We start from the raw sequence: 57,671 nt of genomic DNA, 5'->3' as shown, positions 1-57,671 counted from the left end.
AAAAATATCTGTTTTATCCCTTAGGACGCGGATAGCTTGGTCGCGAGAGGCTTTTAAACGAGCATCGATATCATCTGCCTTAACGTTATCGTTAATTTCCCTTAGTTTTTCAATAATTTCGCGAGTTTTTAATGCGAGGGGATCAGATGCGAAGAAAGCGTTAAGTTCATCTTGAGATTGTAAACGGACGGTTCTACGTTGCAAGCTATCGAGTAGGCGATCTGCTGCGGTTAATAAGTTTTGAGCACGACGTTGGCGGTCGTCAATTAGAACTTGTTTATGGGACTCAAAGGTTTCGAGTAATTCTTCACGTTTAGCAAGAATATCATCGAGAAATTCATCATGGCTACTAAACTGGCTTTCCAGTTCTTCTAATTGAACCAGTAATCTTGATAGCTGATCATCACAACTTTCAGGGTCAGAGGCAAGGGAAAGTGCATTGGTGATCCCTTGGCTAAACAAGCGAAATTGAGCCCCAAATTGCGCGACAGTTTCCACGCTACTTTGAGATTTTCGTTTTTGTTGTAAGCGAGCACGAGACTGGTTTAATTGTGCATATATTTGTGAGATAGCATCAATAATACTTGTTTGTTGAGTGACATCGTTAAAAGACAATGATGCCATTAAATTGGATAACATATCTAAATCAGCAGACATTTTTTCCATGTCATTCATGGGGACGTCTAACTGAGCACTGTTTTGTGATTTTTCTATTTGTTCTTCAAAAATAGCAAGCTGTGATTTAAAAGGTAGTAATGCTTTATCGCTTGCAAGGAACGCTGCGGTTGCTTGTGAAACAGATTGCTGAGCTTCAATTATTTCATTTTCCATTTCGCTGAGTTGTTCTAAATCCATATAGCGAAATTCACGTAATGAAATTAAATGCCCTCGATGTGCATTGAGAGAATTTAAGCCATCAACAAACTGTTGAATATCAGTCCAACCATCAGGCAGTGTCAAAGAAAGTAGTGATTTTTGACGACTGACCGCCTCATTCATTGATTTTGCGGATTGTTGCCTAATACTCTCAACTTTTTCATACTCATCAAGAACTAATTCACTAGTCTGAGTAATCTCTTTCAGTAATTTACCAATACTTAGGCACTGTTCATCGCTGAGCCAATAATAGAGATCTAATAAATTTTTGGGTTGTTGGCTAAGTTGTTCATAGCGCGCAATAGAAACTTGGTTACCTTCTATCTCTTTTGCAACATGCAAAATTTCTGAAATACCCCTTACTAAATCAGCATTTCCTATACGCCCAAAAAAACCACTCCGTGTTGGTTGCTGATCTGCAAACTCTTCTGAGTAAAAAGGTGTTTGCCAAACCTGCATAGGATGCACTCGGGTGGCTTCCTCCCCTTCACCTTCAAACAGTACCATTTTGCCATCTTCAAACATGGCGTAACCATGCCCAATAAGCGGAACGGATAATGTACGTTCGATTAAATTATAGTTAAATAGGGCAAGGCGACCTTGGTTTGGGGAATAGAAAACATATAAGACATCTTCACCATTTGGAGAACGACGTAAACGACGAAAACGCATTCCCTCCATGGGCTGATCAAAGGTTTTGTAATCGCCATTTTGTAAATAGTAGCCACCAGGGAAAATAATGCCGTGATCTTCAGGTAGCTGAACACAAGCTTGCCCAATGGCATCGATGCGTTGTACTGATTGGGATAATGTGTTGTAAACCAGATAACGCCAGCTTTCTTCTCGGTAAGGCAGAACCTTTAATATAATTAAGCTGCCTGTTTGAGCGTATTCAATTTGTGCATCATCAAGAGACTGGTTTTTATCCAGAACAGCTTCCCGATAAATCCCTAAACCATCTTCAGTATTATTTTCACACTTAATTGTTAAGTCGCCACCGATAGTTTCAATAAATACAGTATCAAGAATATTTAGATGAGGGTAACGACCATTAACCGTGTTTTCGCGTGTGGTTTTATGCCATTCAAAGTCATACGCGGGAGGAAGAGCTATGTCCCGCTCACCTCGATTATCTATATATTCGATACGGCGCTTATCACTTGATATAGACCAACGGAAAACACGGACATCAGTGATGCGGTCACCAATTTGGAAACTGGCGAGAAGTTTCCCATCCCTTTCAACAAGCTGAAGGAGTTGGGTGTTTTTATAGTAAGTGTACAGTTCAGTAAAATCTTGAACAAAGCGATTATCGCTTAAAAAGGTTTCTTCGTAAGGGACGGCTTCAACATCAAATTCATCCTCACCTTCGACGAGTCGATATAATGAAAAAACATCTTCAAGGTGAGTTTCTTTTTTAAGCCCGAGGAAAACGTTATAACCAAATAAAAGCCATTCACCAACACGAACAATGTCCCTTGCTTGGCAATTATTTTCAGTACGAATACGAATGCGGCCAATAATATCCATTTGGCTTTGGCCAAATTCTTCTAGCCGTTTTTCATTCAGTAACGAAGCTTTTTGATGAAGTTGCTGACCTTGCTCGGTTAGGCGCTTACGCAATATTTCATACGCCCCCCCTTCTGCGACAGCGCTATCGAGTATTTCTTGTTCGCGATCCGTATCCTGAATATCTGACATGGTGCAGCAAATTCCCTTAACTAAGACAATAAAAATGAAAAGCGATTAGGGGTAGAATTACCCCTATATGTGCTGATTACTTAAAGTTGGTCATCTGTCGGTGGAATAGGTTTTGCAGTGACTGTTTTTGCCAGTTGCCCTGCCCCTTTCGCTGCCATAAAGCCATTGATTAGGTCTTGAACTTCAGGGTTTTTTAGTAAAGCGGCAATATCAACTTTCTTATCTTCTTTGCTGCGATTAATTAGTTTTTCAACATTCTCTTTAGCGAAGCTGCTTTTATCCATAAAACCATCAACAGCTTTGCCTAAGCTAAGTGCTTTTGAGAAAGTATTAAAGAAGCTGCCATCACCACCTACAATTTCGATATTGGTTTTGCTCAGTGCAGCAGCCAATACATCGGCTTGTTCACGAGCAATTTCTTTATTCGCATCAATAGAGGCCATGGCTTGTTCAAATTCTTTCTCAAGACGCATACGGAACTCTTCATGAGAACGAGCAGTATCGCTGAGGTGATCCATTGATTTAAATTTATCTGTTAAACCATCAGCTTCGGCTTTCAGGCGTTGGCGGATAACTTCTGCTTGTGCTGAACCTAATTGACCTTCACCGCGAGCTTGTGCTGCCAGTTTTTCTTCAAGGACTTTGGCATCGGCTAAGCCTAATTTTTCTTTAGCGTTAGCTTGTTGTTCTTCACCACGAGCTTGCGCTGCTAATTTTTCTTCAAGAATTTTTGCTTCAGCAAACCCTTGTTGTTGCTCAGCTTTTGCTTTAGCTTCCATAACTTGGGCTTCAGTTAAGCCTTTTTCTTTCAAGCCACGTGCTTCGGCTAGCAGTTTCTCAGCCGTGATATTAGCAAGTACTAAACCTTCTTTTTCTTCGGCTTCCGCAGTTGCTTGGCGAACACGAGCTTCTGCTAAACCTAATGCGGCATGCTCAGCTTCAATACCTTCAGCTAAACGTTTTTTCGATTCAGCTTGTTTTGCTGATGCTTCTAATTCAGCTTGTGCCATCGTACTGATTTCTTCTGCACGGTGTTTAGCGCTAGCTTCATCTGCGGCAGCTTTTTTCACTTGGCGGACTAAAGACTCTTCCGCTTCTGCTTCGGCATTAATGACAGTGACTTTTTTCATACGCTCAGCTTCAGAAACTTCGCGAACTTCTTTAATGCGTTCCTCTTCTTGTGCAACCGTTTTTTCCACTGCTACACGCTCACGGACTACATTAGAGATATTCTTACGTTCTTCTTCCAGCGCTTTTTCTTTTTCAATACGTTGTAATTCAACTTCTCGTTCACGAGCAACGACTTCAAGTTCACGAGCACGGCTAACGCGTTCTTCTTCAATAGCAACAGCGCGAGTGCGGTTCTGTTGAGCCACTTCGACTTCACGCATGCGGTTTTCTTCGCGAATTTCAATTTCTTGCTGAGTTTGGATACGCGCTTGTTCTGATTTTAAACGTTCTTCTTCTTGAACACGTAAAGTTTCAGCCTGTTCACGCGCTCGGATATTATCGATTTCACGTTTTTGACGGGCTTCTGCATCAGCTTGTTGACGCTCAAGTGCTAAGCTAGCTTCACGCGTTTCCACATTTTTCTTTTGAATCGCCAGTTCTTGGTCTCGTTCTTTCTGGTTGGTTTCTATATTGTGAATAGCCGTAATTTCAGTAATTTTACGAATACCTTCGGAGTCAAAAATATTATTTGGGTCGAGGGCTGATTTTGGTGTCTGTTCTAGGTAGTCGATAGCGACATCTTCCAGAGCGTAACCGTTGAGGTCTTTACCTATTACATCCACAATGCGGTCACGGAAATCTTGTCTATTTTCAAATAATGTTGCTAAATCTAATTGTTTACCGACAGTTTTTAATGCTTCTGAGAATTTAGCACTAAATAAGGTGCTGACGGCTTGGTGGTCTGATGCGCGGTCAACCCCGATAGCTTTAGCCACTTTCAGTACATCTTCAGTGGTTTCATTTACGCGCAAGTAGAATGCAACCGTGATATCTGCGCGTAGGTTATCATGACAAATAAGGCCATCTTTACCGCGACGGTCAACTTCCAGAGTCAGCAATGAAATACGCATGAACTCTTTTTTGTAGATAACGGGATAAACTAATGCCCCAGTAAAATGTACTTTTGGTTGAGACGACATATCGTTGACAATCAAAGCAGTACCTTGTGGGACTTTGATATAGAAGGCTTTGAATAACCCAAAAAACCCTAAAATAACTAGGATTATCCCTCCGACAATGGTTAAAAAGGGCATTAATGCAGCCAAATCCATATTTTTTCTCCATAGGTTCTGACGATGTCGTCATTTCGATGATTCAAGCAAGTATTATTTTATATAACAACCAATAGCTTTAGTTGCGGAATTCTTTTTCAGTGACAACTTGGTAACTGTGTGAGTCTGCGTCATAGCTAATAATAACAACGCGATCACCCCGTTTTATACCTTCTGTAAATGGCGCTCGTATTTGCAAAATTAGCCCGGCACCACCATCTTCGAGTATGGCTTCACCGTTTTTTTCATTGACGGTACCTGAGCGGACTGTGGCATATTTCCCGATGAGTTGGTGTACTGTTTTGGGTTTATTGAGGCTAATAAGTTTATTCCGTACAGGTTTTAAGCAAAGGGCGGTTAAGTGAAGTGAGATAAATATCGTGATAACAAATACAGCAAAACCAACAAGATAACGCAATAGACTTAAATCAATAAAGCGAATAAAACCATAAACACTAAAGTAGGTGATCACCCAACCAAACAGTGTAAATAATGTCAGAATAATGGTGACAGGGACCCCTGCTAACCCAAGTTTTGTTAACCACCCAGCAAAACCTGTTGCGTCAATACCGCTATCAAATTCAGTATCAACATTGAATAAATCAATATCTAACAGACCAAAAGCAGCGCATAGCCAGTAAAACAACACAATAATTAGTAAGCCGCTAAAGATAACTGTTGGAAACATCAAGCTGTTATGGAAAAACAAACTCATAGGATTTTCTCTTTATTCTAAGTATGTATACATAGTATGCAAAAACAGGAACAGCTTGTTTAATTTATCACCATTAAAAAATATAACGTAATAATATATTTTTTAATTAATTACAGTATCAGACTAGTCTATAAGCACTTTTAATTTTTGAGTTTCGTACAATACTGGATTGATATCCAGTGTGATCCTCTGAAGTTATTCCTAAAGTACTTTTTATAATAAAAAGCTACTGACAGAGCATGATTTTATCATTAATAGCTAAGTTGATGATAATCATTCTCAACCAAAGAGGTGGTATTTAAAGGATAAAATGGGGAAAATAGAAATGATTAAAGTGATAAATTTGCGCTTCATTGGCTAAAAGCTTAATGAAGCGCAAAAAAGTACAAAGTTAGTCAATTAAGTTTAGGAATGCTGCCCCTCGAGCCCCACCAGAGTCACCATAACGTGCTTTTTCAATCGCAGGTAATGTTGCGATGCCATAAAGATATTGTGGTAGGACTTCAGGTAGTCGTTGATAGATTTCTTCAAATTGTGAGAGCCCCCCACCAATAACGACTAAATCAGGGTCGAAAACGGTGACGATTTGCCCCATAAACATTGCAAGCAATGATATATAACGGTCGACATGCTGTTTTGCTTGGATATCACCTTGTTTATATTGTTCAATGATTTCGATTGCTGAATGTTTTCTACCAGTAAACGAAGCATAGATACGTTCAAAGCCGGGGCCAGATAAATAAGTTTCAAAGCAAGCGGTTTGCCCACAACCGCAAATGATTTCAGGGACTCTATCACCCAAAAGCTTAGCGCCGCGAACGCTTAAATTCATGTGGCCAATTTCTCCGGCAATCCCATTTTTTCCAGGTAGCACTTTGCCGTTTATGACGAAACCACCACCAACCCCTGTTCCTAGAATTAAGCCTAAGACGGTTGGATAACGTTTGAATTCAGGGTCCCAAGCTTCTGATAAAGCAAAACAATTAGCATCATTTTCCACTTTGACTGGGCGCTGTAAAATATTAGCCAAGTCATGAATTAAAGGTTTATATTGTGCAGTTGGGACGTTTGTTGTGAATACAGTGCCTTCAGCATGGTTGACGATACCTGGCACACCAACTCCTATTTTGCCTAGACAGTTAAATTTTTCATCGGCTTCTTGTGTGAGTGTGAGAAACGCGTTTAACAGTGATTGGTAGTCGTTTTTAGGCGTAGGAACACGTTTTTGCCAGACTTGATTTAACTCTTTGTCAAAGACAGCAAGTTCAATTTTTGTTCCGCCCATGTCAAAGCCGTAATACATTTTCACCTTCCCCTAATGGTTTATTTATTAAAAAGCTAATGTATCTCTTTGATAAATAATAAATGATAGTGCGTAATAGGTTAATTATACAAAAGATCACTAGAGGATAAATTATTGTTTTAGATTTTATTTTTCTTTAGGTGTTTTTAGGTTGATTTGCATTGAACAATAACAGATTAAAAGAGGCCAGTGTGTAACGACTCGCCTCTCGGTGAGGGTTAATCAGTTGTTGTAGGAGCTACAGGAGATTTAAAATTTTTTGCAATAAATTCATTGAGTTTAAGTGCCACAATGGCATGAACTTCTTGTGTTGGATGGACATTATCATTAAATAGATAAGGTGGGGCCGTATCTAGTTGTTCTTTTCCACCAATATAACCGTTAGCAAATGGTAGGTTTGTTTCATAGTTAAGGATTTTGGCTTGCTGATAAATCTCTGTCATCGTTTTATCAATATCAAAAAAGACGATATTAGTACTATGCAGAGCATTTAATTTTTTTATGCTATTTTCCAATGCTTGATTATGCATAAGAGTTAGCATTTTCATTTTATTTTCATATTCCATCGGTTTTTCGTTCTTAAAGGGGGTTTTACTAGGGTCAGGTATCCCCATTATTAAGATATTCTGTGCACCATGCTTTATCATTTTATTGATTGCTTTGAGCTGACTGGAAATGACTTTATAGGTATTTGTTTTATTGAATGTCATGTAATCATTAGAGCCAATAGAGATAATAGCAAGGTCTGACTTATTGAATTTAATACCTTGTATTTGCCTTTTTATATTGGAAATAAATCTAAATTTAGGGTTTTTTTGGTTGTAAGTTGCGCAGACAGCGCCCCCTTCGGCCTTATTGATAACTTCAACAGGTCGATATGTATTATTTGAATTTTTGTCTTTGTAGCTCATCACTGTTGGTGAAGTTAGGAAGTCTACCCATGTGAAGCCGTTAGTAAAGCGTCCTTTATAGTATTGTGGTGCAGAAGGTAGTAGCCCTAGTGTCTTTTTCAGCATTCTTCCTTCTGAATCTGACAGGCTGTCTCCAACCACAATAACTCTTTCAAAATTATTAATTTTATCTTTTGGCTGGCTATACATACTAACAGCTAATGAAAATAGTTCTTTAGACTGTGAAGAGTCAGTCTCATCGGTATTAATACTATTAGTTGATGGGTTAGACACATTAAAAATAGGTACGCCTCCTAACTGAAAACGGGAATTAAATAACATTTTGATTTTACGAGTGAATGAGGAAGAGGTATTTTCAGGTCGACAATTATTTACTTGATCAGTATGACGAGGGAAAGTGCGTATTGTTTCTATAGGCATTGTTTTTTACCCAAATAATTAATTAAGTACTTATAAAGTTATCAGGTAATTTTTTATTCAAATATCAAATAGTGATAACAGATTTTTGGTTTTTCTAGTATTTATTCTCTTATAAAGTGTTTTAATTCAGTTTGTTATGTTTATTTTGTTGTTTGTGAAATAGTGTTGGTCCATAAAATAGTTGCGTCGTTATTTTAAATAATATATTGTTATATTATAACATAACATTCAGGTGGCTATTATGAAACAGGGGATACATCCACAGTACCGTACAGTGGTTTTCCATGACACAAGTGTTGATGCTTATTTTAAAGTGGGCTCGACGATAAAAACGGCAAAAACGATTGAATTTGAAGGGGAGATTTTCCCTTATGTCACCCTTGATGTGTCTTCTCAATCGCACCCATTCTATACCGGCAAACAAAAAGTGATTTCTCAAGAAGGGAAAACAGCACAATTCCAAAAACGTTTCGGGCGTTTTTTACAAACAGAGGGGAAATAAACGTGAAAGTGTTGAGTTCGTTAAAAACGGCAAAAACGCGTCATCCAGATTGCCAAGTTGTTCGCCGTCGTGGTCGTGTGTATGTGATATGCAAAACAAACCCACGTTTTAAAGCTGTACAAGGCTAACTCCTTGTTAATTTTTTCTGGTGTTTCTTGCTTTTGCCATGGCAATTCATGCTCCTTGCCATGGCATTTTTTATGCATTTACAAAATTGAGAATGCTATTTTTAATTTGTTCTCTTAGCCATAATGTTTTGGAATTATACGAGTTGCGTTTATGCCACAACACTAAAAAGGGGATTTCGAGTTGCTGGTAAAGAATGTCATCAATGGGGAGTGGTAGACAGACGAGATCAAGTTTGAAGTTATTCACATAATGTTGGCAGTATCCGGGAGTACAGGTAATGAGATTGTGTTCAGGTCGTGATGCCATCAGCAGTGATTGTTCAAATGTTGAAAATGAAAGGCTAATTTGGCGATTAAGCCCCATTGTAGACAATAAGTCATCTAGGGCCCATGGAATACGATTACCAAATTCAGTGCTAATATGAGGGTATTTTAGGAAATTGGCTAAACTCCATTCTTCTTTTAGAATGGGGTGATCTCGGCGAATAAAGGCCAGAGGTCGGTCAGTAAACAACACGTCGAAATTAAGGATATTTGGTAAGTGGTTTATTGACTCTTTTGAGCTGTGAAAACTTTCCCTACCTACTAACCCAATATCGGCATCACCTGCCACTAATGCCGCAAGTGAATTATAGTCCCAATCCCGCATAATGACGTCTGATTCAGGATATTGATTGAGGATATTCAAGGATAAATCATGGAGCATGATCAGATTTAATGGAGCTTCCATCATTAACCGGAATGTTATTCCCCGTGGTTTTTCAGTATCACGGATTTCAGTGATATAGCTGGATAAATTCAAAAACTCAGGAAGTGATTTTTCTATATGATACATCAATGGTGTAGGAAGAAGCCCTTGCGGGCTGCGAATAAATAGCGGGTCATCAAACCATTGGCGTAGTTTAGACAATGATTTACTGACAGAAGATGGCGTGATAGCAAGGCGTTGAGCTACGAGGCTAACACTCCGCTCTTCCATTAAATATTGCAAAATAACCAGTAAATTTAAGTCTAAACGATGCAATTGTTTATTCACATGCTATTACCTTTTCATTGACTTGTGTGGCGGGAACTCTGAGCAAGATTATGCCCATAGTACCTGCTGCTAATAGGATAATTAGCAACATACTGATTGATGGTATGCCAATTGCCCCCATTAGCCAAATATACAAAGAGGCGAAGCTGAGTTGCGAAATGGCTAAAATGGAGCTTGCAATACCGGCTTTTCTGGTAAATGGGGATAGCGCTTGGCTCATAATAATCCCAAATTGCATTGAAAAACCCATTCCGCTACAAGCAAAAACAATAAATAGCAAAATCAGGTTGTTAAACGTAAAGAGATACACAGATAAAACAACGGCATTGAATAAAAATAACCCAAGGGCAGTATTGAGCAGCGATTGGCTATTAAATGTTGATAGCAATTTTGGCATTAAGAACGAAGTCCCCATACTCACCATTGCTAGAACGGTCATAGCTGTGGAATATTGACCCGTGGTAAAACCTAGATTACCCATCAGGATAATCGGTGCGACATTCACATAGGTCAGGATCACAGCCATTCCAAAGCAAGAAATAATCAAACGAGTGACAAAGAATAAATTGAAGATTTTTTCTGTGGTGTCTGGCGATGATGTGGTGTGTTTGGTTTCTTGGCGAGCCGCAGGTTTAGTTTCTTTTATCGACACTAAGCAGAAAACCATACTCAGTACCGCATAAGCAGCCATAAAGTAAAACATCATTGACCAATGGTAGACCAGTAAAATGGCAAACCCAATGACAGGGGCAAGTACGGGGGCGATACAAGTCACGCCATTCATTGCCGCTAAGACTTTAGTCCGCCTTTGTGGACTAAGTACATCTCGTAAAATAGCGAAAGTCACCACATAACAGAAACCAGCGCCGATGCCTTGTAGGAAGCGAGCCATCAAAAATAGGTCAATCGATGTCGAGTTTCCTGCCATGACAGAGGAAATGGCAAATATTGCCGTCCCCACTAAGACCACGGGTTTACGGCCAACATGGTCGGCGAACCATCCCCCAATGAGCATTGTGGATGCCATGCCTGCAAGGTAAATAGAAAATGCGACATGAAGTTGGCTTTCACTAGCGCTTAAGTCAGCGGCTATATAAGGAATACCCGTTAAGTGAAGGTCGACACCAAGGGGATAGATAAGGACTATCCAAAAGCTAAAAAGAACATATTTGGTCATGAGATAAGCTGTACTGTGAGAGGGATTATTCTAATTTTAAGCTGAGTGAATGATATAACGAATGGATTAATTAGAAAACAGCATTTTCCAAAATGGAAATAAGATATTCATGTGTTTTAGGAGGAGTATTAGCTTTATTACTAATCTTCTTACTATTAGTGATGAAATTCACTTGCACACTGATGCATATTTTGTCAGGTTTAATATATCCGAAAAATTTCTAGCTCCAGCTTTCATGAGCCTCTTATAAATGACAAAAATGCGGTATTGCTTCTTATTAAGTTGGAACAGGAAATTTTTTGGTAAAACTTTAAACAAACAGGGTGAATAAAAATGAAAAATGTAGGGTTTGTTGGTTGGCGCGGTATGGTCGGTTCAGTATTGATGCAGAGAATGGTAGAAGAACGTGATTTTGATGCGATCCGCCCTGTATTTTTTACGACGTCACAACAAGGTGCAGAAGCACCAACTTATGGTGGTCATCGAAGTGTTTTACAAGATGCCTTTGATATCGATGCATTGAAAGCGCTAGATGTTATTATTAGCTGCCAAGGTGGTGATTATACTAATGATGTCTATCCGAAGCTCAGAGCCGCAGGCTGGGATGGCTACTGGATTGACGCAGCATCTTCATTACGTATGAATGATGATGCGATTATCATTCTTGACCCAGTGAATAACCAACACATTCAAGATGGTTTGAATAAAGGTATTAAGACCTTTGTTGGTGGTAACTGTACAGTTAGTTTGATGTTGATGTCTTTAGGTGGTTTGTTCACGAATAATTTAGTGGAATGGGCGTCAGTTGCAACTTATCAAGCCGCATCAGGTGCAGGTGCACGTAATATGCGTGAGCTACTGGCACAAATGGGGTCTTTGCACACACAAGTGGTCAAAGAACTGCAAGACCCAGCCTCTGCTATTTTAGATATTGAGAAGAAAGTCACTGATTTTACACGCAGTGGCGCGATGCCAACAGATGCGTTTGGTGTCCCACTAGCAGGAAGCTTAATCCCATGGATTGATAAAGCGCTAGAAAATGGCCAAAGCCGTGAAGAGTGGAAAGGCCAAGCGGAATCTAACAAAATATTGGCAACAGGTAAAAATATTATCCCTGTTGATGGTTTGTGTGTTCGTATTGGCGCACTTCGTTGCCATAGCCAAGCCTTTACATTGAAATTGAAAAAAGATGTGCCGTTAAAAGAGGTTGAACAATTACTGGCTTCTCATAATGAGTGGGTAAAAGTCGTTCCAAATGATAGAGAAATCACAATGCGTGAACTGACACCTGCTGCAGTGACTGGTACATTAAGTACGCCAGTTGGCCGCTTACGCAAATTGAATATGGGGCCTGAGTATTTATCAGCCTTTACTGTTGGTGACCAATTACTGTGGGGAGCCGCTGAGCCTCTTCGCCGTATGTTAAGGATTTTATTATAATTCCTTAATGAATGTCGGTGGGTTATATAGGCCTGCATATAAAAATATGTTGGCTTTACCCAAGGGGATATTCTTGTTGTACACGAATAATGGCGTCTTGATATGACGCCATTATGTATTTTGGTGATGAATAACCTTTAATTCAATATACTTCACTGGATAGAAAATACGGTTTTTTTAGGTATTGAAACATCATTAGGGGGAAGTATATTCACGTTTCCTCAAGCAGTTTTATATTATGACCCACTGTATTATTGGCAATACTAGGGCGAACAGTATTGGCGACTTCCATGATGCCACTATTTTTCTTTAGATAATGCCAAATATTTTTAGCTTTTATTGAGGGTCTTTTGTTTCCGATGGTAATTGATTAACCGGTAATATGTTACGGTTGCCATCAATCACCTGAATGTTGTTATTGGGTTGATAGCATTCACGCATGGGAGATAAACAAGCTTGTGATGCATGCTGTTGTATTCCTAACCAGTCACTAATTAACCAATAATTATTAGCAGTTGAATAGGGTTGACCCAAAGCTCGTGGGTTTAATGCCGGTTTTGGTATGGTTTGGCTGTACCAGATTAATAAGGGTATCTCATAAGCTTCTTTTCTTGGGTTATTTACGCCATGGTGGTAGTGAATATTGTTATCACTGTCTAATCGTTGTAATGCATGGTCTGAAAAGTACATCAACGAAGCGGGCTTCCCGTCTAGCTGTTGGAGTAAGTTTTCGATAAATTTATCGGTATAAGCGATAGAGCTGTCATAACAATTATCATCTTCTTGTTCACTGAATTTTTTTAACTCTTTTTCTGGAAAACGGTTACACGCAGGCTCATGGCTCCCATAAGTATGTAGAATGATCAGTTTTTTCTTGTCTGTTGGGTCGTTAATCGCATCATTAAAATGGTTTTGAATTTCCTCATCATAACCCACGAATTCATTCCATTTTTTCTTTTGAGCCATGTTAGCTATCGCAGAGATGACACTGGTTCGTTTATTGGTTTTTCCTTGGTTACTTATCCAATAGGTTTTAAAACCCGCATGATTGGCTAATGAAATAATATTGTCAGCATAGTGTGATTTATCCTGCATTTGGTCAAAGCGAATATTAGACAGTGAGATTGGCACTGACAATATGGTGACCGGAGCAGGAGAATAAGCTTGTTGGAATACCAAAAGCTGTGACTGACGATTATCTAGATTAGGGGTTGTATCATATTGATAGCCATATAAACCCATATGGTCACGACGTAGGGATTCGCCAATGACGAGAACATAGATTTGTGCTTCAGTATCTTTTTTCTCATAGTCAAATGATACGATTTGGGATGAGATTTTTTTTATGCCGCGGTTTTCATACAAGTTTTTGACGAGAGCAGCTGCATTGTAAAATGGCGTGTTGAGCAAATATTTTTCGGTTATTAACAATGAGCTATCTGGTTTATTGAGTAATGACGCGTAATAAGCAGGGATTGCTAAGAGGTAACCACATAACATCGCGATACTAATCATTGTCGTACGGCGGTTTATATATTTAGTACATTTATGGATGCTTAATAAATACACTGAAAAAACAAACAAATAAAAGATCACATAACCAATATTGTAGGAGAGCATCCCCACCGTTTCGCTACTATTGGTATTAATAAAGGTTTCGGCAATTGAAGAGGAAAACCGAATATCGTGTTTTTTGTAAAAGAAAAATGAGACTGAAAGATTTAACGCCCAAAGCAATGAGACGAAAACCGTGAATATTTTTCCGATAAGGGACCGATATACGCCAGCACACAGAAGCATAATGAGTGTGCCAGAAATGGTAATCGCAGTGTCTGCCATCACATTCGCATCACCACTGAAAAAAACAGGGATGGATGAGAGCAACAAAAAATAAATAGGGATAATCAGTTGTCGTATCATTGTTTTCTTATTACGTATTTTGCTTTTACCTTGAGTGTGTTGGGTTATTGAACATATGGATTTAACCATTAACATCTAATTAACTTAGGGTATTAACCGTTTATAGCACATAAAAAGATAAGATAATCAAAATAGTGGCGTAAAAAACTGTAAAATCTCGTGAGGTTAAGTCATGAGCTTTTCCCTACCAAGAAAATAGCAGCGAAGAAACTTTGTTAAAAGAGAGAGCAATTTGGATCTCAATATCACTGTGATGGTCACTTTTAGATAAAGGCTTACCATAATCGGCTAATAAATTAATGAGTTATTGCTTATTTTAAAATAAGAGGGCTGCTGAATGTCATGTTCAGTGAGCAAATAAGTAGGGGAAATAAAGAAAAAAATAACCCCACACTTTCGAGTGGAGTTATTTAATATTAGTCAGTAAATATAATAATTAAATATCAATATTTGCTGCTTTTAGCGCATTCTCTTCGATAAATGCACGACGAGGTTCAACAGCATCACCCATCAATGTAGTAAAGAGTAAATCTGTTGCGATAGCATCTTTTACGGTTACGCGCATCATACGGCGAGTTTCAGGGTTCATGGTGGTTTCCCAAAGCTGTTCTGGGTTCATTTCACCAAGACCTTTATAACGCTGTACATACAGACCACGACGCGATTCACGAGATAGCCAAGCGAGAGCTTCTTCAAAGTTATCAATATTCTGACGACGCTCACCACGTTGGATATACGCCCCTTCTTCAATTAAGCCACTGATTAAGTCGCCTAAATGAGTGATACGGCGATACTCGCTACCGTGAACAAAATCGAAGTCGAGGTTGTAATCAGTATCAACACCGTGAGTGCGAATACGGATTGTTGGCTCAAATAATTGGCGCTCACGATTTTCTTTAATTATGTAGCTATATGTGCTGCCGAATTGCTCATTGTCTTCTAAGCGCTTAACTAATGTTTGAGCCCATTCTTCAACTTTTGCGTTTTCTTTTAAGTCTTCCTCAGTCAGCGTAGACTGATAAACTAAGCTGTTGAGTAAGGCTTGTGGGTATAAGCGCTCAAGGCGACGAATAATACGGTGAGCCGCATTATATTCGACAACCAGCTTTTCTAATTCTTCACCTTTCATTGCTGGAGCGTCGGCACTGAGATGTAACTCTGCACCATCGAGGGCGATAGAAATAAGATAATCGTCCATCGCATCGTCATCTTTTATGTATTGCTCTTGTTTGCCACGTTTTACTTTATACAGTGGCGGCTGAGCGATAAAGATATGACCACGTTCAACAATTTCAGGCATTTGACGATAGAAGAAGGTTAATAGCAGTGTACGAATGTGTGAACCATCGACGTCCGCATCCGTCATGATAATAATGCTATGATAACGCAGTTTGTCTGGGTTGTACTCATCACGTCCGATGCCACAACCTAATGCTGTGATAAGAGTGGCAACTTCTTGTGAAGAAAGCATTTTATCGAAACGCGCTTTTTCAACATTAAGAATTTTACCTTTTAGTGGCAAAATAGCTTGGTTTTTACGGTTACGGCCTTGTTTTGCTGAGCCGCCCGCAGAGTCCCCTTCCACTAAGTAGAGTTCAGATAATGCTGGGTCACGTTCTTGGCAGTCTGCTAATTTACCCGGTAGGCCGGCTAAGTCTAACGCACCTTTACGGCGTGTCATTTCACGTGCTTTACGTGCGGCTTCACGAGCACGAGCGGCATCGATAATTTTACCGACAACAATTTTAGCGTCATTCGGGTTTTCCAGTAAATACTCAACCAACCGCTCGTTCATGATAGTTTCAACGGCAGTTTTTACCTCAGAAGAAACTAGTTTTTCTTTGGTTTGTGATGAGAATTTAGGGTCTGGAACTTTCACGGAAATAACAGCAATTAGGCCTTCACGCGCATCATCACCTGTAGCGTTGACTTTGCTTTTCTTCTGATAGCCTTCTTTTTCCATGTAGTTATTTAATGTGCGGGTCATCGCTGCACGGAAACCAGCTAAGTGAGTACCACCATCACGTTGTGGGATGTTATTGGTGTAGCAGTACACGTTTTCTTGGAAGCCATCATTCCATTGCATTGAAACTTCAACACCAATACCGTCTTTTTCTGTAGAGAAATAAAATACTGACGGATGAATTGGCGTTTTATTGCGACTTAAATATTCAACAAAGGCTTTGATACCACCTTCGTAATGGAAATGGTCTTCTTTCCCATCACGTTTATCAATAAGCCTGATTGATACCCCAGAGTTTAAGAATGATAGCTCACGAAGACGTTTAGCTAAAATATCATACTCGAATTCTGTGACACCTTTAAAGGTATCCATACTTGGCCAAAAACGTACGAGAGTACCTGTTATGTCTGTTTCCCCAACAACAGTCAGAGGACCTTGTGGTTCACCGTGTTTATAAATTTGCTCATGAACTTTACCGTCACGACGAATGACCAGTTCAAGTTTTTCAGATAAGGCGTTAACAACAGAAACCCCAACTCCGTGTAAACCACCGGAGACTTTATAGGAGTTGTCATCAAATTTCCCCCCTGCGTGCAGGACAGTCATGATAACTTCTGCAGCAGAGACACCTTCTTCTTCGTGTATACCTGTTGGTATCCCACGTCCATCATCCTGTACGGAGATAGAGTTATCGGCATGGATAGTGATCACGATATCGTCACAGAAGCCTGCGAGGGCTTCGTCGATAGCGTTGTCGACAACCTCGAAAACCATGTGATGAAGACCTGTTCCATCGTCTGTATCACCGATATACATGCCCGGGCGCTTACGCACCGCATCCAGTCCTTTTAATACCTTGATACTTGAGGAGTCATATGTATTCGACATCAACGTTTCCTGCTCTTTCTATTCCTGAGGTTGAACTTCTATTTTGCCATGTTCTACACTAAACATCTTACTGTTTGCGTCTATCATATCATTAACTTGTTCAGCTGTAATGGCACTGACAAACACTTGTGCTTGCGTAGCTTTGAGACGTGTCGCTAACAATTGGCGGCGACCCGCATCAAGCTCGGAGGCAAAATCATCCAGCAGATACAGGCACCTTTGCCCGCTCTGACGAGTGAAAAACTCACCCTGCGCTAACCTTAATGCACACATTAATAGCTTTAGTTGGCCCCGAGAAAGCATATCTTCTACAGGGGTACCATTTGCACGAATACGCAAATCTGCTTTATGTGGCCCTGAAGCGGTATAGGTTAGTGCTCTATCACGCTCAAATTGGCGCTCTAATTGTTCTGAATAATCAATTTCTTTATCCCAACCGCGCTGAAAGGATACCGAGAGTGAAAATTCGGGTAAAAACTGCTGACAGGTTTGCTCTATATTTTCGGCAATACCTGCGATGTAGTCATGACGCCATTGGCTAATTTGCTCTGAAATTGGCGCCAGTTGTTTATCCCAGTGACGTATTTGTTCGTAACGGGTAACTTGGCGTAAAGCCGCATTTCGCTGCTTTAATAACCGCTTTAAATCAGACCATACTGAAAAAAACAACGGATCATTGTGAAAACAGCCCCAATCAATGAAGGCTCGACGATATTTCGGGCCGCCATTGAGTAGTGTAAAACCTTCTGGGGTAATTAATTGCATCGGCAACAGTTTTGCAAGCTCTGCAATTTTATGGCCGTCGGTGCCGTCTATCCGAACTTTACTGTCACCCTCGCGATTTTTGCTTAACCCCAATGAAAGGTCATTACGATTTTTATCTAGATGGCTAAGTTTACCATGAAGAATAAATTGTTCTTGCTCATGACGAATAACACGATTCGCTTGAATACTGCGAAATGCGCGGCCATGACCTAAGGTGTACACTGCTTCCAGTATACTAGTTTTGCCACTCCCGTTTGGGCCAATTAAAAAATTGAACCCATTAGCAAGGGCGAGATCCGCATTTTCAATATTTCGAAAATCGCGGATTAATAAACGCGAAAGGATCATAAATACCGATTATAAACGCATTGGCATGACAACATATACCGCCGCTTTGCTTTCAGCGTCTTCAATTTGCACACTGGAAACTGCATCGGTTAATAATAGCTGCACGTTTTCACTTTTCAGTGCATTTAAGACATCTAAGATGTAGCTGACGTTAAAACCAATTTCCATCTCAGTTCCCTGATAGCTAACATCAACAATTTCTTCAGCTTCTTCTTGCTCAGGGTTATTTGCTGTGATGCGTAATTGGTTTTCACTAAAATATAAGCGTACTCCGCGGAATTTTTCATTGGATAAAATCGCCGCACGGGAAAATGCCTGTTTTAGTAAGTCACAACGAGCTTCTAATGTTTTATTTGGGTTTTTCGGTAACACACGGCGATAATCAGGGAAGCGACCATCAACCAATTTAGAGGTAAAAATAAAATCCCCTACGTGGGCGCGTATGTTATTGCTACCGATTTGCAGTTGTAATGGTGAATCGCCACCATCTAACAAGCGCATTAACTCAATCACCCCTTTACGAGGAACAATTACCGAATGAGAAGGTAAAGATTGACCGATGTCCATCGCACAAACTGCTAGCCTGTGCCCATCGGTTGAAACGGTTCTCAGCATTGAGTCTTCAGTTTCAAATAGCATTCCGTTGAGATAATAACGCACATCTTGGTGTGCCATGGAAAACTGAGTTGCTTCAATTAAACGTTTCAGTATTGACTGAGGAAGAGAAAATTCAACTTCACTTTGCCAATCATCTAGGTTTGGAAAGTCTGCTGCTGGCAAAGTAGATAATGAAAAGCGGCTACGACCAGAACGGACGAGCAGTCTATCATCATTGAGTTCTACTAGAATTTCAGAACCTTCAGGTAAACCACGCCAGATATCAAAAAACTTGCGTGCAGGCACCGTTGTTGCACCAACTTCATGTTCCTGCGTTAGAGGAACGTTGGCCATCATCTCCATTTCAAGGTCGGTTCCAGTGAGTTGGAGGGTGCCTTCTTTTACCTGTAATAAAAGGTTACCTAAAATAGGCAGAGTTGGACGCCCACCTAAAGGACCACTAACCTGTTGTAACGGTTTTAATAACTGCTCGCGTTCTATAATAAATTTCATAGCAATTAAGATGATAATGTTCTGATTAAATTAGAAAAATCTTCTTTGATGTCATGGCTCTCTTCCCGTAACTGTTCAATTTTACGACAAGCGTGTAATACCGTGGTATGGTCACGGCCGCCAAAGGCATCCCCGATTTCAGGTAAACTATGGTTGGTCAGCTCTTTTGCCAAGGCCATTGCCATCTGACGCGGACGAGCGACAGAACGAGAACGGCGTTTCGACAGTAAATCTGCCACTTTAATTTTATAATATTCAGCAACAGTTTTTTGAATATTATCAATAGTTACCAGTTTTTCTTGTAGTGCTAATAGGTCACGTAATGCTTCGCGTACAAAATCGATAGTAATTGCGCGACCTGTAAAGTTTGCGTTGGCGATCACACGATTTAATGCGCCTTCTAACTCACGAACATTAGAGCGAAGCCGTTTTGCGATGAAAAAAGCCACTTCACCTGGCAGTTGGATTTCATTTTCATCTGCTTTTTTCATTAATATCGCGACACGGGTTTCGAGTTCTGGTGGTTCGATTGCTACCGTTAAACCCCAACCAAAGCGTGACTTTAAGCGATCTTCAACCCCGTTAATCTCTTTTGGATAACGGTCGGATGTTAAAATAATTTGCTGATTGCCTTCAAGTAACGCGTTAAAAGTATGGAAAAACTCTTCTTGTGAACGCTCTTTGTTAGCAAAAAATTGAATATCATCAATAAGTAATGCATCTACAGAACGGTAATAACGTTTAAATTCTTCAATTGCGTTATTCTGTAGAGCTTTGACCATATCTTGAACAAAACGTTCAGAGTGCATATAAACCACGCGTGCGTTGGCTTTATGCTCCATAATACTATTGCCTACAGCATGTAATAAGTGAGTTTTACCTAAACCTGTTCCACCATAAAGGAATAGTGGATTATAGGCCCCACCCGGATTTTCAGCCACTTGCCTCGCGGCGGCACGAGCCAATTGGTTCGATTTACCTTCAACAAAGTTATCAAAAGTGTGCTTAGGGTTCACATTAGAACGGTAAGCGACTTCCGGTTGTACTTTGGCTGAGTTATCCCAACTTGGTTTAATCGGAGCTGACGGCGCGGCAAATGCAGGTACTTGGTTTGTTGTACGTGCTTGCGTTGCTGCCGGTGCGACGGCAATCGGTTTATTGCCCACTTCAAAGTGTAGAGCAGGCGCGTCAGTTCCACAAAAGTCATTCAATAATTCATTAATATTATTGATGTACTTGTCTCTAACCCAGTCGAGAACAAAACGATTTGGGGCATACAGTGCCAGTGTGTTGTCGTTTAATTCAGCTTGAAGGGGGCGTATCCACATACTGAATTCTGTGGCAGGTAGTTCATCCTGCAATCGGGCAAGACATTGCTGCCAAAGCGAAAGTGACACGTTGGACTCCCCTAAACAAGGTCAATGGAACAAGAATTACGGATTCAAACAAAGAATTTTCTCAGGATCACTTTTTATTAATGGCCCAAAGAGGTTTTAGATTAATTTTTACTTACCGCATATTGCTGATCAGTGGATCAGAAATAGACCCGAGATCATACCGCAAAATTAGCCAGAGATCTTCATTCTTTTACACAGTTTTTATGCTTTTTATCCACAGGTAAATGTGATAAGGCATCTCTTATGATAAAGAAACAGACAGGATGATCGTCATTACCCGCTATTTTTCCACATGGCTGGGGATAACTTTAGACGATTTCTCGAAAATATTCTGCTTGATCAAAAAATATTTTCAGATCACTTCAAGATCCTTGCGCTTTGGGGCGGAGTCCGTATAATCTTCCTCCCTGTGTACAGTACTGATGTGATTTTTACACAAAACTGAGGTAAACTTGCTGGGTACCGCTACTCTATTTTAACGCTGACGTTAAAAGAGAGAGGGGTTAAAAGCAGGTGGTCAGCCAGTATGAAAGTAAAATAATCAGTTGGCTGTCACAACATATGTCGGCAAACCTGTCAGCCAGGCTATAAATAAAAGTGGTTTGATTGCGTCATTTCATTGACGTGACCCCCTATGTTTTATTACAATCCTGCCTCTTTCTATATTGTTGCGATAGAGGCACAGGTGTAAATCAGTTTTCACTGGTTGCCAACGCGTTTACTGAATCAGTAATAAATTTTAAAGTTAGGTAGAAATCGTTATGAAACGCACTTTTCAACCGTCCGTACTGAAGCGCAACCGTTCACACGGTTTCCGTGCTCGTATGGCTACAAAAAATGGTCGTCAAGTTCTGGCTCGCCGTCGTGCGAAAGGCCGCTCTAGTCTGACCGTTTCATCTAAGTAATAAAGCTAGCCCTCTATTCCAGTGGTTACGCTCGCTTTTACCCGGGAGTTACGTTTGTTAACTCCCAGGCATTTCGATAATGTCTTTAAGCAGCCGCAGAGGGCGAGTTCCCCAGAGATAACTATCCTTGGTCGCCTAAACGAGCTGGGGCATCCCCGCATCGGTCTTACCATCGCCAAAAAAAATGTTAAACGAGCTCATGAGCGAAATCGTATCAAACGGTTAGCCCGTGAATACTTTCGTTTGCATCAACATGAGTTGCCTTCAATGGATTTTGTGGTATTGGTAAGGAAAGGGGTCGCTAATCTCGACAATCAACAGATTACGGAATCGTTGGATAAGTTATGGCGTCGTCACCGTCGCTTGGCTCAAAATTCCTGATCATGCTGATCAGAGGCTACCAACTGGTGATTAGCCCGTTGTTAGGGCCTCGTTGTCGCTTCAATCCCACATGTTCAAATTACGGAATTGAGGCATTGCGCAGGTTTGGTATGCTAAAAGGGAGTTGGTTAACGGCGAAACGCATATTAAAATGCCACCCTTTACACGCTGGTGGAGATGATCCTGTCCCACCTAGAAAAACTGATGATAATAGAGAATTATAACGATGGATTCGCAACGCAATCTTCTACTCATCGCTTTGTTGTTCGTGTCGTTCTTAGTTTGGCAGGCCTGGGAGAGCGATAAAGTTGCTCAGGAAGTTAAAACTGTTCAAACTACGCAACAAGCGGATATGCCAAGCAGTGATGCTCAAGCCGTAACTGGCAGCGGGCAAGGTAAGCTCATCACAGTCAAAACAGATGTATTGGATATTCGTATCAATACTCGTGGTGGTGATATCGATGAGGCTGACCTGTTAGCCTATCCTGCGACCCTTCATTCGGAAGACCCTTTCCGTTTACTGGAAACTAACCCAGGCTTTGTCTACCAGGCACAAAGTGGTTTGATTGGCCTTCATGGCCCAGACAACCCCGCAAATAATAATGGCGAACGTCCACTGTACTCTACAGACTCTGCAACTTTCGTTTTAGAGAACGGTCAGGATGTGTTACGTGTTCCAATGACATTTACAGATAGCAACGGTGTTGTTTATCAGAAAACGTATATTGTGAAACGTGGCCAATACACTGTTGAAGTTGAATACAGTATTCAAAACCCGACAGCTCAACCTTTAAGTCTCGCTTTCTTCGGTCAGTTGAAACAAACTATCGAGTTACCAAAAGAGCGTGATACAGGTAGTAGTAATTTTGCTTTGCATACTTACCGTGGTGCAGCTTATTCTTCAGATGAAAACAACTATAAAAAATATAGCTTTGGTGACATCGAAGATAAAAGCCTTGATTTGACCACTAAAGGTGGCTGGGTCGCGATGTTGCAACAATATTTTGCAACCGCATGGATCCCTGCAAGTTCTGAAAAGAGCACCTTCTATACCATCGACCTTGATAAAAAATCTGCCATTATTGGTTATAAGAGTGAACCAATGACCATTGCTGCAAATGGTGCAGGTACTTATTCATCAACGTTATGGGTTGGTCCAGAAATTCAATCTGAAATGGCGGCAGTTGCTCCTCATTTAGATTTGACCGTAGATTACGGTTGGTTATGGTTTATCTCTCAGCCTCTGTTCAAACTGTTGAAATTTATTCACGGTTTCGTGGGTAACTGGGGTATTGCCATCATTGTTATTACCTTTATCGTCCGTGGTATTATGTACCCACTGACTAAAGCGCAATATACCTCAATGGCGAAAATGCGTTTACTGCAACCAAAATTGGCTGCGATGCGTGAGCGTATTGGTGATGACAAACAGCGTATGAGCCAAGAAATGATGGCGATGTATAAAGCAGAAAAAGTAAACCCACTGGGTGGATGTTTACCTCTGCTGATCCAAATGCCAATATTCCTTGCACTTTATTATATGTTGATGGGTTCTGTTGAACTGCGTCACGCCCCATTCTTTGGTTGGATCCAAGACTTGTCTGCGCAAGACCCGTATTACATCCTGCCAGTATTGATGGGTGTGACGATGTTTGTTATCCAGAAAATGTCACCGACCGCTGTGACTGACCCAATGCAGCAGAAGATCATGACGTACATGCCTGTCGTGTTTACTATTTTCTTCCTGTGGTTCCCATCAGGTCTGGTTCTGTATTATATCGTGAGTAACTTAGTCACCATTATCCAGCAACAAGTGATTTACCGTGGTCTGGAAAAACGTGGTCTACACAGTCGCGATAAAAAAGAGAAAAAATAATTTCGCTTCTCAGTAAATTGAGAATGGCTTCACAAAGCGAGATTCTATAGTAGTATTAAGGCGACCAATTATGGTCGCCTTAATTATTTTCAAAAAACAGTTTTCAAGTCAAAGACAGAGAAACCTCATGCAAATCAACGATACTATCGTCGCACAGGCAACACCTCCCGGTCGTGGTGGTGTCGGTATTTTACGTATATCTGGCCCAAAAGCTGCATTAGTGGCTGAAACCGTGTTGGGTAAACTCCCTAAGCCACGTTATGCGGATTATCTCCCTTTTCGTGATGTAGAAGGTTCTGTCCTTGACCAAGGTATTGCGCTTTACTTCCCTGGGCCAAATTCCTTTACAGGGGAAGATGTCCTTGAACTACAAGGACACGGTGGTCCGGTCATTCTTGATTTATTGCTAAGAAGAATACTCACTATTGATGGTATTCGTATAGCAAATCCGGGTGAGTTTTCTGAGCGTGCATTTTTGAATGATAAGCTTGATTTAGCCCAAGCTGAGGCGATTGCCGATTTAATCGATGCGAGTTCAGAGCAAGCGGCGCGCTCTGCAATGAACTCCTTACAGGGGGCTTTTTCTTCCCATATTCACCAATTAGTGGAAGCACTCACTCACTTGCGCATCTATGTGGAAGCAGCGATTGATTTTCCCGATGAAGAAATTGATTTTCTATCTGATGGTAAAATTGAAGCCAAGCTTAATGAAGTGGTTGCCGATTTAGAACAGGTTCGCTCCCAAGCTCGCCAAGGTAGTTTGTTGCGAGAAGGGATGAAAGTGGTGATTGCTGGGCGTCCAAACGCCGGTAAATCTAGCTTACTGAATGCGTTAGCAGGGCGAGAGGCAGCGATTGTCACGGATATAGCGGGTACAACCCGTGATGTGTTGCGTGAACATATACATATTGATGGAATGCCATTACATATCATTGATACAGCAGGCCTACGGGAAGCCAGTGATGAAGTTGAGCGTATAGGTATCGAGCGTGCATGGAAGGAGATTGAACAGGCTGACCATGTGCTGTTTATGGTGGATAGCACCACGACTGATGCCACTGAGCCACAAGAGATTTGGCCCGAATTTATGGCACGCCTACCCGATGAGCTACCCGTAACTGTGATCCGTAATAAAGCAGACATGACCGGGGAGCCGGTTGAGTTTATTGATAACACTCGTTACCCATTAATCCGTTTATCTGCTCGTGAAGAAAATGGTATTGATTTATTGCGGGATCATCTAAAAGAAGCGGTTGGCTTTAATAGTAATACAGAGGGTGGTTTCTTGGCACGTAGCCGCCATTTACAAGCATTGAATGCGGCCGCAGTTCACCTAGAACAGGGCTATGACCAGTTAGTGAATGCCCGCTCCGGTGAGCTTTTGGCTGAAGAGTTGCGTCTAGCCCAATTAGAACTCAGCGAAATCACGGGGGAGTTTACTTCTGATGATTTATTAGGCCGTATTTTCTCAAGTTTTTGTATTGGGAAGTAATACGGTATCGTATTAACCTACACGGCGTTGTGTAGGTTTCCTTTCTTTTTTGTCGTCTTAATCCAATATTAAGCATTTAGTGTTTTTATTTTTCTAAAATGGTCGATTAAACCAACTAACAGATAAAAGCATGGATAAGTTATTGCAAGTTAACACTCAAAGTTACGCTCAACGCCCTGACTTAATAGAAGAGTGCGAGTTATTTCTTGATAAGTTATGGCCTCAGTTTATGAGCCAATCATCGGTATGTGATGAATATTGGAACAGGCTTGATGAAGAGCCCAATTCTTATTTTCAATTTATTGCCACTGTAAATGAGAACGAAGAGGAGCGGGTCATTGGTATTATTCGCTCTGTGCCTTTTTTATGGCCTTATGGTGATTTTAGCAAATTAGCGGAAATGGGCTGGGATGCGATTTTTAACTTCGCGATGGAAAATCAACAAGGCGGAGAGCCTTATATTTCGGCACTTTCTGTGACGGTTGACCCGCAATATCGTGGGTGTCAAATCCCTGCTTTATTGATTAATGCATTAAAACACGCAGCAAAAGAATATGCGGCAAAAGCGGTGATTGTGCCTGTTCGCCCAACATTAAAACATTGTTATCCATTACAGGATTTTGAGGCGTATTGCGGCTGGCAAAATGAGCGAGGGGAGCCTTTTGACCCGTGGATCAGAACGCATTGGCGGTTGGGTGCCACGGTACTACAGCCCGTTCATCGTTCAATGGTCATTATAGGCTCAATTGCTGATTGGCAATCATGGACAGGCATGTATTTCCCGCAATCAGGGCAATATATTGTACCCAACGCTTTGGTGCCAGTTACTGTTGATATTCAGCGCCAACAAGTTGAATATATTGAGCCTAATTTGTGGATGCTGCACTCGCTTTAAGGCTCAGTATTGTGTCTATCTTTGAATGATACTTATCGATATATTTCTACACTCTATAGCGTGTTATTTATATTTTACCTGTTATAGCGTGTAAAATGATGTTTACCGGTTGTAGCAGGTAAATATCATTAGTGCCAAACAAGGTAGGTGTTAAAATGAAAGTGACCAATACCCGACAACTTAGTGCTTACATGAAAGATGTCAGAGAGACGAAAAAATTATCTCAAAGTAAAGTCGCAAGTAAAGTGGGTATTCGGCAAGATACCGTCTCCAGTTTTGAACTCTCTCCTGACTCTACCAAATTAGAAACCTTCTTTAAGATTTTATCTGCCCTAAATTTAGAACTCGATATTAAACCGCGAAATGAAAGTGGCTCATCAAACTCAAACTCAAATTCAAACTCTGGATGGAAGGAGGAGTGGTGATGACGATTTTGCATGTATATATGAATGGTTATTGGGTAGGTGACTTTATTCGCTCAAGTACTGGGGCTCATCAGTTTAAATGATGTGCCCCATAGTTTTATTTTAAATGTAGGTGAAATAAAGGCGTTAGCGGTTGAACGTTTTGATCGTAAATATTCTTCTGATTCCTCGTGGATTATGCGTTTACCACAAGAAGATTTTTGTCAAACATTGAATATTTCACCGGCAAGAAAATATCAAAATCATGGTGGACCGGGTATTTCTGAAATTATGAATTACTTATTAGGTTCAATAAATGCAGAGAAAGATAGATATCAGTTTATGAAGAGCCAGGTTTTGTTTTGGTTACTTGCAGCGACGGATGGCCATGCTAAAAATTTTTCATTATTTATTGAACCTGAAGGCCGTTATCAGTTAACACCTTTTTACGATATTTTGTCCATGTATCCTAGTTATGGGGGGAGGGGAATTAACCCTAGAGATGCCAAATTGGCTATGGGGCTGAAGGGAACAAGGGAGATGAAATACAATATAGAGCAAATTTTTCCAAGGCATTTTTTTGCAACGGCCAAGGAGGTTGGTTTTGACCGCACTGAAATGGAAAAAATCTTAATTGAGTTTGATGAGCAAATGGAAAGTGTTATTACAAAGGTTAGGGAACAGCTTCCAACCAATTTCCCTAAGCACATTGCAGACTCAATTTTATCAGGGTTACATCATAAAGCCGCACGATTAAAAAAAGGTTGGGATTAATCCTTTACCCGACTCGGATGGGTAAACACGGTGGCTTTCCCCTGACGGCAAAAACCGACTAAGGTTAAATTGGCTTTTTCCGCCACTTCGATAGCGAGTGCCGTGGCAGCAGAAACGGCAAATAAAATTTCTGCACCGCAACTGGCGGCTTTTTGTACCATTTCATAACTTGCGCGGCTAGAAACCAATACAGCACCTTGTTGCCATTGGTTACGATGCTTCATTCCGAGTAGTTTATCAAGTGCGACATGGCGACCGACATCTTCGCATCCCCCCACTAATAAACCTTCTGGTGATATCCATGCGGCGGCGTGGGTACAGCCCGTTAGGGCACCTATTTCTTGTACCTTTTTCAATTCATGTAGCGCGTTATCTAAGTAAGACAAGGAAAATGTTTGTGTAAAAGGTAGGGGAGCGATGGGTTTAAAAATTTCATCGAGTTGTTCGGTACCACAAATACCACAGCCTGTACGCCCTGCTAAATTACGGCGGCGTTCTTTTAGCTCCATAAATCGGCGGCTAGATAATTCAACCTGTACTTCAATTCCTCGGTTACAGCCTTCAACGATATCAATTCCACGTATTTCATCACCTGACTGTATTATCCCTTCTGAAAGTGCAAACCCGACGGCAAAATCCGCTAAATCTTTTGGCGTTGCCATCATAACAACATGTGATATGCCATTGAACACTAGAGCGACAGGATATTCTTCTGCAACATAATCATTAACGGGGGAGTTAAGGTTGCCTTTTTGTTGCACACTTGTGTGATTTAAGCCAATCATTTTAGTTAATTTGGAGTCATTTGTAGTATTTGTTTCATACATTAGATGAATTCCTAGCATTAATGATACATAATATTAATTATGGGTAAAAAGAATTTACACCATTTGCCAGGCAATGTACCTGGATACGATAGGGAAGACGTTGAATAAGAACAGTTTACCTGATTATCGCGATTGGCGTTAGGTAAACATGAGCAATGTATAATGAGGAGATCCCCATGCAAGTCAGCAGAAGGCAGTTCTTTAAGATCTGCGCTGGCGGTATGGCAGGTACGACGGCAGCAGCATTAGGGTTTGCACCCGCCACTGCGTTAGCGTCAACGCGCCAGTATAAATTACTGCGTGCGAAGGAAACCAGAAATACCTGTACCTACTGTTCTGTCGGCTGTGGGCTGTTAATGTACAGCCTTGGTGATGGCGCGAAAAATGCGAAAGAAAGCATTTTCCATATTGAAGGGGACCCGGATCATCCGGTAAACCGTGGTGCACTTTGTCCTAAAGGTGCTGGACTTATCGATTTTATCCACAGTGAAAGCCGCCTTAAGTACCCTGAAGTGCGTGAGCCAGGGACAAATGAGTGGAAACGTATCACTTGGAATGAAGCCTTTGATCGTATCGCTAAGTTAATGAAAGAAGACCGCGATGCGAACTTTATTGAAAAAAATAAAGAGGGTGTCACTGTTAACCGTTGGCTAACCACCGGTATGTTATGTGCATCCGCAGGAAGCAATGAAAGCGGCTTTGTAACCCAAAAATTTACCCGCGCTCTCGGCATGCTTGCCGTAGATAACCAAGCGCGTGTCTGACACGGACCAACGGTAGCAAGTCTTGCTCCAACATTTGGTCGCGGTGCGATGACCAACCACTGGGTTGACATTAAAAATGCAAACCTAGTTGTCGTTATGGGTGGTAATGCGGCAGAAGCGCATCCAGTCGGTTTCCGCTGGGCGATGGAAGCTAAAATCCATAATAAAGCCAAACTAATCGTTATTGACCCTCGCTTTACCCGTACTGCGGCAGTGGCGGATTTTTACACGCCTATTCGCTCAGGTACTGATATTGCGTTCTTGTCTGGTGTTATCAAATACTTATTGGATAATGAAAAAATTCAGCGTGAATACGTGGAAGCGTATACCAACGCCAGTTTAGTTATTCGTGAAGATTATGGTTTTGATGACGGCCTGTTTACAGGTTATGACGAAGAAAAACGTCAATACGACAAAACCACGTGGAACTATGAGATGGATGAAAACGGCCTTGCGCTGCGCGATCCGACTCTGAAACACCCACGTTGTGTGCTAAATCTATTAAAAGAGCACGTCAGCCGTTATACACCTGAAGTGGTGAATAACATCTGTGGTACGCCAATTAAAGACTTCTTGCAAGTCTGTGAATACCTTGCAGAAACGAGTGCTAAAGATAAAACCGCTTCGTTCTTGTACGCATTAGGTTGGACACAACATACTGTTGGTGCCCAAAACATTCGTACTATGGCGATGATCCAGTTACTTCTGGGTAATATGGGGATGCTAGGCGGTGGTGTAAACGCACTGCGCGGGCACTCCAATATCCAAGGGTTAACTGACTTAGGCTTGCTATCTCAAAGCTTGCCGGGTTATTTGACCTTACCATCCGAAAAACAAACGACATTAGACAGTTATTTAACTGCCAATACACCGAAAGCGACGGTTGCAGGCCAAGTTAACTATTGGAGCAACTATCCGAAATTTTTCGTCAGTATGATGAAAACTTTTTATGGTGATAAAGCGCAGAAAGAAAATGACTGGGGCTTTGATTTATTACCGAAATGGGATCAAGGCTACGATGTGTTGCGTTATTTCGAAATGATGGATAAGGGGGAAGTTAACGGTTATATCTGCCAAGGCTTTAACCCGGTTGCTTCATTCCCGAATAAAAACAAAGTCATTAAATCACTTTCTAAGTTGAAGTATTTAATTACCGTTGACCCGCTGAATACGGAAACATCCAATTTCTGGCAAAACCACGGCGAAATGAACGATGTGAAACCGGAAGAAATCCAAACTACGGTATTCCGTCTACCTTCTTGTTGTTTTGCTGAAGAAAATGGCTCGATTGTTAACTCAGCTCGTTGGTTACAATGGCACTGGAAAGGTGCGGATGCTCCGGGCGAAGCCATTAGTGATGGTGAAATTCTTTCGGGGATTTTCCATCGCATGCGTCAGTTATATGCTGCCGAAGGTGGTGCTGTGCCAGAGCAGGTTCTGAGTATGACTTGGAACTACTTTGACCGTGATAATCCAACTCCGGAAGAAGTCGCTCAAGAAAACAATGGCTATGCTTTAGTTGACTTGAAAGATGCAGATGGCAACGTGATTGTTAAAAAAGGTGAATTACTTAGCTCCTTTGCTCAATTACGTGATGACGGTACGACATCAAGTGGTTGCTGGATCTTTACGGGTAGCTGGACACCAAAAGGTAACCAGATGGCTAACCGTGATAACTCTGACCCAACAGGTCTGGGTAACACATTAGGTTGGGCATGGGCATGGCCTTTGAACCGTCGCGTGATTTATAACCGCGCATCAGCTGACCCAATGGGTAAACCGTGGGACCCAAAACGTCAGATTCTCGAGTGGGATGGCAGCAAATGGACAGGAATGGATATTCCTGACTATAGCAATGCTGCTCCGGGTAGTGGTGTTGGTCCGTTTATCATGCAACCGGAAGGTATGGGGCGTTTATTCGCACTGGATAAAATGGCGGAAGGCCCATTCCCAGAGCATTACGAGCCTATCGAGACCCCGCTTGATACTAACCCATTGCATCCAAATGTGGTGTCTAACCCTGCGGCTCGTGTCTTTAAAGATGACTGGGCTCAAATGGGTAAAGCGACTGAATTCCCTTATGTGGGAACCACTTATCGCTTAACGGAACACTTCCACTATTGGACAAAACATGCTCTGTTAAATGCCATTATTCAGCCGCAACAATTCATCGAGATTGGTGAACGTTTAGCGAATGAAAAAGGTATCAAGCAAGGCGATACGGTGAAAGTTAGCTCTAAACGTGGTTACATCAAAGCGAAAGCAGTCGTTACCAAACGTATTCATACCCTGAAAGTGGCTGGAAAAGATATCGATACTATCGGTATTCCAATTCACTGGGGATTTGAAGGTTTGGCAGTGAAAGGCTTTATCGCTAATACGTTAACGCCGTTTGTGGGTGATGCGAATACTCAGACACCGGAATTTAAATCATTCCTTGTCAATGTGGAAAAGGTGTAAGGAGATAAATTATGTCAATGCAATCTCAGGACATTATTCGTCGTTCTGCCACCAATTCCCTGACTCCCGCACCTCAGGTGCGGGACTATAAGGAAGAGGTTGCAAAGCTTATCGACGTTACGACCTGTATCGGCTGCAAAGCTTGTCAGGTCGCATGTTCCGAATGGAATGATATCCGTGACAAAATAGGGACTAACGTTGGGGTATATGATAACCCAACAGATTTAACAGCTAAGTCATGGACAGTAATGCGTTTTTCTGAAGTCGAAGAAAACGATAAGTTTGAATGGCTGATCCGTAAAGATGGCTGTATGCACTGTGCTGACCCAGGGTGCTTAAAGGCATGTCCTTCAGAAGGTGCTATTGTTCAGTACAAAAACGGTATCGTTGATTTCCAATCAGAACATTGTATTGGTTGCGGTTACTGTATTGCGGGTTGCCCGTTTGATGTGCCACGTATCAACCCAGAAGATAACCGTGCATACAAATGTACGTTATGTGTTGACCGTGTTGAAGTCGGTCAAGAGCCTGCGTGTGTGAAAACTTGTCCGACAGGGGCTATTCATTTCGGTAGCAAAGAAGACATGATTAACATGGCAGGTGAGCGTGTTGAAGAGCTGAAAACTCGTGGTTATGCAAATGCAGGTTTATATGACCCTGAAGGTGTTGGCGGTACGCATGTTATGTACGTCTTACACCACGCAGATAAACCTCAGTTGTACCACGGGCTGCCGGAAAACCCGACAATCAGCCCAACCGTCACTTTCTGGAAAGGTATCTGGAAGCCGTTGGCAGCGGTTGGTTTTGCTGCAACATTTGCGGCGGCCATCTTCCACTATGTGGGTATTGGTCCGAACCGCGTCTCCAAAAAAGATGAAGAAGAGGCTTTAGAAGATTTGCATAATGCAATGTCATCTGACACTTCGAAATCAAAAGAAGGGGAGGATCAGAAATGATGCCAGATGATAACGATAAAATTATCCGCCATAAGCCGATTGAAAGGATCAATCACTGGGCGGTTGTGATTTGCTTTTTGTTCACCGCGATCAGTGGTCTAGGGTTCTTTTTCCCATCATTAAACTGGTTTATGAACATTTTAGGTACGCCACAACTGTCTCGAATTTTACATCCATTCGTGGGCACAGCGATGTTCTTGCTGTTCGTGTTTATGTTCTTCCGTTATTTCCACCATAACTTCATTAATAAAGAAGATATTAAGTGGGCTAAGAATATTGGTAAGGTACTAAAAAACGAAGAGGCAGGCGATGTAGGGCAATATAACCTCGGTCAAAAAGGGGTATATTGGGTAGTCACCATTTGCTTACTAGCATTGGTTATCACAGGTGTGATTATGTGGCGCCCTTATTTTGCGGATTATTTCCCTATTCCTGTTTATCGTGCGGCTATCTTAGTGCACTCACTTTCAGCTATCGCATTGATCATCATGATAGTGGTGCATGCATACGCTGCAATTTGGGTGAAAGGCTCTGTACGTGCGATGGTTGAAGGTTGGGTAACTCGTGGTTGGGCAAGAAAGCATCACCCACGCTGGTACCGTGAAATCATCGAAAAAGAAAAGCAGCAGCAAGAGAAAAACTAAGTATCTTGATAGTATTTTTAAAACCCACAAATTATATTTGTGGGTTTTTTTATATTATTTAATTATCATATTCAGATGGGTTTTATTTTAACTGTGTTTAATTATTTATTAAAAATATATTTTAATTTATCGATATTAGAATGTCGATATTAGATTTATTATCTTAATTTTATGCTTTATTTAATAAAGATGGTCATATTTAGAGTAACTAAATAATACATTTAGATGATGTTGATTTATTATTCAATAATAGAGCAATAGTGAAATTAATTACTATATTTAATATTATTTTAGCCTATTGATATTAAAAAATAATTAAAGCGGCGAATCACTGGACTTATACCATAATATTTAATACAAATAGTTAACGGTTGCGGAATATATTACCTCAACAAAATAAAAACCCTCATATTTAAATATATTATTTTAATACAGTGAAATAAATATCATTCATTCCATTTACGATAGCTAAATAAAGAGGTAATGCATGGATCTTCCTTTACAAGGTATCAAAGTACTCGACTTCACCGGTGTACAGTCAGGGCCATCTTGTACCCAAATGTTAGCGTGGTTTGGGGCTGATGTGATAAAAATTGAACGCCCCGGCGTTGGTGATGTAACTCGTAATCAACTTAGAGATATTCCCGATGTTGATGCGCTTTATTTTACCATGCTCAATAGTAATAAACGTTCCGTTGAATTAAATACCAAAACGCCAGAAGGGAAAGAAGTTATGGAGCGGCTGATCAAACAAGCCGATGTCCTTGTTGAAAACTTCCATCCAGGTGCCATCGACCATATGGGTTTTACTTGGGAACATATTCAAGAATTAAATCCTCGTCTGATTTTCGGCTCCATTAAAGGTTTCGATGAAAACTCACCTTATGCCAATGTTAAAGCTTATGAAAACGTGGCTCAAGCCGCTGGTGGAGCTGCATCAACTACCGGTTTTTGGGATGGTCCTCCACTTGTCAGCGCCGCTGCATTAGGTGACAGTAATACAGGGATGCATTTATTAATCGGCTTATTGGCAGCACTGTTACATCGAGAGAAAACGGGTAAAGGGCAACGCGTGACGATGTCGATGCAAGATGCTGTACTCAACTTATGTCGTGTAAAACTACGCGATCAGCAGCGTTTAGAAAAAATCGGCTATTTAGAAGAATACCCTCAGTATCCAAATGGTAAATTTGGTGATGCCGTTCCCCGTGGCGGAAATGCAGGAGGCGGTGGGCAGCCCGGTTGGATCTTGAAATGTAAAGGCTGGGAAACAGACCCGAATGCTTATATCTATTTCACTATTCAGGAACAAGATTGGGAACAGACTTGCATTGCCATTGGTAAGCCGGAATGGGCGAGTGACCCAGCTTATAGTACCCCACAAGCTCGACAGCCACATATCTTTGATATCTTTGCTGAAATCGAAAAGTTCTTGGCAGATAAAGACAAACATGAAGCCGTTGAATACCTCAGTAAGTATGGGGTGCCATGTGCGCCAGTACTGAGCATGCGTGAAATTGCCAGAGACCAATCACTTCGTGATAGCGGAAGCGTTGTTGAAGTAGAACAACCTAAAAGAGGCACTTACTTAACTGTAGGCTGCCCAATGAAATTCTCTTCGTTCACACCAGATATAAAGAGTGCCCCATTGTTGGGTGAGCACACAGAAGAAGTACTGACTGAGCTAGGTTACAGTGCAGATGAAATTGCATCTATGCGAACCAATAAAGCTATCTAAATTGTAATTGGGGGAGAATACCTTCCCCATCATTCTGCTATCGATGAGGTGGACATGTCTGCTGACCAAAATCAAAATTTAACGGATGGTATGCATATTATTGTTGATGCACTGAAAAAGAATGGCATTGACACAATCTATGGCGTTGTTGGTATCCCTGTTACGGATATGGCGAGGCATGCTCAAGCCGAGGGAATACGTTATATTGGCTTTCGCCATGAACAGTCTGCGGGTAATGCGGCTGCCATTAGTGGTTTTATTACCCAAAAACCCGGTATTTGTTTGACGGTTTCTGCACCGGGCTTTTTAAATGGTATGGTGGCACTAGCCAATGCGACAACCAATGGCTTTCCGATGATCCAAATAAGTGGCTCAAGCGATAGGGCGATCATAGACCTGCAACAAGGGGACTATGAAGAGCTGGACCAGATGAATACTGCAAAGCCATTTGTCAAAGCTTCCTACCGAGTTAATAAACCAGAAGATTTAGGGATTGCTTTAGCAAGAGCCATACGAGCTTCGGTATCGGGTCGCCCTGGCGGTGTATATCTTGACCTTACCACTGAGGTGTTAGCGGCGGTGATGGATAAAGACGAAGCAGACAAAACGATTTTTAAGGTAGAAGACCCTGCACCAAGACAAATTCCATCACCTGATTCAGTGAATAAAGCGCTTAAGTTACTTGCATCAGCTAAGCGGCCATTAATTATTTTGGGTAAAGGCGCCGCATATGCACAAGCGGATGACAATATTCGTCAATTTATTGAAACGACGGGTATTCCTTATTTACCGATGTCAATGGCAAAAGGTTTGCTACCGGATACCCACCCCCTATCAGCGGCATCAGCTCGCTCATATGCCTTATCCAGTGCGGATGTTGTGGTGTTAATGGGCGCACGCCTTAATTGGTTGCTTGATCATGGAAAAGGTAAGCATTGGTCGCCAGACACTCAATTTATTCAATTGGATATTGAGCCATCTGAGATTGATAGTAACCGCCCAATAACCGCACCTGTTGTTGGTGATATTTACTCAAGTATTGAGTCTTTACTGGCTGGTCTTAAATCAATCCCTGTTAAATCCCCAACAGAATGGATTGCCAGTATTGATGAGCATAAGAAAATCAATGTCGAGAAAATGGCTGCTAAGTTAAATACTGACACTTCTCCGATGAACTATTTCAATGCATTACGTGCAATCCGTGATGTGCTGGTCGATCACCAAGATGTTTATGTCGTTAATGAAGGCGCTAACACGCTTGATAATGGACGAAATATTATTGATATGTACCAACCACGTAAGCGCTTAGATTGTGGAACATGGGGCGTTATGGGGGTGGGGATGGGTTACGCTGTTGGTGCGGCAGTAACCAGTGGTAAACCCGTGGTGGCTATTGAAGGTGACAGTGCATTCGGTTTTAGTGGTATGGAGATAGAAACTATTTGCCGTTATAAACTGCCAGTGACCATTCTAATTTTTAATAATGGCGGAATATACCGTGGCGATGGTGTGAATTTGCATGGTGATAGCGACCCTTCTCCAACGGTATTAATGGGAACTGCCCGTTACGACAAGATGATAGAGGCTTTTGGTGGTATCGGCTATAACGCAACGACACCAGCAGAAATACAACAGGCATTGAAAGCAGGGTTAACATCAGGTAACCCAACGTTAATTAATGTGGTGATAGACCCTGATGTGGGGACTGAAAGTGGCCATATAGGCAGCTTGAATCCTAAATCAGTAGTAAAAAATTAACCCAACATCAATTTAAAAAGTTGAAATTTCATAGCGCCACTTACTTGATATAAGTGGCGTAAGGTACTTTATCGTCAAAAAATAGGTGGGTCTTATGGCTGACTTTATGTTGAAGATTTTTATGAGTGACCTATTGCCTATCATTATTATTATGGTCCTTGGTTATGCGAGTGGTAAGCGTAATGTATTTACGGAAGACCAAGCAAAGGCATTCAATAAATTAGTTTTAAATTATGCATTACCCGCGGCATTATTTGTTTCAATTGCACGCGCTAATCGTGAAATGATATTTGCTGACACTAAACTGACCATTATTTCGTTTGTAACTTTATTAATTTGTTTCTTTTTCTCTTTCTTTAGTTGTAAATATATTTTTAAACATAGCCGTGGTGAAGCGGCGGTATGTGCATTGATTGCAGGTTCTCCGACCATCGGTTTTCTTGGGTTTGCAATACTCGACCCTATTTATGGCGCGACCGTTTCTACAGGTCTCGTTGTGGCAATTATCTCAATTATTGTTAATGCCATTACTATTCCTATTGGTCTATTTTTACTTAACCCATCTGATGCAGAAGGTAAGAAAGGGGGAGGAGGAATGGACGCTTTGGTCTCTGCTTTTAAAGAGCCAGTGGTATGGGCCCCAGTATTAGCAACGGTATTGGTTCTTATTGGTATTAAAATCCCCCCTATTTTAGACCCGACTTTTGAATTAATTGCTAAAGCGAATTCAGGTGTAGCGGTATTTGCCGCAGGCTTGACATTAGCAGCGAATAAATTCGAGTTTGATGGTGAAATGTTTACAACACATTATTAAAACTCGTGTTAATGCCAGGCTTAATGTTACTTGCGGGAATGACGTTTAATATGGAATCTGAGCAATTGCAAATGATGGTATTAGCGGGGGCATTACCACCTGCGTTCTCAGGGATTATTATTGCAAGTCGCTTTAATATTTATACCCGTACTGGAACCGCATCACTGGCGGTAAGTGTACTTGGTTTTATTATTGCAGCACCCGTGTGGATCTATATCGCTCGAGTCGTCGCTTAGAAATGTCTGTTTGATAAAAGTCTCGACCATGGTGGGATTGGCATCATGGTCTTTCGGCAAAAAGAGGTAAATGATGACAGCTACAAAGCCTTTAGATGGAATACGTGTTCTAGATTTTACAGGGGTTCAGTCTGGGCCATCTTGTACCCAAATGTTAGCGTGGTTTGGGGCTGATGTGATAAAGATAGAACGACCAAGAGTTGGAGATGTAACTCGTCATCAATTGCGTGATATTCCTGATGTGGATGCATTATATTTTACCATGCTTAATAGTAATAAGCGTTCTTTAGAGCTGGATACTAAAACCCCAGAGGGTAAAGAAGTCATGGAAAAGCTGATACGCCAAGCGGACGTGTTAGTTGAAAATTTCCATCCGGGGGCGATTGACCATATGGGATTCACATGGGAGTACATTCAACAATTAAATCCTCGTTTAATTTTTGGTTCCATCAAAGGGTTTAATCAAAACTCGCCTTACGCAGATGTGAAAGCGTACGAAAATGTTGCCCAATCAGCAGGAGGTGCAGCCTCAACAACAGGGTTCCCTGATGGCCCCCCTGTTGTAAGTGCAGCAGCCCTTGGGGACAGTAATACGGGAATGCATTTACTGATTGGCTTGTTAACCGCATTGTTACACCGCGAAAAAACAGGTAAAGGTCAACGCGTGACGATGTCAATGCAAGATGCTGTGCTGAATTTATGCCGTGTAAAATTACGCGACCAACAGCGCTTAGAAAAAATAGGTTATTTAGAAGAGTACCCGCAATATCCAAATGGAAAGTTTGGTGATGCGGTTCCCCGAGGCGGAAATTCCAGCGGGGGAGGTCAGCCCGGCACCATGCTTAAATGTAAGGGCAGTGATACTGATCCTAATGCTTATATTTACTTTATTAATCAGGATCATAACTGGGAAAACACCTGTGATGCGATTGGTCGACCGGAATGGAAAACCGACCCTAATTTCGCAACGACCGAAGCTCGGGTAAGCCATATTCAGGATGTATGGGATGCGATTGAAGATATTGCGAAAGACAAAGATAAACATGAAATAACCGATTATTTCGATAAGTTTGGCGTGCCTTGTTCCGCAGTGCTGAGTATGAAAGAGATTATGGAAGATAAATCTTTGCGTGGTAGTGGTTCTATTGTTGAAGTTAAGCAACCCATACGGGGTTCTTATTTAACGGTAGGGTGCCCAGTGAAGTTTTCTAGTTTTATTCCAGAAATTAAGAGTGCTCCATTACTGGGAGAACATAATCACGAAATATTGAAAGAGCTTGGTTATAGCGATGAACAAATTATTGAGATGAAAAATAAAAGTGTTATTTAATTAATAATACTTTAAACACCTAATAATTGGTGAGCTTAAATAGATAGTCAATATTAAATTGTTATATTTGGATATTAATATATTCAAATATAACAATAATGCACAGAATTTGAATGGATTAATTCACTTTTTAAACCCATAAATTATTTTTCTATTCTATCCACGATTAATTATTCATTAATAGTGGGGGCTTTTTACTACTCTATTCGTTGAATAAGGATTGTCATATGCGTATTTCTGAAATTAAAAAAAGCAGTAAGGTTGCTGCCGTTGATTTTGTTCCTGCATGGGGTGATTTAAATGGGAATATTCAACGCCTAGTTGCAGCTGCAGAGAAAGTTGCTGCTCAGGGTGTCGACTATGCCGTTTTTCCTGAAACAGCGGTTAGCGGTTATTTATTTTCGGACACGGCTGAGTTAGCACCTTATTTAGATACTATTCCGGGTAAAACGACGGCGGCAATTTTACCTGTCCTCGCACAGACTGGCATGTATATGAGCGTTGGTATTGCTGAGCGAGATAGTGAAACAGGTTTAGCTTATAATTCAGCGGTCCTAATGGGGCCTGAAGGTATCATTGGTAAATATCGAAAAATAGGGTTGAACTCCCAAGACCAAAAAGTATTTGCTCCGGGTAATACTGGTGTGAAAACGTTTGATACCCCGATAGGCCGCATCGCATTATTAATTTGTTATGACGATACCTATTGGCAATATGTTCGTTTAGCGGCACTTGAAGGGGCTCAAATTATTGGTTGGCATTCAGTTTCGGACCGTATGATGCCTGATGCAACAGCGGCAGAAATGCTAGGTGACCACTCAACAGTGGCCCATGTTCAACATATGAGTGCACTGAATGGCGTATGGGTAGTTTGTGCGACACGCAGCGGTATTGAAACGAATCCAATTACCAAGGGACAGCTGTATTATAATGGGGGGTCGAGTGTGTGGTCCCCGTCCGGTCATAAGGTGGCGCAGTCCCCGGTGTTAAGCCCTTTAGAATTGGAACCCGGGTTGAATGGCATATATAGCGCAATGATTGATTTAGATGAAGCCGATAAACAGCGTAATACTTTGCTTGCTAAGCGTCGTCCTGACTTATATTCCCCAACACTTGCATTTCATCGTAGCCCTACGGATATCAATGCAACTTCGACGATAGTGCAAACCACTTTTATTGCAGCCCAGTGGGAAAAATCAGTCTCTAAGTTAGACTCTATTCAGGTGGGTGAGAATGAACTCTTAGTTTTACCTGAGCTTTCGGCACTTCCTTATACCGATGACCCGAATATTATTTTGTCCCATGCCGAAACACGAGGAGGGGTATTTGAACAAATCCTTTGCAAAGCAGCTTATGAAGGGAAGGGTATATTGTAGGTAGTTACCCTGAAATTGATACCGATAAACTGTACCACACGGTGGTGCTAGCGGGCCCAGCGGGGGATATACTCGCCCGTTATCGAGTGACACACCTTAATGAGCGTGATAGTGGCTGGGCAATGGCAGGCCATGCAGTCAGTGTCACGGCAACTCCTATTGGGCGCATTGCTTTGGCTGCGGCACATGAATTAGAAGTCCCAGAACTCGCGGGGTTATATAGTGCATTACGCGCTGATATTTTGGCGGCGCCAGCGGGCATACCGAGTGATTTGAAAGTTGAAATTGATAGCCATCTTTATTCTGTGGAAAACCCACCGACTGGGCGAGCGGATTTTATCCCTTATGCTATCGCAACATTAAACCAACTATGGGTGATATGTGGAGGCCGCAATGAACGAGATTCAACGTCGGCCGCCATATACGGGCCTGAACCCGTCGTACTGACGCCAACATTAACAGCACAGAGAGGGGCTGAAGATGTTAGATTACAAACACAGGTTCCTGCTCCTTTTACTTGGATTAATCAAGAGCGTTTAATTAGTGGGCAGCAAGCCATTTGGTTTACGCCGCTAACTCGGTAGTTATTTTTGTTTTCCTGTTGTAATTCATTTGGTTACAACAGGAATGCTAAGTTATTAATATGAAAAATATTACTCATTAGCAATTAAAAGCCGGCAAAGGAGAGTTAAAACACTTCACTTTTTTGGTGTTGTTGCCTTGTTGGTTTTAATTGCGAGTATTTCTAGTGAAGTTTTTAATCACGGTTTATTTTGAATTTCAATTCTGAATTTGCATTTATTTTACAGTTGGTTTTTTTATTTTTATTTAGCTCTAAAAATAAAAAACGGTTTATTAAGAAATACTCAATTATTGTTCCGCCCTCTATTCATTATTTTGGTTATTTTGGATTATGTATCGACCAAATTGGCAAAAAAACAAATTTATTTAAGACAATTTTTAAGGTGCATATCACTTCGATTATGAGTCGGCCGAGCTGCTCAAAAATAGAGAGTTCAATACAGGGAAATAAAATATGACAACCTCTTCACCACAAGTGCCGTTTATGCAATTACCCACTATTGCATTTTTATTAGCGATTGCCTCAGGGATGTTGGATGGCTATGCCTTTTTCACAACGAAATCATTTGCGACGTTTCAGTCGGGCAATATCATCATGCTAGGTTATCAATTTGCTGAAAACGGTCTGGCTGCGGTGACGCCTTATGTTATTTCTATTTTCTCATTTGGTGCGGGAGCTATGTTACTGGCATTGATCCGTTATCGCTATAATACCGATGAGAAAACATGGACATTCACTTTACTGTCACTTGAAATAGCCCTTTTATTGCTGCTGATCGCGTATATTTTTTTATTCAATATCCAATCTAAGGGGTTTCATGCCGTTTGGGCTTTGTCTTTTATTGCAGGTATGCAGGGTAATGCATTCCACAAAATTAATGGCATGTTATACGGGAATATTGCAGTCACCTTAAATGTACAGCTAGGTTTTAGTTCTTTAGCAGAGTCTATCGCATTTAAAGGTAAAGCCAGAAAAAACGCATTGTATAAAAGTTATTGTTATTTTCTGACGCTCTTGGGTTTTGCTGGTGGGGCATTTCTCATGGTATTACTCGCTGATTATGCAAGAGAATATGCATTGTTTGCTACATTAATCCCGTTATGTTTGATATTTTTCTCTGGTCGCCAATTTTCGAAAGAAAATAAACAGCTACCAATAGATTCGGATTGATGTGGGTGAAAGAGGCGGGGGAAGTCCCGCCTACTAAAATGTTATTATAAGTCGTGCTGGTGGTTGAGAGCTTCAACAGTTTTCTTGGCACCGTTATCACGTAGTGAAAGGTAGAATGCAGTCACCTTTTCAGTAAATAACGAATTATTAACCAGTTCTTCGGTAAACAAACTGTTAAGAGAAAGTAGTGTGCGAACACGGCTTTCATCATCAGTACTGTTTGCAACGAGCTCGGCCAACTTTACAGCCTGTGGGTCGCTGACTTGAATTTCTACGTCATGATCATCTTTTCCGCTGACATAACGCATCCATCCCGCAACAGCTAAGGCTAAATAATCAAATGATTGGCCGTTTTTCAGATGAATTTGGATAGAATCGAGTAAACGTTGAGATAATTTCAATGTTCCATCCATAGCGATTTGCCAAGTACGATGTTTCAACCCCGTATTTTTAAAACGTTCAATCAGGGCATTAGCATAGGCGGGTAAATCCACATTTTTGATGGATAACGTTGGTGCTTGCTCATTGACCATCAGGTGATAAGCTGCTTTTTCATAAGCACTATCCTGCATGCATTCATTAATATATTGGTAACCAGCCAAATAACCTAAATAAGCAAGGAATGAGTGGCTACCATTTAACATGCGCAGCTTCATTTCTTCAAATGGAACGACATCTGTGACTAACTGAGCGCCCGCTTTTTCCCACTCAGGGCGACCCGCGACAAAATTGTCTTCAATCACCCACTGGCGAAATGGCTCACAGGCAATGGCGACTTTGTCAACGACAGGGCCTAGTTGGGATTGAATTTTTTCTGCGGTGTCTGGTGTCATGGCAGGCACAATTCTATCCACCATGGTGGATGGAAAGGTGACATTGGCTTCAATCCAATTGGCCAATGCAATATCCTGTTTTGCAGCCATCGCTAAAATGACATTTTTCGTAATATGGCCATTTTCAGGCATATTGTCACAGGACATGACTGTAAATGGTGCAATACCCAGTGCCTTGCGGCGTTTTAAGGCTTCAACAATCAGACCCGGCAGTGATTTAGGGGTGTTTGGTGAGGCTAAATCATGCGCAATAGCGGGGTTCGCAAAATCAATCGAGCTTGTCGCGGGCACATAACAATAACCTTTTTCAGTAACCGTCATGGAAACGATGGCAATATTAGGGTCTAACATGCGATTGATAACGGCATCAATTCCGTGAATGGTTGGGTGTAATGCTTCTCTTACCACACCGACAGTACGGGTTTGCCAATTATCGCCTTGCATTTCAACTACGTTATAAAGGCAGTCTTGAGCGAGTAAATCTTCAATTTGTTGTTCCCCACCGACTAAATTGACCTCACAAAAACCCCAATCACTCTGCTGCTCCGTAGCTAAAATATCCGCAAAGATGGCTTGGTGGGCGCGATGGAACGCGCCGAAACCTAAGTGAAGCATTTTTACCTTTACCTGCTCCCTATCATAGCTTGGTACTTTGATTGTGGCGGGTAATTGGTTTAGGTTATTGGTTGACAGTTGCATATTTCACTTTACCTTTTTGTTGTTCAGCCTCTTCAACCGCATCCAACGTGCTGGTTAAATCACGATCTTTCACTTCAGGCATGATAATGGCACTGATTAATGAAATGGCAGAGTAAATGATGATCATGATTGCAATTGGCCACCAGCTTCCTGTGATGCTACAGAAAATGCCTGCTAGAACTGGGCCTAAGCCAGAGGCAATTAAGCCACCAATTTCTTTGGCTACAGCCATACCAGTAAAACGGTTACGTGAGTTGAACATTTCAGCCATCGTAATATTTTCTAAGGCAAATAATCCGAGTACTGAACAGTTATGAACGATAATAATACAGATGGTAATTAAGCTAACGCTGTTCGCGCCATCGACGATGACAGATAACATCGGATAGGCGAGCAACATGGCAGATAAGCTAAGAATAATATAAGGAATACGACGACCAAATTTATCTGATATCAGACCAATTACAGGAATAGTTAGGAAACCGACAACGGAGCTGATCATGATCGCATCAGTTGGAATACTCTTATCAAACAATAGGCTTTGAACTAAATATCCTGCTAAGAAAGTTTGAATTAACCCAGAGTTACCTGCTTGGCCAAAACGAATGCCAGTCGCTAACCAAAATGCTTTAGATTTAAACATGGCAAAGAAACTTTCTTTCGGTGGTGCTTGTACTGCGACTTTGGCTTCTTGTTCTTCCGTATTTTGCACTTTCTCAAATACAGGGCTTTCTTTCAGATTCAGTCGTAACCATACTGCAAACAGCATTACCACGAAGCTTGCCAAGAAAGGTACACGCCAGCCCCAAGCCAGTAAGTCTGACTTATCTAACCAGAAGAACATAACAGCCCAAATTGCAGTTGCGCTTAATGTGCCACAGTTTGTTCCCAGACCCACTAATGAGGCCACAATACCACGACGGCCTTTTGGTGCATATTCTGCCAGCATGGTGCCTGCACCCGAAATTTCAGCGCCTGCCCCTAAACCTTGAATAATTCGCAAGAGAACTAATAACAGCGGTGCGAGGATACCTACCTGTGCGTAGGTTGGTAATACCCCGATTAATGTAGTACACACCCCCATCATGGTGATGGTGATAAAGAGTACTTTTTTACGGCCGATTCGGTCGCCCATTTGACCAAAGAAAATCGCACCAACAATACGTGCGACATATCCGGCACCGTAAGTTCCCATAGCAAGAATTAATGCCATTGAAGCGGATTGTTCAGGGAAAAATATTTCATGGAAAACAAGTGCTGCGCCTAACGAGTAAAGCTGGAAATCCATAAACTCCAGAGCGGTTCCTAGCCAGCCTGAAACTGCAGCTTTGGTCAGATCGCCAGAGCTGCGTTCCACTTTCCCTGATGGGTCAATTGACTGAGTATTCATATTATTATCCTATTAATCACGTAGAGTAGTATCCAAAATCGGATTTAGTTTTTTTAATTAAATTAAAAGGTTAAAAGAATTTTACAGCAGGTCTTCTGGTCTTTTTCAAAGGTTAATATTGCCTCTTGCGCTTCAGTGAATGGGAACTGATGGGTTAAGATTTTTGTTGGGTCAATTTTTTTAGATTCTATCCAGCTAATTACTTCTTGGAATTTTTTGGCATTCAGACGCGAAGAAAATAATGAAATCTCTTTGCTGGTAATACTTTGCTGTGTAACGGCACTTGCTTCACTTGAAAAGCCCATAATAGAAACTCTTGCCGCGGGGGAAGCAATCAAGATGGCTTCTTGTAAGATAGCGGGATGGCAAGCTGCATCAAGTACTAACGTTGGGCGGAGCCCCAGTGCTTTGAGTTGTTCTGGCAGTGGGCTTTGTGAATTATCAATGATAATATCAGCACCACAATCTTTTGCTCTTGCTAAACGTTCAGTCACGCGGTCAACCACAATTAAGGTTTTGACCTGATAAACTCCTTTAAGAACCTGTGCGCAGGTTAACCCAATCGTACCCGCACCATAGACTAATGCGACATCATCTTGAGTTGGGTGAACATGCGAAGTCACGTTGGCGGCAATAGAGTATGGTTCAACGGTAACGGCACATTCATCGCTGATTGAATCGGGAATGGTATAAGCGTTTGCCGCAGGGACATTAACATATTCAGTGAACCCGCCATCAGTATGAACGCCTAATACTTCTAGTGTCTCGCAAACATTTGGTTTACCAATTGAACATGGGTAGCAATGACCACAACTGAGAACAGGGTCGATAGAGACTCGTTCACCAATGCGTTTACTGTCTACGCTGGAACCGACTTTTTCAATGACACCGAAAAATTCATGGCCAATCACGCGTGGATATTTTGCAAATGGGTTATGGCCACGGTAGATATGGCTGTCAGAACCACAAATACCGGCTAAGCGAACTTTTATTTGTACTTGATTTTCAGTTGGCTCAGGAACTGAACGCTCTTCAATCAATAATGTATTAGGTTCTTTAATTACTACCGATTTTACAGCTTTCATATTTGACTCCGAATAAAATAAAAATTACCAGTTCCACAACGTGCCGTCTTCGAGACGAGCAACTGGAAGATAAGCTGGGTTGTACGGGTATTTCGCTGCCAGTTTTTCATCAAAATCGATACCTAAACCGGGCTTATCACTTGGGTGCATATAACCATCATTGAACGTCCAGTTGGTCGTAAATACGGATAACATTTCTTCGGAGTAGCCCATAAACTCTTGAACGCCGAAATTTGGTACCCATAGATCAAAGTGTAAGGCGGCAGCATGGCAAATTGGGGATAGGTCAGATGGACCATGAGAACCTGTTCTGACTTGGTAAAGAGAAGCGAAATCAGCAATCCGGCGCATACCCGTGATCCCTCCAGCATGCGTGATTGTGGTGCGGATATAATCGATGAGTTGCTCTTCAATCAATTGTTTACAATCCCAAATGCTATTAAAAACTTCACCTACAGCGATTGGGGTGACGGTATGTTGACGAATTAATCTAAAACAAGATTGGTTTTCCGCTGGTGTTGGGTCTTCCATCCAAAATAATCGATAATCTTCAATACTTTTACCGAAGCGAGCTGCTTCAATAGGGGTCAAGCGATGGTGCATATCGTGTAAAAGGTGTTCATTGAAACCATATTTGTCGCGTACGGCTTCAAACAGTTTGGGCATAAAATCGAGGTATTTTTCGGTTGACCAAAATTGCTCTTCAGGGTGATGGCCTTTTGTGGCAGGTTCATAAGCAAGGTTTTTTCCTTTGCTCTGCCCATAGGTGGTTGCCATTCCTGGTATGCCGCACTGCACACGGATCGCTTTAAAACCTTTTTCTTTATATTTCGCGTAGTTATCTAGTGTTTCGGCAATATCGGTGCCTGTTGTGTGGCAATAAACCATCACACCTTCACGAGAAGCTCCACCGAGTAATTGATAAACTGGAAGGTTGGCAATTTTGCCTTTAATATCCCACAGTGCCATATCAATCGCAGAAATGGCGGACATCGTAACTGGGCCTCTGCGCCAATAGGCTCCCTTATAGAAGAATTGATAAATATCTTCGATTTTATGTGGGTCACGGCCTATCAACTGAGGACAGAGGTGATCTTGAAGATAGGATGCCACTGAGAGTTCTCTCCCGTTAAGGGTGGCATCACCGAGTCCATATATGCCTTCATCAGTAGTAATTTTTAATGTGACAAAATTACGACCGGGGCTACATACAAAGACTTCTGCTTTTATGATTTTCATTTTGGCCTAAATCCCTATTACTTGTTAACCAACTGATCAACCAAATTACCCCTTTATACTCAAACTGGTTTATTTATTGGTTAACCAAATATTCTTTTTTTCACTCTATCAATCGATAAATTAAAAAACAATGACTAAAAAGACGACAATAAGTGAATCTGATCACAAATTGGTTAACTAATTTTGCAGAAATAGTGGATAAATTGGTTGACCATTGTGGTGAGGGACGATAATCTACAATGGAAGAACTAAATTTAATTCGACAACGCGTTGTACATATATATGAAAACTCAATACCGCTCGTACCAATACCTAGGTCAGCAGTTAAAAGAGCTCATTGCATCTGGTGAATATCCGATAGGAAGTCGTTTAATGCCAGAGCGTGAGATCGCTAAAAAATATGATGTTAGTCGCTCATTGGTACGTGAAGCACTCATCATGTTGGAAATTGAAAAATTGGTTTCTATCAAGAAAGGTTCTGGTGTTTATGTCATCAATCACCCAGACCTATTAATTGATGAAGTCAAAAGCTTAGACCATGGCCCTTTTGAAATACTGCAAGCGCGCCAAGTGATTGAAAGTGCGATAGCAGCATGTGCTGCTTTATCAGCAACAAAAGCCGATATTCAAGAGATCCGCGCATTATTAGAAGATGAGCGAATCAAAGTCGCAAATAATGAAAGTGACGATGCTAATGATCATAAGTTCCACGTGTTAATTGCTCGCGCAAGCAAGAATGACATGATGGCGAAGATTATTGATGATATCTGGGCTGTGCGGTTACAAAGCCCTATGTGGGATAAGCTACATGAGCATATCGACAATACGACTTACCGGAAGAAGTGGTTGATTGATCATGAAAATATTTTAAATGCACTACAAAAACGTGATCCTGAATTGGCTAAAAAAGAGATGTGGCAGCATTTAGAAAATGTCAAAAATACGCTAATGCAGCTTTCTGATTTTGATGACCCCAATTTTGATGGTTACTTATTTGAAACAATTCCTTATCAGACTATTTTTGAATAATCGCAGGAGAAGTACTCATGGAGCATACGTGGCGTTGGTACGGTCCTAATGACCCTGTTTCTTTAAGTGATGCTAGGCAAGCAGAGGTGACGGGAATCGTCTCTGCGCTCCATCATATTCCTAACGGTGAAGTTTGGAGTGTTGAGGAGATTTTAAAGCGTAAATCTATCATTGAAGATGCTGGGTTAGTTTGGTCTGTCGTGGAAAGTATTCCTATTCACGAAGATATTAAAACTCAACAAGGTAATTTTGATTTCTATATTCAAAATTACCAGCAAAGTATCCGTAATTTAGCATCCTGTGGTATTAAGACCATTTGCTATAATTTTATGCCAATTCTAGATTGGACGCGTACTGACCTTGCTTATACGCTACCTGATGGCTCCAAAGCGTTACGGTTCGACAATATTGCCTTTGCTGCGTTTGAAATTCATATTTTAAAACGTAAAAATGCGGCGGCGAGTTATTCAGAACAAGAAGTTAAAGAAGCGGCTGAGTATTATGCCAATATGTCATCTGATGATATCGAAAACCTGATTAAAACCATCATTGCAGGGTTACCGGGCGCAGAAGAAGGTTATACATTAGACCAATTCCGTGAGCGCTTGGCGCTGTATAATAATATTGATGAAAATCAGTTACGTGAGAACTTACGTTATTTCTTGCAGAAAATCGTTCCTGTGTGTGAAGAAGAAAATGTGGTTTTAGCTATTCACCCTGATGACCCTCCACGCCCAATTTTAGGCCTACCACGTATTGTTTCTACCATTGAAGATATGCGGTTTATTAAGCAAAGCTGCGATAGCATTCATAATGGGTTTACTATGTGCACAGGTTCTTATGGTGTGCGAGCCGATAACGACCTAGTAAAAATGATTAATGAATTTGGTGATCGTATTCATTTCACACATTTACGTTCAACGGTGAGAGAAAACAACCCAAATACTTTCCATGAAGGAAATCATATTGCAGGCGATGTCGATATGTTTGAAGTGGTCAAAGCCATTTTAGCGGTTGAACAAAAACGCCATGCTGCGGGGCTTGCACCAATTCCAATGAGACCAGATCATGGTCACCAAATTTTGGATGATTTGAAGAAAGTGACTAACCCGGGTTATTCCGCCATAGGGCGTCTAAAAGGTCTAGCGGAGGTTAGAGGTTTAGAGCTCGCAATTAAACGTATGTATTACCCTGAGTTACTGAAAATCTAAAGACTAACTGGTTATTAATGATATTTGCTTTTTATTTGGTATTTTGATTGTACCAAAGGGGCTGTTATACCTCTAAGGAAGCAAAATTGTTATTTTATTAATACGCGACCGAATAGTATTTGGTCGCGTATTTATTGACCATAAGTGCTTTTTATATTTATCTTTATCTAAAAGATACAATAGATATTAATTATATTTATGTTTTTATTTCGTTCTGATTGAACAACAGCAATAAAAAAAACATCTTGAAATAAGGACAAAATACCAATTTCTGTTGCAAATAGAAGGCTGTTTACATCATAAGCTTGCAGTTATAATCACTCCAAACCACAACTCCAGAATTTTTATCCTAGAGATAACAATTTATTTATATCAAATAAAACAACCATCATCCTGATTTACATTTACCTTGATCTACTACGGGGTTATATCATAGATAATTCGAGGGCCAGAGTAGCCTCAACGCTACTTTTGTTTTATCCTGAGTATTAGAGCACCGCTTTCGCGGATATAAAATATGATGAGCAAAGACGCTTCGGGAAAATGGTCAGCCATTTCTCGGGGATTGTCGTTATAAAAAAATAGAAAAGAGAGAACGCAATGGGTATTCGTATCGTTCCTAAAGAAGAGTTAGGGCAAGAAAGATTGAAAGAAAAAGGAATTGGTTTTATTCCTCCGGTTCTATTTCCTAACCTAAAAAGTTTATATCAACGCCGTGCTGAGCGGTTGAAAGAACTCGGTATTGGTGAGCATCCCTTTGCAGATTATCTGAATTTTGCAGCTGAAGTTGCTACTGCGCAACATAATGCACAACATGATAATCCATTAGACGTGGATATGGCGCCTATTCTTGAGCGTTCAATTAATACAAACAACCCCCCCTTAGATGCAAAAACCTTCCCACGTACAACACATTGGCACAAATTATTGACCGCTATTATCGCTGAGTTAATGCCAATTGTCCCTGAATCAGTTCGCCCAGCATTAGAAAACTTAGATAAAGCATCCGAAACTGAATTAGAGGCAATGGCGACCGCGTTATTAAATGAGGAGTTTGAGAAAGTCCCTGCGGAAAAATCCATGTTTATTTGGGCTGCTCTATCTGTGTATTGGGCGCAAATGGCTGCAAATATCCCCGGTAAAGCGCGCGCGGAACATGGTGACCACCGTCATTTCTGCCCAGTATGCAATAGCATGCCTGTATCAAGCATTGTACAAATTGGGACTTCGCAGGGGCTGCGTTATTTACACTGTAATTTATGTGAAACCGAATGGCACATGGTGCGTGTGAAATGCAGCAATTGTGAGCAAACAGGCCAACTGAATTATTGGTCACTGGATGACGAAAACGCAGCCATTAAAGCGGAAAGTTGTGGTGATTGTGGAAGTTATCTGAAGATCCTTTACCAAGAGAAAGAAGCTAAAGTCGAAGCAGTTGCTGATGATTTAGCGTCAATTATTTTGGATGCACGTATGGAAGAAGAAGGTTTTGCACGTAGCAGTATTAACCCGTTCTTATTCCCTGGTGAAAAATAAGCGGTAACAAACAGAGAATCGTAACTATGGCTGAATCAAATTCTGTTTTATATCGCCAACTTCCTGCAATCGATAAATTATTGCAGCTTGATGAAGTACAAGTATTGGTCGAGCAATCAGGATTGCATTGGGTAACAGCATGCTTACGTGAAATGCAAGAACAAGCCCGAACTTGTATTTCACAGTTTGGAAAATTACCCGCTTGGCACGATGACTGGCTAAAAGAACTATCTGTCCGCCACCAAACATTAGGGCAAAGTGCGTTAAAAAGCGTCTTTAATCTAACGGGGACGGTACTGCATACCAATTTAGGTCGAGCAGTAATGCCAACCTCGGCGATTAATGCAGTTAGCCAAGTGATGAATTCGCCAGTTACATTAGAATATTCTCTTGATGGCGCCATGCGTGGTCACAGAGACCGCGCGATTGCGGATTTACTCTGTGAATTAACAGGGGCAGAGGATGCATGCATTGTTAATAATAACGCAGCGGCAGTTTTGTTATTATTGGCAACAATCGCGAATGGTCAGCAAGTCATTGTTTCTCGTGGTGAACTCGTCGAGATTGGCGGGGCTTTTCGCGTACCAGATGTGATGGCACAGGCCGGTTGCCAACTGGTTGAGGTGGGCACAACAAACCGTACTCACTTACGTGATTATGAAAATGCAATTAATGAGCAAACTGCATTGTTAATGAAGGTACATACCAGTAACTATAGCATCGAAGGGTTTACTGCTGAGGTAGAGGGAGATGAATTAGCGGAACTGGGCAAAAAATACCAGTTACCGACGGCGATTGACTTAGGCAGTGGCTCCATGATTGATATGACAACCTTGGGGTTACCCGCTGAGCCAATGCCTCAAACCTATCTTGCTCAAGGTGTTGATTTAGTTTCTATTTCCGGTGATAAGCTTCTTGGTGGGCCACAAGCAGGGATTATCTTAGGGAAGAAAAAATGGATTGAGGCAATCCAAAAGCACCCGTTAAAACGCGCACTGCGCGTTGATAAAATGGTGTTAGCTGCGCTTGAAGCTACCCTAAAACTCTATTTAACCCCTGAAAAACTAGTTACTGAGTTACCGACCTTGCGATGGCTAACCCGTGAGCCAGAAGTGATCCAAAGGAGCGCGGAAAATATCTTAGTAGCACTGCAAGCTTTTTACGGTGACAAGTTTATTGTGGAAGTTGAGTCTTGCTTATCGCAAATAGGAAGCGGCTCGCTACCTATTGACCGGTTACCGAGTTTTGCGGTGACTTTTGCACCATTAGATGGAAAAGGCAGTACGCTGGAACAACTTGCCTCCCAATGGCGGCGGCTACCTCAACCCGTTATTGGTCGTATGAAAGAAGGCAAGCTGTGGCTTGACCTGCGTTGTCTTGATGATGAACATGCTTTATTACAGGTTTTACTTTCATGATTTTTGCGACAGCTGGCCATGTTGACCATGGTAAAACATCATTAATTCAATTGATTACAGGTATAAATACATCTCACCTTCCCGAAGAAAAAAAACGTGGGATGACGATTGACCTCGGTTATGCCTATTGGCCGCAACAGGATGGTAGTGCAATCGGCTTTATTGATGTGCCAGGGCATGAAAAATTCTTAGCGAACATGCTAGCTGGGGTTGGCGGCATTAACCATGCTCTACTGGTTGTGGCATGTGATGATGGTGTAATGGCTCAAACACTTGAGCATCTATCCATTTTAAGGCTCGCTGGCTGCCAAGATATCACGTTAATCCTTACCAAGGCTGACCGAGTTGACCATTCACGTATTGAACAAGTGATACAACAAGCTAAATCAGAGCTAGCACGGCAAGGTTGGCCTGACGCTAAATTATTTATCACCTCTAGCGAAGATGGGCGTGGTGTTGAATCACTACGTTTATATCTACAACAGTTACATCAACTCAACGGCGCTCATGAAAATTTGCAGCGCCGTTTTCGTTTAGCCATTGACCGAGTTTTCCATGTAAAAGGGGCTGGGATTGTGGTGACGGGAACTGCGTTAGCAGGGAAAATACAAGTCGGGGACTCACTATGGGTTACTGGTGCAGATAAACCGGTTAGAGTCAGAGGGGTCCATCGGCAAAATCAATCCTCAGACTGTGCGCAAGCGGGTGACCGTGTGGCATTGAACCTATCCGGTGATATCGCGAAAGAAGACATCACTCGAGGTGATTGGCTGTTGTCTCAGCAACCGGCCTTTATTGCAAACCGTGTGATTGTTGAGCTGGAATGTGACGCATTAATTAAGCATTGGCAACCTGTACATCTTTATCATGGAGCAAGTCACATTACCGGACGTGTATCTTTATTAGTGGAGCAAGGGGAAACCCCCATTCTTGCCGAGTTAATTTTAGATACTCCATTATGGTTAGTGGATAATGACCGGCTGATTATCCGTGATATAAGTGCTCGCCAGACATTAGGCGGGGCACGTGTGATCCGCTTAGTCTCCCCGCGTCGTGGCAAAAGGCTTCCCGAGTTTTTAGATTGGTTATCAAAGCTGTGTAAAGAGCACGATGAGCTTGCGCATTTTAAGTTACAACTTCCTCAGGGGGAGCTTAATTTACAGGAATACAGCTGGGCGCGGCAATTAACCCATGAAGCGGTAGAAAGCTTATTGGTGCAAACAGATGCAGAGCGTGTCGGTAACAATGTACTGTCAGCATTTAAAGCCCAAGTGGCTAAAGAGCGTTTAGTACAGACCCTTGAGAAATTTAACCAAGTCCATAGTGACCAAATCGGGGTTGGGAAAGCCCGATTAAAACGCATGGCGCTCCCTTCTATGAGTGAAGCGCTAGTGTTTAAGCTGATTAATGACCTTATTGATGAAAAGGTCATTAAGCAAACGCGCGGTTGGTTACATATGCCTCAGCATGGGTTGGTTTTCGACGCTGAGCAACAATTAATTTGGCAGCAGATTTACCCGTTATTTTCTCGTAATGAGGCTTGGTGGGTACGTGATCTCGCATTAGAAAGTGGCTATGAGGAAGAGACAATGCGGCGCGTACTTAAAAAAGCCGCACAAATGGGGTTAGTTATCGCGATTGTGCGTGACCGTTATTACAGCAATGAGCAAATTAGCTATTTTGCTGCGAAGATCCATCGTTATTGCTTAGAAAATGAAGTGATTTTTGCGGCGGATTTTCGTAATCAATTGGGCATTGGTCGAAAACTTGCGATTCAAATTCTTGAGTTTTTTGATAAAAGCGGTTTTACTCGTCGTAAAGGCGATGGGCACTATTTGCGTGATAAAGGGATTTTCGTTGAATAAACTGAGTGTTTTAGTCCGTTATAGTAGTGCTTCATAGCAAACCTTCAATATTAACCTTGTGGTAAAACCGATGAAGAAAAAGTTATTTGCAGGCTTTTATCTGGCATTAATTTTTATTGGCTCACTTTTTTTAGTGTTTGAAAAAGGGAGTGTGATTTATCCTGCGCTGATTTCAATCAGTGTATATGCTGCCTTATTTGGTGTTTTAATGGTGCTTACAGCTCGCTGGTTATTTTCAGTGGTTATTACCAGTACCTTGTTTATTATCATTAAATTTTTAAACCAGTTAAAAGTTCATTACTACAAAGAACAACTTTTCTTCACCGATATTAACATCATGACCGATACCTCCAATATGGGCACCTTGGGCCATTATTGGTTAGCGGGTGTTGCCTTGGTCGCCTTGGTTATTTTGCTAGTGGTTAATGGTGTTATCAGTTGGCGCCTAGTGTCATCATCTAAATCATTAACTTCACGTATTGTTGGGCTGATCTTAGTTGTTGCGGGTTATTTTGGGGCGAGTTTTACAAGCGATCATTATTATGATCGGTGGTCTCAAACTTTACCTAAGGGCCGTGGGACAGTCACAAATATTATCATGTCTGCAAAAAACTCGAGTTATCAATCACCGCAATTTGCAGGTTCTGCGGATTATTTCATCGAGAAAGCGGCAACGGTAACGTTAGAAAATACAACGCCTTCAGAAAAGCCAGATATTGTTTTATTACTTCAAGAATCAACGGTTAACCCAAATATTTATGATTTACCTGCTGGGACAAAACTTCCTGAATTATTCATGTTCCAGCAAGATGAGGGTGTTGCTGCATCTAGCCAAATGCGGGTTCAGACTTTTGGCGGTGGTACTTGGCTATCAGAGTTCTCAGCGCTCACAGGTTTAAATAGTGATGATTTTGGTGCACAAAAAAGCGGTGTTTTTTATTTTATTGTCGATAACTTAAAAAATAGCCTATTCAAAGAAATGAAAGCCAATGGCTATTACACAGTTGTCTTAACACCGTTTAATAAAGGGGCTTACCATTCAGGTCATGCTTATGAAACCCTCGGTGTCGATAGAATTATCCAGCCACAAGAACTCGGTTATCCAGGTAAATTACAAGATAATCTATGGACAATCAGCACGGAAGATATGCTGAAATATGTCAAAGAAATTTTAGCAAAAGAAACGGACAAACCTGTTTTTATTTTCTCTTTAACAATGTATGAGCATGGGCCTTATAAAGAGAGCCACAGTGATGATTACGGGATAAAAGACAAAATTAAACAGGCAGATGCTGCCGGTGAATTTAGCCACTATATGGAGAAAATTATTGCCTCAGATGCATCAATCCGTGACTTTGCTAGCTTTATTGAAAAGCGAGACCGCCCACTAATGTTCTTGTATTTTGGTGATCACCAGCCGGGTATTAGTTTAAATCAATATAATTCCCCTCTGTCGTCACCAGCTTACCTGACTCAATTTACGTTACGTGATAATTTGAAATCAGGGACACATATTGAAATAGGCCCATTAACCGATATTTCCTTCTTAGGGGGTATCCTATTGGAGCGCGCAAATTTAAAGGTTTCGCCATTCTATGAGGCTAATATTAAGATGCGCCATCTTTGTGAGGGTAAATTGAATGATTGCGAAGACCAGAAGCTACTAGATAGCTATCGTAATTATATTTACCGCACTTTAAAATCCGCAGATAAAGTAGATAACAACTAAATATCAGTAAGTTGTGGCAGGTATCTAACCATACCTGCTACTGATTTTATCTTTATATCGTCTACCTTTCTTCCTATCTAACCTTAACGTTTCTTTAAAAGGAAAATTTTTTATTTATTATTCGGTTAGCGATAAAACCATTTTTGACTTTTTGTGTCTTATATTCAGGTCAGTTTATTTAAATGACCAAAACGCTCAATTAGAGCTTGGAAATGGTTTAATGCTAGAAGATGGTGAATATGAAATACTTGGTCACGGGAAGTGCAGGCTTTATTGGTTTTAGGCTATGTCAGCGTTTATTAGAAAGTGGGCATGAGGTCGTCGGTATTGATAACCTTAATGCTTACTATGATCAGGGCCTTAAACAATCCCGCTTACATTTATTAGAACAATTTCCGCTATTTCGTTTTCTTCACCTTGACCTAACCGATCGCGAAACCATCAGGGTATTGTGTACCCAAGAGCAATTCGATAGGGTTATTCACCTTGCGGCACAAGCGGGGGTTCGTTATTCGTTGGAAAACCCATTTGCTTATGCAGATAGCAATTTAACGGGTCACCTAGCTATTTTAGAAGGTTGCCGCCAAGCTAAAGTAAAACACCTTGTGTATGCTTCTTCTAGTTCCGTGTATGGCGTGACAGATAAGGCCCCATTTACTACCGATATGCCAACCGATCACCCAATCTCATTGTATGCAGCAACGAAGAAAGCCAATGAATTGATGGCGCACTCCTATTCACATCTATACCAGTTGCCTACAACAGGGCTGCGCTTCTTTACCGTTTATGGCCCTTGGGGCCGGCCAGATATGGCCTTATTTAAATTTACTAAAGCTATTTTGGCGGGGGAGCCCATTGATGTCTATAATAACGGCAATCTCAGCCGTGATTTCACTTTTGTTGATGATATTGTCGAAGGTGTGATCCGTATTTCGGATATAATTCCACAAGCAGACCCGCACAATAACGGTGCCTCACCGGCAGAAAGTAGTGCGCCATACCGTATTTATAATATTGGTAATGGGCAGCCCGTTAAATTGATTGAGTTTATTTCAGCGTTGGAAAAAGCGCTCGGTAAAGAGGCCATTAAAAACTTCTTACCTATGCAAGCAGGGGACGTCTACACAACTTGGGCAGACACTGAAGACCTATTTAATGTGACAGGTTATCGTCCACAAGTGTCTATTGAGCAGGGTGTTCAGGCCTTTGTTGATTGGTATCGTTCTTATTACCATCAATAAAATAATACATCCGTAGCAGAAATTGAGAGGCAAGTTTGAAAATAGCAATCGCAGGGACCGGCTACGTCGGCCTATCTAACGCCATGTTACTGTCACAAAATCACGAAGTGGTTGCAGTCGATATCATCCCT

General features: G+C 41.3%; 46 protein-coding genes and 1 pseudogene (1 of these 47 running past the window's edge). 30 read left to right on the top strand and 17 right to left on the bottom strand.

Annotated features, from left to right (window positions below; translation table 11 throughout):
- The 5 genes from ACPEH5_RS19080 to ACPEH5_RS19060 form a co-directional block, all read right to left on the bottom strand.
- Positions 1-2,577 carry the 5' portion of a DNA repair ATPase gene (locus ACPEH5_RS19080; RefSeq protein ID WP_131680792.1) on the bottom strand. It extends 2,361 nt beyond the left edge of the window, so only the first 2,577 of its 4,938 coding nucleotides appear in the window; its start codon is at positions 2,575-2,577; the stop codon falls past the left edge of the window.
- Between the two features lie 80 nt (positions 2,578-2,657).
- A complete protein-coding gene (locus ACPEH5_RS19075; protein ID WP_281111263.1) occupies positions 2,658-4,859 on the bottom strand; it encodes a flotillin family protein in 2,202 nt (733 codons plus the stop codon).
- Between the two features lie 79 nt (positions 4,860-4,938).
- The gene (locus tag ACPEH5_RS19070) at positions 4,939-5,574 is read right to left on the bottom strand and encodes an OB-fold-containig protein (RefSeq protein WP_042846787.1); all 636 of its coding nucleotides are present in this window, start codon (positions 5,572-5,574) and stop codon (positions 4,939-4,941) included.
- A gap of 391 nt (positions 5,575-5,965) precedes the next feature.
- A complete protein-coding gene (gene nagK / locus ACPEH5_RS19065) occupies positions 5,966-6,877 on the bottom strand; it encodes an N-acetylglucosamine kinase (protein WP_129467258.1) in 912 nt (303 codons plus the stop codon).
- Positions 6,878-7,095: 218 nt separating this feature from the next.
- Complete coding sequence (locus ACPEH5_RS19060) at positions 7,096-8,208, bottom strand: SGNH/GDSL hydrolase family protein (RefSeq protein WP_166686687.1); 1,113 nt, start codon at positions 8,206-8,208, stop codon at positions 7,096-7,098.
- A 241-nt stretch (positions 8,209-8,449) separates the two neighbouring features.
- Here ACPEH5_RS19060 and ACPEH5_RS19055 point away from each other — a divergent pair, with 241 nt between their 5' ends.
- Complete coding sequence (locus tag ACPEH5_RS19055) at positions 8,450-8,710, top strand: type B 50S ribosomal protein L31 (protein WP_071547547.1); 261 nt, start codon at positions 8,450-8,452, stop codon at positions 8,708-8,710.
- Between the two features lie 2 nt (positions 8,711-8,712).
- Positions 8,713-8,838: a type B 50S ribosomal protein L36 gene (ykgO, locus tag ACPEH5_RS19050; protein WP_042846784.1), complete on the top strand. Its 126-nt coding sequence runs from the start codon at positions 8,713-8,715 to the stop codon at positions 8,836-8,838.
- A gap of 70 nt (positions 8,839-8,908) precedes the next feature.
- On the opposite strand, the gene yidZ is transcribed toward ykgO, so the two are convergent.
- Together yidZ and ACPEH5_RS19040 are read right to left on the bottom strand one after the other, a co-directional pair.
- On the bottom strand, positions 8,909-9,874 hold the full coding sequence (gene yidZ, locus ACPEH5_RS19045) for an HTH-type transcriptional regulator YidZ (protein ID WP_071547546.1): 966 nt from the start codon (positions 9,872-9,874) through the stop codon (positions 8,909-8,911).
- Positions 9,867-11,051 carry an MdtL family multidrug efflux MFS transporter gene (locus ACPEH5_RS19040; RefSeq protein WP_166686685.1) on the bottom strand — a complete coding sequence of 395 codons (1,185 nt, stop codon included), beginning with the start codon at positions 11,049-11,051 and terminating at the stop codon, positions 9,867-9,869. The genes yidZ and ACPEH5_RS19040 overlap by 8 nt, the downstream gene beginning before the upstream one ends.
- Positions 11,052-11,384: 333 nt before the next feature.
- Between ACPEH5_RS19040 and asd the strand changes: the two genes are divergently transcribed.
- A complete protein-coding gene (asd, locus tag ACPEH5_RS19035; RefSeq protein WP_042846781.1) occupies positions 11,385-12,491 on the top strand; it encodes an aspartate-semialdehyde dehydrogenase in 1,107 nt (368 codons plus the stop codon).
- 336 nt (positions 12,492-12,827) lie between these two features.
- Here the strand turns inward: asd and ACPEH5_RS19030 are convergent, their stop codons facing one another.
- The 5 genes from ACPEH5_RS19030 to dnaA form a co-directional block, all read right to left on the bottom strand.
- The gene (locus tag ACPEH5_RS19030) at positions 12,828-14,411 is read right to left on the bottom strand and encodes a phosphoethanolamine transferase (protein ID WP_166686684.1); all 1,584 of its coding nucleotides are present in this window, start codon (positions 14,409-14,411) and stop codon (positions 12,828-12,830) included.
- Between the two features lie 436 nt (positions 14,412-14,847).
- On the bottom strand, positions 14,848-17,262 hold the full coding sequence (gyrB, locus tag ACPEH5_RS19025; protein WP_042846780.1) for a DNA topoisomerase (ATP-hydrolyzing) subunit B: 2,415 nt from the start codon (positions 17,260-17,262) through the stop codon (positions 14,848-14,850).
- A gap of 18 nt (positions 17,263-17,280) precedes the next feature.
- Positions 17,281-18,375 (bottom strand): DNA replication/repair protein RecF, encoded by a 1,095-nt coding sequence (gene recF, locus ACPEH5_RS19020; RefSeq protein WP_042846779.1) that lies wholly within the window; start codon positions 18,373-18,375, stop codon positions 17,281-17,283.
- A 9-nt stretch (positions 18,376-18,384) separates the two neighbouring features.
- Positions 18,385-19,485 (bottom strand): DNA polymerase III subunit beta, encoded by a 1,101-nt coding sequence (gene dnaN / locus ACPEH5_RS19015; RefSeq protein WP_042846778.1) that lies wholly within the window; start codon positions 19,483-19,485, stop codon positions 18,385-18,387.
- A gap of 5 nt (positions 19,486-19,490) precedes the next feature.
- Entirely contained in the window at positions 19,491-20,882 is a 1,392-nt protein-coding gene (dnaA, locus tag ACPEH5_RS19010) for a chromosomal replication initiator protein DnaA (RefSeq protein ID WP_042846777.1), read from the bottom strand.
- Positions 20,883-21,395: 513 nt separating this feature from the next.
- On the opposite strand from dnaA, the gene ACPEH5_RS19005 reads away from it, so the two are divergent.
- The 9 genes from ACPEH5_RS19005 to ACPEH5_RS18965 all read left to right on the top strand — a co-directional run bounded on the left by ACPEH5_RS19005 (position 21,396) and on the right by ACPEH5_RS18965 (position 27,609).
- Positions 21,396-21,473: a hypothetical protein gene (locus tag ACPEH5_RS19005; protein ID WP_367575689.1), complete on the top strand. Its 78-nt coding sequence runs from the start codon at positions 21,396-21,398 to the stop codon at positions 21,471-21,473.
- A gap of 170 nt (positions 21,474-21,643) precedes the next feature.
- Positions 21,644-21,787: a 50S ribosomal protein L34 gene (rpmH, locus tag ACPEH5_RS19000; RefSeq protein ID WP_042846776.1), complete on the top strand. Its 144-nt coding sequence runs from the start codon at positions 21,644-21,646 to the stop codon at positions 21,785-21,787.
- Between the two features lie 21 nt (positions 21,788-21,808).
- A complete protein-coding gene (gene rnpA / locus ACPEH5_RS18995; RefSeq protein ID WP_072035181.1) occupies positions 21,809-22,168 on the top strand; it encodes a ribonuclease P protein component in 360 nt (119 codons plus the stop codon).
- On the top strand, positions 22,132-22,392 hold the full coding sequence (gene yidD, locus ACPEH5_RS18990) for a membrane protein insertion efficiency factor YidD (RefSeq protein WP_042846775.1): 261 nt from the start codon (positions 22,132-22,134) through the stop codon (positions 22,390-22,392). Before rnpA ends, yidD begins: the two co-directional genes overlap by 37 nt.
- Before the next feature lie 2 nt (positions 22,393-22,394).
- Positions 22,395-24,044 carry a membrane protein insertase YidC gene (yidC, locus tag ACPEH5_RS18985; RefSeq protein ID WP_042846774.1) on the top strand — a complete coding sequence of 550 codons (1,650 nt, stop codon included), beginning with the start codon at positions 22,395-22,397 and terminating at the stop codon, positions 24,042-24,044.
- Between the two features lie 127 nt (positions 24,045-24,171).
- Positions 24,172-25,536, top strand: coding sequence for a tRNA uridine-5-carboxymethylaminomethyl(34) synthesis GTPase MnmE (gene mnmE, locus ACPEH5_RS18980; RefSeq protein WP_042846829.1), 1,365 nt, complete (start codon positions 24,172-24,174; stop codon positions 25,534-25,536).
- A 130-nt stretch (positions 25,537-25,666) separates the two neighbouring features.
- Positions 25,667-26,431 (top strand): hypothetical protein, encoded by a 765-nt coding sequence (locus ACPEH5_RS18975; RefSeq protein ID WP_042846773.1) that lies wholly within the window; start codon positions 25,667-25,669, stop codon positions 26,429-26,431.
- Positions 26,432-26,586: 155 nt separating this feature from the next.
- A complete protein-coding gene (locus tag ACPEH5_RS18970) occupies positions 26,587-26,856 on the top strand; it encodes a helix-turn-helix domain-containing protein (RefSeq protein WP_131680787.1) in 270 nt (89 codons plus the stop codon).
- Positions 26,857-26,895: 39 nt separating this feature from the next.
- A complete protein-coding gene (locus tag ACPEH5_RS18965) occupies positions 26,896-27,609 on the top strand; it encodes a HipA domain-containing protein (RefSeq protein ID WP_232370503.1) in 714 nt (237 codons plus the stop codon).
- On the opposite strand, the gene fdhD is transcribed toward ACPEH5_RS18965, so the two are convergent.
- A complete protein-coding gene (fdhD, locus tag ACPEH5_RS18960) occupies positions 27,606-28,436 on the bottom strand; it encodes a formate dehydrogenase accessory sulfurtransferase FdhD (RefSeq protein WP_042846771.1) in 831 nt (276 codons plus the stop codon). The two genes, ACPEH5_RS18965 and fdhD, sit on opposite strands and share 4 nt — an antisense overlap.
- A 176-nt stretch (positions 28,437-28,612) precedes the next feature.
- Here fdhD and fdnG point away from each other — a divergent pair, with 176 nt between their 5' ends.
- The 10 genes and pseudogenes from fdnG to ACPEH5_RS18910 all read left to right on the top strand — a co-directional run bounded on the left by fdnG (position 28,613) and on the right by ACPEH5_RS18910 (position 42,265).
- Positions 28,613-31,660 carry a formate dehydrogenase-N subunit alpha gene (gene fdnG / locus ACPEH5_RS18955; RefSeq protein WP_080750904.1) on the top strand — a complete coding sequence of 1,016 codons (3,048 nt, stop codon included), beginning with the start codon at positions 28,613-28,615 and terminating at the stop codon, positions 31,658-31,660.
- Positions 31,661-31,671: 11 nt separating this feature from the next.
- Positions 31,672-32,616 carry a formate dehydrogenase subunit beta gene (fdxH, locus tag ACPEH5_RS18950; protein WP_004906826.1) on the top strand — a complete coding sequence of 315 codons (945 nt, stop codon included), beginning with the start codon at positions 31,672-31,674 and terminating at the stop codon, positions 32,614-32,616.
- Positions 32,613-33,260, top strand: coding sequence for a formate dehydrogenase cytochrome b556 subunit (gene fdoI / locus ACPEH5_RS18945; protein WP_042846768.1), 648 nt, complete (start codon positions 32,613-32,615; stop codon positions 33,258-33,260). Before fdxH ends, fdoI begins: the two co-directional genes overlap by 4 nt.
- A gap of 487 nt (positions 33,261-33,747) precedes the next feature.
- Positions 33,748-34,998: a formyl-CoA transferase gene (gene frc / locus ACPEH5_RS18940; RefSeq protein WP_042846767.1), complete on the top strand. Its 1,251-nt coding sequence runs from the start codon at positions 33,748-33,750 to the stop codon at positions 34,996-34,998.
- Positions 34,999-35,052: 54 nt separating this feature from the next.
- Positions 35,053-36,756, top strand: a complete 1,704-nt coding sequence (gene oxc / locus ACPEH5_RS18935) for an oxalyl-CoA decarboxylase (RefSeq protein WP_042846766.1) — start codon at positions 35,053-35,055, stop codon at positions 36,754-36,756.
- Between the two features lie 106 nt (positions 36,757-36,862).
- Positions 36,863-37,806 (top strand): annotated as a pseudogene (gene yfdV / locus ACPEH5_RS18930) (transporter YfdV).
- Positions 37,807-37,879: 73 nt separating this feature from the next.
- The gene (gene frc, locus ACPEH5_RS18925) at positions 37,880-39,136 is read left to right on the top strand and encodes a formyl-CoA transferase (protein WP_042846764.1); all 1,257 of its coding nucleotides are present in this window, start codon (positions 37,880-37,882) and stop codon (positions 39,134-39,136) included.
- Between the two features lie 227 nt (positions 39,137-39,363).
- Positions 39,364-40,512 (top strand): nitrilase-related carbon-nitrogen hydrolase, encoded by a 1,149-nt coding sequence (locus tag ACPEH5_RS18920; protein WP_281111433.1) that lies wholly within the window; start codon positions 39,364-39,366, stop codon positions 40,510-40,512.
- A gap of 44 nt (positions 40,513-40,556) precedes the next feature.
- Entirely contained in the window at positions 40,557-41,096 is a 540-nt protein-coding gene (locus ACPEH5_RS18915; protein ID WP_281111434.1) for a hypothetical protein, read from the top strand.
- 452 nt (positions 41,097-41,548) lie between these two features.
- Positions 41,549-42,265 carry a YoaK family protein gene (locus ACPEH5_RS18910; protein WP_042846762.1) on the top strand — a complete coding sequence of 239 codons (717 nt, stop codon included), beginning with the start codon at positions 41,549-41,551 and terminating at the stop codon, positions 42,263-42,265.
- Positions 42,266-42,309: 44 nt separating this feature from the next.
- Here ACPEH5_RS18910 and ACPEH5_RS18905 read toward each other — a convergent pair whose 3' ends face one another.
- From ACPEH5_RS18905 to manD, 4 genes are all read right to left on the bottom strand, one after another.
- Positions 42,310-43,797 carry a mannitol dehydrogenase family protein gene (locus ACPEH5_RS18905; RefSeq protein ID WP_166686679.1) on the bottom strand — a complete coding sequence of 496 codons (1,488 nt, stop codon included), beginning with the start codon at positions 43,795-43,797 and terminating at the stop codon, positions 42,310-42,312.
- A complete protein-coding gene (locus ACPEH5_RS18900) occupies positions 43,778-45,187 on the bottom strand; it encodes an MFS transporter (RefSeq protein ID WP_042846759.1) in 1,410 nt (469 codons plus the stop codon). Before ACPEH5_RS18900 ends, ACPEH5_RS18905 begins: the two co-directional genes overlap by 20 nt.
- A 62-nt stretch (positions 45,188-45,249) precedes the next feature.
- On the bottom strand, positions 45,250-46,272 hold the full coding sequence (locus tag ACPEH5_RS18895) for a Zn-dependent oxidoreductase (protein ID WP_042846758.1): 1,023 nt from the start codon (positions 46,270-46,272) through the stop codon (positions 45,250-45,252).
- A 24-nt stretch (positions 46,273-46,296) separates the two neighbouring features.
- Positions 46,297-47,511 (bottom strand): D-mannonate dehydratase ManD, encoded by a 1,215-nt coding sequence (gene manD, locus ACPEH5_RS18890; RefSeq protein ID WP_166686678.1) that lies wholly within the window; start codon positions 47,509-47,511, stop codon positions 46,297-46,299.
- Positions 47,512-47,793: 282 nt separating this feature from the next.
- Here manD and ACPEH5_RS18885 point away from each other — a divergent pair, with 282 nt between their 5' ends.
- The 8 genes from ACPEH5_RS18885 to ACPEH5_RS18850 all read left to right on the top strand — a co-directional run.
- Positions 47,794-48,540, top strand: a complete 747-nt coding sequence (locus ACPEH5_RS18885; protein WP_004906196.1) for an FCD domain-containing protein — start codon at positions 47,794-47,796, stop codon at positions 48,538-48,540.
- Positions 48,541-48,557: 17 nt separating this feature from the next.
- Positions 48,558-49,751, top strand: coding sequence for a mannonate dehydratase (gene uxuA / locus ACPEH5_RS18880; protein WP_042846757.1), 1,194 nt, complete (start codon positions 48,558-48,560; stop codon positions 49,749-49,751).
- A gap of 600 nt (positions 49,752-50,351) precedes the next feature.
- On the top strand, positions 50,352-51,287 hold the full coding sequence (fdhE, locus tag ACPEH5_RS18875; RefSeq protein WP_129467248.1) for a formate dehydrogenase accessory protein FdhE: 936 nt from the start codon (positions 50,352-50,354) through the stop codon (positions 51,285-51,287).
- A 26-nt stretch (positions 51,288-51,313) separates the two neighbouring features.
- Positions 51,314-52,705 (top strand): L-seryl-tRNA(Sec) selenium transferase, encoded by a 1,392-nt coding sequence (selA, locus tag ACPEH5_RS18870; protein WP_279863552.1) that lies wholly within the window; start codon positions 51,314-51,316, stop codon positions 52,703-52,705.
- Complete coding sequence (selB, locus tag ACPEH5_RS18865; RefSeq protein WP_048605678.1) at positions 52,702-54,570, top strand: selenocysteine-specific translation elongation factor; 1,869 nt, start codon at positions 52,702-52,704, stop codon at positions 54,568-54,570. The genes selA and selB overlap by 4 nt, the downstream gene beginning before the upstream one ends.
- A 70-nt stretch (positions 54,571-54,640) precedes the next feature.
- Complete coding sequence (locus tag ACPEH5_RS18860) at positions 54,641-56,299, top strand: LTA synthase family protein (protein WP_048605680.1); 1,659 nt, start codon at positions 54,641-54,643, stop codon at positions 56,297-56,299.
- A 239-nt stretch (positions 56,300-56,538) separates the two neighbouring features.
- A complete protein-coding gene (locus ACPEH5_RS18855; protein ID WP_042846752.1) occupies positions 56,539-57,540 on the top strand; it encodes an NAD-dependent epimerase in 1,002 nt (333 codons plus the stop codon).
- 35 nt (positions 57,541-57,575) lie between these two features.
- On the top strand, positions 57,576-57,671 hold a 96-nt coding region (locus tag ACPEH5_RS18850), incomplete at its 3' end, for a hypothetical protein (protein ID WP_349488890.1).

The sequence above is a fragment of the Providencia sp. NPDC089933 genome (assembly GCF_049545585.1).
GTDB lineage: Bacteria > Pseudomonadota > Gammaproteobacteria > Enterobacterales > Enterobacteriaceae > Providencia > Providencia huashanensis.
The sequence above is the reverse complement of the archived record's forward strand: the minus strand, read 5'-3'. Positions and strand labels throughout refer to the sequence as shown.

Excerpts from the sequence above, each read along its gene's own strand:
- ACPEH5_RS19075 (WP_281111263.1), bottom strand. The coding sequence starts at position 4,859 with ATGGATTTGGCTGCATTAATGCCCTTTTTAACCATTGTCGGAGGGATA.
- ACPEH5_RS19070 (WP_042846787.1), bottom strand. The coding sequence starts at position 5,574 with ATGAGTTTGTTTTTCCATAACAGCTTGATGTTTCCAACAGTTATCTTT.
- nagK (WP_129467258.1), bottom strand. The coding sequence starts at position 6,877 with ATGTATTACGGCTTTGACATGGGCGGAACAAAAATTGAACTTGCTGTC.
- ACPEH5_RS19060 (WP_166686687.1), bottom strand. The coding sequence starts at position 8,208 with ATGCCTATAGAAACAATACGCACTTTCCCTCGTCATACTGATCAAGTA.
- ACPEH5_RS19055 (WP_071547547.1), top strand. The coding sequence starts at position 8,450 with ATGAAACAGGGGATACATCCACAGTACCGTACAGTGGTTTTCCATGAC.
- ACPEH5_RS19040 (WP_166686685.1), bottom strand. The coding sequence starts at position 11,051 with ATGACCAAATATGTTCTTTTTAGCTTTTGGATAGTCCTTATCTATCCC.
- asd (WP_042846781.1), top strand. The coding sequence starts at position 11,385 with ATGAAAAATGTAGGGTTTGTTGGTTGGCGCGGTATGGTCGGTTCAGTA.
- ACPEH5_RS19030 (WP_166686684.1), bottom strand. The coding sequence starts at position 14,411 with ATGATACGACAACTGATTATCCCTATTTATTTTTTGTTGCTCTCATCC.
- gyrB (WP_042846780.1), bottom strand. The coding sequence starts at position 17,262 with ATGTCGAATACATATGACTCCTCAAGTATCAAGGTATTAAAAGGACTG.
- recF (WP_042846779.1), bottom strand. The coding sequence starts at position 18,375 with ATGATCCTTTCGCGTTTATTAATCCGCGATTTTCGAAATATTGAAAAT.
- dnaN (WP_042846778.1), bottom strand. The coding sequence starts at position 19,485 with ATGAAATTTATTATAGAACGCGAGCAGTTATTAAAACCGTTACAACAG.
- rpmH (WP_042846776.1), top strand. The coding sequence starts at position 21,644 with ATGAAACGCACTTTTCAACCGTCCGTACTGAAGCGCAACCGTTCACAC.
- yidD (WP_042846775.1), top strand. The coding sequence starts at position 22,132 with ATGGCGTCGTCACCGTCGCTTGGCTCAAAATTCCTGATCATGCTGATC.
- yidC (WP_042846774.1), top strand. The coding sequence starts at position 22,395 with ATGGATTCGCAACGCAATCTTCTACTCATCGCTTTGTTGTTCGTGTCG.
- mnmE (WP_042846829.1), top strand. The coding sequence starts at position 24,172 with ATGCAAATCAACGATACTATCGTCGCACAGGCAACACCTCCCGGTCGT.
- ACPEH5_RS18975 (WP_042846773.1), top strand. The coding sequence starts at position 25,667 with ATGGATAAGTTATTGCAAGTTAACACTCAAAGTTACGCTCAACGCCCT.
- ACPEH5_RS18970 (WP_131680787.1), top strand. The coding sequence starts at position 26,587 with ATGAAAGTGACCAATACCCGACAACTTAGTGCTTACATGAAAGATGTC.
- fdhD (WP_042846771.1), bottom strand. The coding sequence starts at position 28,436 with ATGTATGAAACAAATACTACAAATGACTCCAAATTAACTAAAATGATT.
- fdxH (WP_004906826.1), top strand. The coding sequence starts at position 31,672 with ATGTCAATGCAATCTCAGGACATTATTCGTCGTTCTGCCACCAATTCC.
- fdoI (WP_042846768.1), top strand. The coding sequence starts at position 32,613 with ATGATGCCAGATGATAACGATAAAATTATCCGCCATAAGCCGATTGAA.
- frc (WP_042846767.1), top strand. The coding sequence starts at position 33,748 with ATGGATCTTCCTTTACAAGGTATCAAAGTACTCGACTTCACCGGTGTA.
- oxc (WP_042846766.1), top strand. The coding sequence starts at position 35,053 with ATGTCTGCTGACCAAAATCAAAATTTAACGGATGGTATGCATATTATT.
- frc (WP_042846764.1), top strand. The coding sequence starts at position 37,880 with ATGACAGCTACAAAGCCTTTAGATGGAATACGTGTTCTAGATTTTACA.
- ACPEH5_RS18920 (WP_281111433.1), top strand. The coding sequence starts at position 39,364 with ATGCGTATTTCTGAAATTAAAAAAAGCAGTAAGGTTGCTGCCGTTGAT.
- ACPEH5_RS18910 (WP_042846762.1), top strand. The coding sequence starts at position 41,549 with ATGACAACCTCTTCACCACAAGTGCCGTTTATGCAATTACCCACTATT.
- ACPEH5_RS18905 (WP_166686679.1), bottom strand. The coding sequence starts at position 43,797 with ATGCAACTGTCAACCAATAACCTAAACCAATTACCCGCCACAATCAAA.
- ACPEH5_RS18900 (WP_042846759.1), bottom strand. The coding sequence starts at position 45,187 with ATGAATACTCAGTCAATTGACCCATCAGGGAAAGTGGAACGCAGCTCT.
- ACPEH5_RS18895 (WP_042846758.1), bottom strand. The coding sequence starts at position 46,272 with ATGAAAGCTGTAAAATCGGTAGTAATTAAAGAACCTAATACATTATTG.
- manD (WP_166686678.1), bottom strand. The coding sequence starts at position 47,511 with ATGAAAATCATAAAAGCAGAAGTCTTTGTATGTAGCCCCGGTCGTAAT.
- ACPEH5_RS18885 (WP_004906196.1), top strand. The coding sequence starts at position 47,794 with ATGAAAACTCAATACCGCTCGTACCAATACCTAGGTCAGCAGTTAAAA.
- uxuA (WP_042846757.1), top strand. The coding sequence starts at position 48,558 with ATGGAGCATACGTGGCGTTGGTACGGTCCTAATGACCCTGTTTCTTTA.
- fdhE (WP_129467248.1), top strand. The coding sequence starts at position 50,352 with ATGGGTATTCGTATCGTTCCTAAAGAAGAGTTAGGGCAAGAAAGATTG.
- selA (WP_279863552.1), top strand. The coding sequence starts at position 51,314 with ATGGCTGAATCAAATTCTGTTTTATATCGCCAACTTCCTGCAATCGAT.
- selB (WP_048605678.1), top strand. The coding sequence starts at position 52,702 with ATGATTTTTGCGACAGCTGGCCATGTTGACCATGGTAAAACATCATTA.
- ACPEH5_RS18860 (WP_048605680.1), top strand. The coding sequence starts at position 54,641 with ATGAAGAAAAAGTTATTTGCAGGCTTTTATCTGGCATTAATTTTTATT.
- ACPEH5_RS18855 (WP_042846752.1), top strand. The coding sequence starts at position 56,539 with ATGAAATACTTGGTCACGGGAAGTGCAGGCTTTATTGGTTTTAGGCTA.